This window comes from Pseudomonas sp. FW300-N2F2 (genome assembly GCF_017351655.1).
Classification (GTDB): Bacteria; Pseudomonadota; Gammaproteobacteria; order Pseudomonadales; family Pseudomonadaceae; genus Aquipseudomonas; species Aquipseudomonas fluorescens_AA.
On sequence record NZ_JACNDQ010000001.1, the window covers coordinates 1,878,446 to 1,935,406 of the forward strand.

At 62.2% G+C, this 56,961-nt stretch carries 47 protein-coding genes, 1 tRNA gene, 3 pseudogenes and 2 riboswitches (2 of these 53 only partly in view); of the genes and pseudogenes, 31 read left to right on the forward strand and 20 right to left on the reverse strand.

Features of this window, described 5'->3' with window-relative positions; all coding sequences use genetic code 11:
* Nucleotides 1–2,711 carry the 5' portion of a methionine synthase gene (gene metH / locus J4E63_RS08510; protein WP_207281645.1) on the reverse strand. The gene continues 1,000 nt to the left of window position 1, outside the view, so the window shows 2,711 of its 3,711 coding nt (coding positions 1–2,711); the start codon lies at nucleotides 2,709–2,711; its stop codon lies off the left edge, out of view.
* 156 nt (nucleotides 2,712–2,867) lie between these two features.
* Between metH and J4E63_RS08515 the strand changes: the two genes are divergently transcribed.
* Both J4E63_RS08515 and nfuA read left to right on the forward strand, forming a co-directional pair.
* Nucleotides 2,868–5,159, forward strand: coding sequence for a fatty acid cis/trans isomerase (locus J4E63_RS08515; RefSeq protein WP_207281646.1), 2,292 nt, complete (start codon nucleotides 2,868–2,870; stop codon nucleotides 5,157–5,159).
* Nucleotides 5,160–5,274: 115 nt separating this feature from the next.
* The gene (gene nfuA, locus J4E63_RS08520; RefSeq protein WP_003182850.1) at nucleotides 5,275–5,859 is read left to right on the forward strand and encodes a Fe-S biogenesis protein NfuA; all 585 of its coding nucleotides are present in this window, start codon (nucleotides 5,275–5,277) and stop codon (nucleotides 5,857–5,859) included.
* A 191-nt stretch (nucleotides 5,860–6,050) separates the two neighbouring features.
* Here the strand turns inward: nfuA and cobM are convergent, their stop codons facing one another.
* From cobM to J4E63_RS08540, 4 genes are all read right to left on the reverse strand, one after another.
* Complete coding sequence (cobM, locus tag J4E63_RS08525; protein WP_092327494.1) at nucleotides 6,051–6,797, reverse strand: precorrin-4 C(11)-methyltransferase; 747 nt, start codon at nucleotides 6,795–6,797, stop codon at nucleotides 6,051–6,053.
* A gap of 77 nt (nucleotides 6,798–6,874) precedes the next feature.
* Nucleotides 6,875–7,279: a cobalamin biosynthesis protein gene (locus J4E63_RS08530; RefSeq protein ID WP_192263223.1), complete on the reverse strand. Its 405-nt coding sequence runs from the start codon at nucleotides 7,277–7,279 to the stop codon at nucleotides 6,875–6,877.
* A complete protein-coding gene (locus J4E63_RS08535; RefSeq protein ID WP_060738115.1) occupies nucleotides 7,276–7,971 on the reverse strand; it encodes a CbtA family protein in 696 nt (231 codons plus the stop codon). Before J4E63_RS08535 ends, J4E63_RS08530 begins: the two co-directional genes overlap by 4 nt.
* 11 nt (nucleotides 7,972–7,982) lie before the next feature.
* Nucleotides 7,983–8,171 carry a CbtB-domain containing protein gene (locus tag J4E63_RS08540; protein ID WP_014338677.1) on the reverse strand — a complete coding sequence of 63 codons (189 nt, stop codon included), beginning with the start codon at nucleotides 8,169–8,171 and terminating at the stop codon, nucleotides 7,983–7,985.
* Nucleotides 8,172–8,270: 99 nt separating this feature from the next.
* Nucleotides 8,271–8,506, reverse strand: a riboswitch (cobalamin riboswitch).
* Between the two features lie 178 nt (nucleotides 8,507–8,684).
* Nucleotides 8,685–8,900, forward strand: a riboswitch (cobalamin riboswitch).
* A 97-nt stretch (nucleotides 8,901–8,997) separates the two neighbouring features.
* On the opposite strand from J4E63_RS08540, the gene cobW reads away from it, so the two are divergent.
* The 6 genes from cobW (at nucleotide 8,998) to J4E63_RS08570 (ending at nucleotide 17,897) form a co-directional block, all read left to right on the forward strand.
* Nucleotides 8,998–10,062: a cobalamin biosynthesis protein CobW gene (gene cobW, locus J4E63_RS08545; protein ID WP_060738114.1), complete on the forward strand. Its 1,065-nt coding sequence runs from the start codon at nucleotides 8,998–9,000 to the stop codon at nucleotides 10,060–10,062.
* A gap of 3 nt (nucleotides 10,063–10,065) precedes the next feature.
* Nucleotides 10,066–13,839 (forward strand): cobaltochelatase subunit CobN, encoded by a 3,774-nt coding sequence (gene cobN, locus J4E63_RS08550; RefSeq protein WP_207281647.1) that lies wholly within the window; start codon nucleotides 10,066–10,068, stop codon nucleotides 13,837–13,839.
* A 159-nt stretch (nucleotides 13,840–13,998) separates the two neighbouring features.
* Nucleotides 13,999–15,000: an ATP-binding protein gene (locus J4E63_RS08555; protein WP_207281648.1), complete on the forward strand. Its 1,002-nt coding sequence runs from the start codon at nucleotides 13,999–14,001 to the stop codon at nucleotides 14,998–15,000.
* A 53-nt stretch (nucleotides 15,001–15,053) separates the two neighbouring features.
* Nucleotides 15,054–15,659 (forward strand): VWA domain-containing protein, encoded by a 606-nt coding sequence (locus J4E63_RS08560; protein ID WP_219738601.1) that lies wholly within the window; start codon nucleotides 15,054–15,056, stop codon nucleotides 15,657–15,659.
* 194 nt (nucleotides 15,660–15,853) lie between these two features.
* Entirely contained in the window at nucleotides 15,854–17,500 is a 1,647-nt protein-coding gene (locus tag J4E63_RS08565) for a phospholipase D-like domain-containing protein (protein ID WP_207281649.1), read from the forward strand.
* A 55-nt stretch (nucleotides 17,501–17,555) separates the two neighbouring features.
* Complete coding sequence (locus J4E63_RS08570) at nucleotides 17,556–17,897, forward strand: hypothetical protein (protein WP_092442104.1); 342 nt, start codon at nucleotides 17,556–17,558, stop codon at nucleotides 17,895–17,897.
* Nucleotides 17,898–18,007: 110 nt separating this feature from the next.
* On the opposite strand, the gene J4E63_RS08575 is transcribed toward J4E63_RS08570, so the two are convergent.
* Nucleotides 18,008–18,454, reverse strand: coding sequence for a thioredoxin family protein (locus J4E63_RS08575; protein WP_103309954.1), 447 nt, complete (start codon nucleotides 18,452–18,454; stop codon nucleotides 18,008–18,010).
* 343 nt (nucleotides 18,455–18,797) lie between these two features.
* Here J4E63_RS08575 and J4E63_RS08580 point away from each other — a divergent pair, with 343 nt between their 5' ends.
* From J4E63_RS08580 to J4E63_RS08615, 8 genes are all read left to right on the forward strand, one after another.
* Nucleotides 18,798–19,646, forward strand: coding sequence for a transporter substrate-binding domain-containing protein (locus J4E63_RS08580; RefSeq protein WP_060738109.1), 849 nt, complete (start codon nucleotides 18,798–18,800; stop codon nucleotides 19,644–19,646).
* A 54-nt stretch (nucleotides 19,647–19,700) separates the two neighbouring features.
* Nucleotides 19,701–20,363: an amino acid ABC transporter permease gene (locus J4E63_RS08585; RefSeq protein ID WP_018608019.1), complete on the forward strand. Its 663-nt coding sequence runs from the start codon at nucleotides 19,701–19,703 to the stop codon at nucleotides 20,361–20,363.
* 9 nt (nucleotides 20,364–20,372) lie between these two features.
* The gene (locus J4E63_RS08590; protein ID WP_028236639.1) at nucleotides 20,373–21,035 is read left to right on the forward strand and encodes an amino acid ABC transporter permease; all 663 of its coding nucleotides are present in this window, start codon (nucleotides 20,373–20,375) and stop codon (nucleotides 21,033–21,035) included.
* The gene (locus J4E63_RS08595; RefSeq protein ID WP_207281650.1) at nucleotides 21,032–21,838 is read left to right on the forward strand and encodes an amino acid ABC transporter ATP-binding protein; all 807 of its coding nucleotides are present in this window, start codon (nucleotides 21,032–21,034) and stop codon (nucleotides 21,836–21,838) included. Before J4E63_RS08590 ends, J4E63_RS08595 begins: the two co-directional genes overlap by 4 nt.
* Before the next feature lie 25 nt (nucleotides 21,839–21,863).
* Nucleotides 21,864–22,253 (forward strand): RidA family protein, encoded by a 390-nt coding sequence (locus J4E63_RS08600; RefSeq protein WP_207281651.1) that lies wholly within the window; start codon nucleotides 21,864–21,866, stop codon nucleotides 22,251–22,253.
* Between the two features lie 164 nt (nucleotides 22,254–22,417).
* On the forward strand, nucleotides 22,418–23,182 hold the full coding sequence (locus J4E63_RS08605; RefSeq protein WP_207281652.1) for an IclR family transcriptional regulator: 765 nt from the start codon (nucleotides 22,418–22,420) through the stop codon (nucleotides 23,180–23,182).
* A gap of 41 nt (nucleotides 23,183–23,223) precedes the next feature.
* Nucleotides 23,224–24,441, forward strand: coding sequence for an amino acid deaminase (locus J4E63_RS08610; protein ID WP_207281653.1), 1,218 nt, complete (start codon nucleotides 23,224–23,226; stop codon nucleotides 24,439–24,441).
* Between the two features lie 155 nt (nucleotides 24,442–24,596).
* Nucleotides 24,597–25,517 carry a sugar kinase gene (locus J4E63_RS08615; protein WP_207281654.1) on the forward strand — a complete coding sequence of 307 codons (921 nt, stop codon included), beginning with the start codon at nucleotides 24,597–24,599 and terminating at the stop codon, nucleotides 25,515–25,517.
* Nucleotides 25,518–25,633: 116 nt separating this feature from the next.
* On the opposite strand, the gene J4E63_RS08620 is transcribed toward J4E63_RS08615, so the two are convergent.
* Nucleotides 25,634–25,909 carry a peptidylprolyl isomerase gene (locus J4E63_RS08620; protein WP_019690952.1) on the reverse strand — a complete coding sequence of 92 codons (276 nt, stop codon included), beginning with the start codon at nucleotides 25,907–25,909 and terminating at the stop codon, nucleotides 25,634–25,636.
* 48 nt (nucleotides 25,910–25,957) lie between these two features.
* Nucleotides 25,958–28,495, reverse strand: a complete 2,538-nt coding sequence (locus J4E63_RS08625) for a PAS domain-containing sensor histidine kinase (RefSeq protein ID WP_207281655.1) — start codon at nucleotides 28,493–28,495, stop codon at nucleotides 25,958–25,960.
* Nucleotides 28,496–28,627: 132 nt separating this feature from the next.
* Here J4E63_RS08625 and J4E63_RS08630 point away from each other — a divergent pair, with 132 nt between their 5' ends.
* Nucleotides 28,628–29,746, forward strand: a complete 1,119-nt coding sequence (locus J4E63_RS08630) for a PilT/PilU family type 4a pilus ATPase (protein WP_207281656.1) — start codon at nucleotides 28,628–28,630, stop codon at nucleotides 29,744–29,746.
* 103 nt (nucleotides 29,747–29,849) lie between these two features.
* On the opposite strand, the gene J4E63_RS08635 is transcribed toward J4E63_RS08630, so the two are convergent.
* From J4E63_RS08635 to J4E63_RS08650, 4 genes are all read right to left on the reverse strand, one after another.
* A complete protein-coding gene (locus J4E63_RS08635) occupies nucleotides 29,850–31,805 on the reverse strand; it encodes an acetoacetate--CoA ligase (RefSeq protein ID WP_207281657.1) in 1,956 nt (651 codons plus the stop codon).
* Nucleotides 31,806–32,011: 206 nt separating this feature from the next.
* Nucleotides 32,012–32,788 carry a 3-hydroxybutyrate dehydrogenase gene (locus J4E63_RS08640; RefSeq protein WP_092442098.1) on the reverse strand — a complete coding sequence of 259 codons (777 nt, stop codon included), beginning with the start codon at nucleotides 32,786–32,788 and terminating at the stop codon, nucleotides 32,012–32,014.
* A 7-nt stretch (nucleotides 32,789–32,795) separates the two neighbouring features.
* A complete protein-coding gene (locus J4E63_RS08645; RefSeq protein WP_092170288.1) occupies nucleotides 32,796–34,187 on the reverse strand; it encodes a GntP family permease in 1,392 nt (463 codons plus the stop codon).
* 310 nt (nucleotides 34,188–34,497) lie between these two features.
* Nucleotides 34,498–35,904 (reverse strand): sigma-54-dependent Fis family transcriptional regulator, encoded by a 1,407-nt coding sequence (locus J4E63_RS08650; protein ID WP_207281658.1) that lies wholly within the window; start codon nucleotides 35,902–35,904, stop codon nucleotides 34,498–34,500.
* A gap of 176 nt (nucleotides 35,905–36,080) precedes the next feature.
* Between J4E63_RS08650 and J4E63_RS08655 the strand changes: the two genes are divergently transcribed.
* The 3 genes and pseudogenes from J4E63_RS08655 to J4E63_RS31180 form a co-directional block, all read left to right on the forward strand.
* Complete coding sequence (locus tag J4E63_RS08655) at nucleotides 36,081–36,296, forward strand: TIGR02450 family Trp-rich protein (RefSeq protein WP_207281659.1); 216 nt, start codon at nucleotides 36,081–36,083, stop codon at nucleotides 36,294–36,296.
* A gap of 160 nt (nucleotides 36,297–36,456) precedes the next feature.
* Nucleotides 36,457–37,236 (forward strand): annotated as a pseudogene (locus tag J4E63_RS31175) (PAS domain-containing protein); the annotation flags it as partial.
* 108 nt (nucleotides 37,237–37,344) lie between these two features.
* A pseudogene (locus J4E63_RS31180) lies at nucleotides 37,345–37,791 on the forward strand (methyl-accepting chemotaxis protein); the annotation flags it as partial.
* Nucleotides 37,792–37,812: 21 nt separating this feature from the next.
* Here the strand turns inward: J4E63_RS31180 and J4E63_RS08665 are convergent.
* From J4E63_RS08665 to J4E63_RS08690, 6 genes are all read right to left on the reverse strand, one after another.
* The gene (locus tag J4E63_RS08665; protein WP_207282471.1) at nucleotides 37,813–39,387 is read right to left on the reverse strand and encodes an ABC transporter ATP-binding protein; all 1,575 of its coding nucleotides are present in this window, start codon (nucleotides 39,385–39,387) and stop codon (nucleotides 37,813–37,815) included.
* Nucleotides 39,388–39,413: 26 nt separating this feature from the next.
* Nucleotides 39,414–40,436, reverse strand: a complete 1,023-nt coding sequence (locus J4E63_RS08670; protein ID WP_092170264.1) for an ABC transporter permease — start codon at nucleotides 40,434–40,436, stop codon at nucleotides 39,414–39,416.
* Entirely contained in the window at nucleotides 40,436–41,494 is a 1,059-nt protein-coding gene (locus J4E63_RS08675) for a microcin C ABC transporter permease YejB (RefSeq protein ID WP_207281661.1), read from the reverse strand. Before J4E63_RS08675 ends, J4E63_RS08670 begins: the two co-directional genes overlap by 1 nt.
* Nucleotides 41,494–43,362, reverse strand: coding sequence for an extracellular solute-binding protein (locus J4E63_RS08680; RefSeq protein ID WP_207281662.1), 1,869 nt, complete (start codon nucleotides 43,360–43,362; stop codon nucleotides 41,494–41,496). Before J4E63_RS08680 ends, J4E63_RS08675 begins: the two co-directional genes overlap by 1 nt.
* Nucleotides 43,363–43,585: 223 nt before the next feature.
* Nucleotides 43,586–43,867 carry a peptidylprolyl isomerase gene (locus J4E63_RS08685; RefSeq protein WP_072405155.1) on the reverse strand — a complete coding sequence of 94 codons (282 nt, stop codon included), beginning with the start codon at nucleotides 43,865–43,867 and terminating at the stop codon, nucleotides 43,586–43,588.
* 96 nt (nucleotides 43,868–43,963) lie between these two features.
* Nucleotides 43,964–44,833 (reverse strand): triacylglycerol lipase, encoded by an 870-nt coding sequence (locus J4E63_RS08690; RefSeq protein ID WP_207281663.1) that lies wholly within the window; start codon nucleotides 44,831–44,833, stop codon nucleotides 43,964–43,966.
* A gap of 323 nt (nucleotides 44,834–45,156) precedes the next feature.
* On the opposite strand from J4E63_RS08690, the gene J4E63_RS08695 reads away from it, so the two are divergent.
* Nucleotides 45,157–46,218, forward strand: coding sequence for a hypothetical protein (locus J4E63_RS08695; RefSeq protein ID WP_259333634.1), 1,062 nt, complete (start codon nucleotides 45,157–45,159; stop codon nucleotides 46,216–46,218).
* A 158-nt stretch (nucleotides 46,219–46,376) separates the two neighbouring features.
* Here the strand turns inward: J4E63_RS08695 and J4E63_RS08700 are convergent, their stop codons facing one another.
* Nucleotides 46,377–47,447: a 3-deoxy-7-phosphoheptulonate synthase gene (locus J4E63_RS08700; protein WP_207281664.1), complete on the reverse strand. Its 1,071-nt coding sequence runs from the start codon at nucleotides 47,445–47,447 to the stop codon at nucleotides 46,377–46,379.
* Between the two features lie 613 nt (nucleotides 47,448–48,060).
* Here J4E63_RS08700 and J4E63_RS08705 point away from each other — a divergent pair.
* From J4E63_RS08705 to J4E63_RS08745, 9 genes and pseudogenes are all read left to right on the forward strand, one after another.
* Nucleotides 48,061–48,822: a carbon-nitrogen hydrolase family protein gene (locus J4E63_RS08705; protein WP_207281665.1), complete on the forward strand. Its 762-nt coding sequence runs from the start codon at nucleotides 48,061–48,063 to the stop codon at nucleotides 48,820–48,822.
* A gap of 7 nt (nucleotides 48,823–48,829) precedes the next feature.
* Nucleotides 48,830–49,264 (forward strand): N-acetyltransferase, encoded by a 435-nt coding sequence (locus tag J4E63_RS08710; RefSeq protein WP_063321969.1) that lies wholly within the window; start codon nucleotides 48,830–48,832, stop codon nucleotides 49,262–49,264.
* 127 nt (nucleotides 49,265–49,391) lie between these two features.
* Nucleotides 49,392–50,033 (forward strand): UvrY/SirA/GacA family response regulator transcription factor, encoded by a 642-nt coding sequence (uvrY, locus tag J4E63_RS08715; protein ID WP_003200277.1) that lies wholly within the window; start codon nucleotides 49,392–49,394, stop codon nucleotides 50,031–50,033.
* A 2-nt stretch (nucleotides 50,034–50,035) separates the two neighbouring features.
* Nucleotides 50,036–51,859 carry an excinuclease ABC subunit UvrC gene (gene uvrC / locus J4E63_RS08720; RefSeq protein WP_092170234.1) on the forward strand — a complete coding sequence of 608 codons (1,824 nt, stop codon included), beginning with the start codon at nucleotides 50,036–50,038 and terminating at the stop codon, nucleotides 51,857–51,859.
* A gap of 32 nt (nucleotides 51,860–51,891) precedes the next feature.
* The gene (gene pgsA / locus J4E63_RS08725; RefSeq protein ID WP_092475433.1) at nucleotides 51,892–52,452 is read left to right on the forward strand and encodes a CDP-diacylglycerol--glycerol-3-phosphate 3-phosphatidyltransferase; all 561 of its coding nucleotides are present in this window, start codon (nucleotides 51,892–51,894) and stop codon (nucleotides 52,450–52,452) included.
* 63 nt (nucleotides 52,453–52,515) lie between these two features.
* Nucleotides 52,516–52,591 (forward strand) — tRNA-Gly (locus J4E63_RS08730).
* A 261-nt stretch (nucleotides 52,592–52,852) separates the two neighbouring features.
* Complete coding sequence (locus J4E63_RS08735; protein WP_207281666.1) at nucleotides 52,853–53,359, forward strand: AAA family ATPase; 507 nt, start codon at nucleotides 52,853–52,855, stop codon at nucleotides 53,357–53,359.
* A gap of 329 nt (nucleotides 53,360–53,688) precedes the next feature.
* Nucleotides 53,689–54,911: pseudogene (locus tag J4E63_RS31185) on the forward strand (HlyD family type I secretion periplasmic adaptor subunit); the annotation flags it as partial.
* 149 nt (nucleotides 54,912–55,060) lie between these two features.
* Entirely contained in the window at nucleotides 55,061–55,510 is a 450-nt protein-coding gene (locus tag J4E63_RS08745; RefSeq protein ID WP_207281667.1) for a hypothetical protein, read from the forward strand.
* 473 nt (nucleotides 55,511–55,983) lie between these two features.
* Here the strand turns inward: J4E63_RS08745 and J4E63_RS30830 are convergent, their stop codons facing one another.
* A complete protein-coding gene (locus tag J4E63_RS30830; protein WP_259333636.1) occupies nucleotides 55,984–56,349 on the reverse strand; it encodes a hypothetical protein in 366 nt (121 codons plus the stop codon).
* Nucleotides 56,350–56,598: 249 nt separating this feature from the next.
* Here J4E63_RS30830 and J4E63_RS08750 point away from each other — a divergent pair, with 249 nt between their 5' ends.
* Nucleotides 56,599–56,961 carry the 5' portion of a hypothetical protein gene (locus J4E63_RS08750; RefSeq protein ID WP_207281668.1) on the forward strand. The gene runs 312 nt beyond the window's last position, so only the first 363 of its 675 coding nucleotides appear in the window; it begins with the start codon at nucleotides 56,599–56,601; the stop codon falls past the right edge of the window.

The following is a 56,961-nucleotide window of genomic DNA, read 5'->3' on the forward strand; positions in this document are numbered from 1 at the left end:
GTGCGGGCGCTGCGGTTGGCCGTGCGCTCGCGTACCTCGATGTAGTCCTGGCGGGTTTTCTCGACGAACGCCGGCTTGAGTTCCTTGGACAGCAACTGGGTCGCCACGCCCACGGCGCGGGAGGCGTCGGTGACGTAGATCACCGCGTCGTTGCTGTACTTGGGCTCGATCTTCACCGCCGTGTGGGCCTTGGAGGTGGTGGCGCCACCGATCATCAGCGGCAGATGGAAGTCCTGGCGCTGCATCTCCCGCGCCACATGCACCATCTCATCCAGGGACGGGGTGATCAGGCCGGACAGGCCGATGATGTCGCATTTCTGCTCCTTGGCCACCTGCAGGATCTTCTCCGCTGGCACCATCACGCCCAGGTCGACGATGTCATAGCCGTTGCAACCGAGCACCACGCCGACGATATTCTTGCCGATGTCATGGACATCGCCCTTGACCGTGGCCATCAGGATCTTGCCCTTGGCTTCCGGCTTGTCGCCTTTTTCCGCCTCGATGAACGGAATCAGGTGGGCCACGGCCTGCTTCATCACACGGGCGGACTTGACCACTTGGGGCAGGAACATTTTGCCGGCACCAAACAGGTCGCCGACGATGTTCATGCCGGCCATCAGCGGGCCTTCAATGACCTCGATTGGCCGGGTGAAGGACTGGCGCGACTCTTCGGTGTCTTCGACGATGTGGGTGGTGATGCCCTTGACCAGCGCATGCTCCAGGCGCTTGTTCACTTCCCAGCCGCGCCATTCCTCGGTTTCCGCTTCCTTGACGCTGCCGTCGCCCTTGTACTTGTCGGCGATGGCGAGCAGGGCGTCGGTGCCTTCGGGGGTGCGGTTGAGGATCACGTCTTCCACGGCGTCACGCAGTTCCGCCGGGATCTGGTCGTAGATCTCCAGTTGGCCGGCGTTGACGATGCCCATGGTCAGGCCCGCGCGGATCGCATACAGCAGGAACACCGAGTGGATCGCCTCGCGCACCGGGTTGTTGCCACGGAACGAGAACGACACGTTGGACACGCCGCCCGAGGTCAGCGCGTACGGCAGTTCGTCGCGGATGTAGGCGCAGGCGTTGATGAAGTCCACGGCATAGTTGTTGTGCTCTTCGATACCGGTGGCGACGGCGAAGATGTTCGGGTCGAAGATGATGTCTTCCGGCGGGAAGCCGACTTCATTGACTAGGATGTCGTAGGAGCGCTTGCAGATTTCCTTCTTGCGCGCCTCGGTGTCGGCCTGGCCGGCTTCGTCGAACGCCATCACCACCACGGCGGCACCGTAGCGCTTGCACAGCTTGGCGTGGTGGATGAACTGCTCGACGCCTTCCTTCATGCTGATGGAGTTGACGATGCCCTTGCCCTGGATGCACTTGAGGCCGGCTTCGATCACTTCCCACTTGGAGGAGTCGATCATGATCGGCACGCGGGAAATGTCCGGTTCGCCGGCAATCAGATTGAGGAAGGTCACCATGGCCTTCTTCGAATCGAGCATGCCCTCGTCCATGTTGATGTCGATCACCTGGGCGCCGGCCTCGACCTGCTGCAGGGCCACTTCCAACGCTTCGGTGTAGTTGTCCTCGCGGATCAACCGGGCGAACTTGGCGGAGCCGGTGATGTTGGTCCGCTCGCCGACGTTGACGAACAAGGAGCTGCGATCGATGGTGAACGGTTCCAGGCCCGACAGGCGGCAAGCCCGCGGGATCTCTGGAATCTGCCGCGGCGCGTAGCCGGCCACGGCCTTGGCGATGGCTTCGATGTGCGCCGGGGTGGTGCCGCAGCAACCGCCGACAATGTTCAGGAAGCCGCTCTGGGCGAACTCTTCGATGACCTTGGCTGTCTCGGCCGGCAGTTCGTCGTATTCGCCGAACTCGTTGGGCAGGCCGGCGTTGGGGTGGGCCGATACGTGGGTGCTGGCCTTGTTCGACAGCTCTTCCAGGTACGGGCGCAGTTCGCTGGCACCGAGGGCGCAGTTCAGGCCCACGGAGATCGGTTTGGCGTGGGCCACCGAGTTCCAGAAGGCTTCGGTGGTCTGGCCGGAGAGGGTACGGCCGGAGGCGTCGGTGATGGTGCCGGAGATCATGATCGGCAGTTCGACGCCCAGTTCTTCGTAGACCCCTTGCACGGCGAAGATCGCCGCCTTGGCGTTCAGCGTGTCGAAGATGGTCTCGATCAGGATCAGGTCCGCGCCGCCTTCAATCAGGCCCTTGGTGGCTTCGGTGTAGTTCTCCACCAGTTCGTCGAAGGTCACGTTGCGATAGCCGGGGTTGTTCACGTCCGGCGACAGCGAGCAGGTGCGGCTGGTCGGGCCGAGCACACCGGCGACGAAGCGCGGCTTGTCCGGGGTTTCCAGGGTCTTGGCGTCAGCCACCTGGCGGGCCAGGCGTGCGCCTTCCAGGTTCAGTTCGTAGGCCAGGCCCTGCATGCCGTAGTCGGCCTGGGACACCTGGGTGGCGTTGAAGGTATTGGTTTCCAGGATATCGGCGCCGGCATCCAGGTAGGCTTTTTCAATGGCACCGATCACGTCGGGACGGCTGAGCACCAGCAAATCGTTGTTGCCCTTGACGTCGCTCGGCCAGTCGGCAAAACGCTTGCCGCGGTAGTCCTGTTCTTCCAGCTTGTAGCTCTGGATCATCGTGCCCATGCCGCCGTCGAGGATCAGGATGCGTTCCTTGAGGGCTTGCTGGAGAAGATAAAGGCGAGCGCTGCGATCGGACATAGGACTACCTGGAAAAAAAGACCATTACGAAGGCCGGGATGATAGCAAACCTGCGCAGGATTTGATCATGAGGGACTTTTGCATGAATATCGCTCATGTTTGCAAGGCGATGTTGGCCCGGTAGAATCGCCGGACTATCTCTTAGGGACCCGAGACATGCCGTACCGCGTCTTATTCGGCAGTCTGCTGCTGTCGTTGTCTTTTAGCGCAGCCGCCGGGGATCCCGTTCCGGCGATCTCCTACACCCGCGACATCCAGCCGATCTTCACGGAAAAATGCGTGGCCTGTCATGCCTGCTACGACTCCGCCTGCCAATTGAACCTGGGCAGCGGCGAAGGGGCGGCACGGGGGGCGAGCAAGCTGTCGGTGTATGACGGCGAGCGACGCCAGGCGGCCGAACCGACCCGTCTGTTCTACGATGCCTCCGGCCAGCGGGCCTGGCAGCGCAAAGGTTTCTATTCGGTGCTCGATGCCCAGGGCAGCCAGGCGGCGTTGATGGCGCGGATGCTGGAACTGGGGCACCGTACGCCATTGCAGCCCAACGCCAAATTGCCGGAAGACATCGTGCTTGGGCTCAACCGTGACAACACCTGCCCGGTGCCGGGGCAGTTCGACGAATACGCCGCTGCGCATCCCCGCGAAGGCATGCCGCTGGCGGTCACCGGCCTGACCGACCAGCAATACCAGACCCTGCAGCGCTGGCTGGCCGCCGGCGCCCCGATCGACCAGCAGGCCTTGGCCCCGAGCGCCGCCGAAGCCTTGCAAGTGGTGCAGTGGGAAAACCTGCTCAACGCCCCCGGTGCCCGGGAAAGCCTGGTGGGGCGCTGGTTGTTCGAACACTGGTTCCTGGCGCATATCTATTTCAAGGACGGCGAGGCGGGGCATTTCTTCCAATGGGTGCGTTCGCGTACGCCCACCGGCCAGCCCATTGACCTGATCAACACCCGCCGTCCGAACGACGATCCTGGCACCCGCGTCTATTATCGGCTCTGGCCGGTGCAAGGGGTGATCGTGCACAAGACCCACATCACCTACGGCTTGAGTGCGGCGAAGATGGCGCGGATCAAGAGCCTGTTCTACAGCGGCAAGTGGCAGGTCAGCGCGTTGCCGGGCTACGGTCCGGAGCGCCGGGCCAACCCGTTTTCCACCTTCGAAGCGATTCCGGCCCAGGCCCGCTACCAATTCATGCTCGATAACGCCGAGTATTTCGTGCGGACGTTCATACGCGGGCCGGTGTGCCGGGGCCAGATCGCCACGGACGTGATCCGCGACAATTTCTGGGCGCTGTTCCAGGCTCCCGAACACGACCTGTACATCACCGACCCGAACTACCGCGGCCAGGCCACACCGCTGCTGGCGATGCCGGGGCAGAACGACGACGTGGGCAGCGTCCTCAGCCTGTGGCTCGATTACCGTGACAAGCGCAACGAGTACGAGGCCTTGCGCCGCGACAACTATGCCGAACTGCCGGCACCGAGCTGGTCGACGCTGTGGGCCGGCAACGACAACGCGCTGCTGAGTATTTTCCGGCATTTCGACAGCGCTTCGGTCACCAAGGGGCTGATCGGGGAGGTGCCGCAGACGATGTGGCTGTTCGACTTCCCGTTGCTGGAGCGTACCTACTATCAGTTGGCGGTGAATTTCGACGTGTTCGGCAACGTCTCCCACCAGGCCCAGACCCGGTTGTATTTCGATTTGATCCGCAACGGTGCGGAGCAGAACTTCCTGCGCCTGATGCCGGCCGACTCCCGGGAAGGCTACCTCGACGACTGGTACCAGGCCGGTGGCAAATTCAAGATGTGGCTCGATTATGAGGCCATCGACGATGACAAGCCGACCGCCCTCAAGCTTGACGAACGCGACCCCAAGGGTGATTTCGCCGAGCAACTGCTGGTCCGTTATGGCGATCTGAACGCGCATCCCGATCCGATCAACCGCTGCGACGGTGCCTACTGTTCGCGCCCGAACATCGACCCGGCGCTGCAAAACGCCGAGCAGGCCCTCAGTCGGCTGGTGTCGCGCCCAGCGGCGGGGCTCAAGGTGATCGACCAACTGCCGGAAGCGACCCTGTTGCGCATCGAAACCGCCAGCGGCCACCGTGAGGTCTACAGCCTGCTGCGCAACCGGGCCCACAGCAACGTGGCGTTCCTGCTGGGCGAGGAGACGCGCTATCAGCCGGGGCTGGACACGCTGACGGTCTACCCGGGGGTGCTCAGCAGCTATCCGAACTTCATGTTCAACATTCCGGCCGGGCAAGTGCCGGCATTCGTCGAGGCCATGGAACGTGCCCAGGATGAGCCGGCGTTCGAGCGGATTGTCGAGCGCTGGGGGATTCGCCGCAGTCACCCGCAGTTCTGGTATTACTTCCATGACCTGAGCCAGTACATCCAGGAAACGGAGCCCGTGGAAAGCGGTGTGCTGGACATGAATCGCTACCAGAACCTCTGATCGGCCTGTCCGGCGGCAAACCCCGTGCCGTCGGACGCTTTCCTGACAAAAATACTAGGACTTTGTCCGGCGCGATGATTGGCGTAAACTGCCGTCAAGCCTGCGAGGAGTTTCCATGACCGCCATTACCATTACCGATGCCGCCCACGATTACCTGGCCGACCTGCTGTCCAAGCAGAACACCCCGGGGATCGGGATCCGCATCTTCATCACCCAGCCCGGCACCCAGTACGCAGAGACGTGCATTGCCTACTGCAAGCCGGGAGAAGAAAAACCCGAAGACACCGCGTTGGGGCTCAAGAGCTTCACCGCGTACATCGACTCGTTCAGCGAAGCTTTCCTGGACGATGCGGTAGTCGACTACGCCACCGACCGCATGGGCGGCCAGCTGACCATCAAGGCACCGAACGCCAAGGTGCCGATGGTCAATGCCGACAGCCCGGTCAACGAGCGCATCAATTACTACCTGCAAACCGAGATCAACCCGGGGCTGGCCAGCCACGGCGGCCAGGTTTCGCTGATCGACGTGGTGGAAGACGGCATCGCCGTGCTCCAGTTCGGCGGAGGCTGCCAGGGCTGCGGCCAGGCTGACGTGACCTTGAAGGAAGGCATCGAGCGCACCTTGCTCGAGCGCATTCCAGAGCTCAAGGGCGTGCGCGACGTGACCGACCATACGCAGAAAGAAAACGCCTACTACTGATAGGTGTTCGCTGCGGAGAGTGTGTGGCGAGGGAGCTTGCTCTCTCGCCACCATCGTTTCAGTCGTCAGCCTGTATCCACCCCCCCTGTGGGAGCGAGCTTGCTCGCGATAGCGGTGAGTCAGCCTGCGATGATGTTGAATGTGCCGTCGTTATCGCGAGCAAGCTCGCTCCCACAGGGATCGGGGCTGTGTCAGGGCCGGTAGAGATGCGCATGTCCGGCGCGGTACAGCGACGATTCGCTGAACACGTCATTGCCCAGCACACGCCCCACCAGGATCAGCGCCGTTCGGCGGAAACCCTTGGCCTGTACCTTCTCGGCAATATCTGCCAGCGTCCCCATCACCCAGTCCTGATCCGGCCATGTCGCTCGATGAATCACCGCAATCGGGCAATCCGCGCCGTAGTGGGGCAGCAGTTCGTCGACGATCTTTTCCAGGTGATTGACCCCCAGGTGAATCGCCATGGTCGCCCCGTGCTGTGCCAGGTTGCCCAGTTCTTCCCCAGCGGGCATCGGGGATTTATCGGCGTAACGGGTGAGGATCAGGCTCTGGGAGATGTCCGGCAAGGTCAGTTCGGCACCCAGCAGGGCGGCGCAGGCTGAGGTCGCGGTCACGCCCGGGATGATTTCGAAAGGGATGTCCAGTTCCCGCAGGCAACGAATCTGTTCGCCGATGGCGCCGTACAGGCTCGGGTCGCCGGAGTGCACCCGGGCCACGTCCTGGCCCTTGAGATGGGCGCTGCTGATCAATTCGATGATCTGTTCCAGATGCAGCTCGGCGCTGTTGATCACCTGTTCGGCACAATGGCCTTCGAGGACGGCGGTTGGCACCAGCGAGCCGGCGTAGATGATCACCGCGCACTGGCGGATCAGTCGCTGGCCTTTGACCGTGATGAGGTCCGGGTCGCCGGGGCCGGCGCCGATGAAGTACACGGTCATGACCGGCTCCTGTGGAAGGTGGGTGAGCGTCGCCCAGATGAAGATCGCTCATGATCCTGGGCGGCGATTATCGGGATTTATGCCACGACCGCCAATGCCAACGTGCTCATGGGGCCTGTGTGACGGGGAATCAGCAGGGTTGCGGGCGTCGTGCCCAATTGATCGGCCAAGGCCAGGGCGGCGCTTTCGGCGATGCCGTAGCAACCGGTTTGCGCGAAGGCGATCTCGGAGCGATGACTGAGCCGCCGCTCGTAACCGGCCAACTGTTCGGCACTGAAGCAGGTCAGCGGCAAGGCCAGTTGCCCGGCCAGCTCCAGCAGCCCGGGCTCGTCACGCTTGAGGTCGATACTGGCCAGGGCCCGTACCTGGTGAAGTTCGATGCCGTGGGCCAGCAACGTCTGTTCGAGCAAGGCCCGCAGCGTGCTGGCCGGGCATCCGCGCTGGCAGCCCAAGCCGATCACCAGGATCGACCCGGTGCTCATGCGTCGTGGTGGGCTTGACCGTCACGGCGAAACAGCCAGGCGCTGATCAGGCCCAGGGCCAGCCAGAAGGCGACGTTGGTCACCTGCGAGGCGATCTTGAACTGGCTTTCCAGCGCTTCGGGCGCCAGCATCGAGTGGACTTCGGGCTGCGGCGCACCGATAACGTGGGGCACCAGCAACGTCGCCACGCCCAGCAGCTTGAGCAGCCAATGCCGGCCGAAGGCGATCAGGGCAATGCCCACCGCCGTCGACGCCGCGGTGCCGATCCACCACATCTGTCGCTGGGCCAGGTCGGCCGCTGCGGTGCCGGGCAATTCCGGGGGCAGGCCGAGGGTGGGTGCCAGGACGAAAGTGGCATAACCGGCCAGGCCCCAGAGCAGACCCTGGGAGGTGCGAGTCGGTGTGCGCAAGGTGTACAGGCCCGCGAGCATCAGGGCAAAACCCACGGCGACCACCAGGTTGCCGCCGGTGGTGGACAGCACGCGCTGCCAGCCATCTTCCGGTTCCCAGGCCTCGGCATCATGGGTGTGGGCCACACCGTCGGTGTGCTCATGGACCTCGGTCGCCGGGGCCTTCTCGAAGGTTTCCGCCTGGAGAATCAGCGGCGATACCCAGAAACTCTGCAACAGGGTCAGCAGCAGGGCGGCCAGCAAGCCGCTGAAACCGGCGGTCTGCGCGATACGCTTGATCATGTCGTCAGTTCTCAGTGGCAGGGGAAGGCGGCGCTGTGGCGGGTATCGTGGGCGGCGTTGTGCACCGCTTCGATGTGGGAGAAACCGGCGAAATAGACCAGCCCCGCGCCCAGGATCGAAGCCAGGATCGCGGCGCTCAGGCGTTGGCTCAGGGTAGTGGTGCTGCTGGCGGTGCGGGCGGTGCTGCTGATGGTCGACATGGCGCTTCCCTCTGTTTTTGTTCCGTGGGGATGCGAGCGCAATGAGACCCCGGGCGAAAGATCGCCAAGGTTCGAACAGCGCCCGCCCACCGCGGGTTTGTTGATGCATGAGTCATGGGCCGGTCTCCGGGCTCGCGAGGGGCAGGGGCTGGGCCTTGCCTGCAAGCATCACCTTCCCATGCGCCCTTGTAGCAGGGCAGACACAGTGGTTCAGACGCTTCGCTCGCTTACCGTTGCGGGGGCAGCACCGGACTGACGTGGCTTTGGAGTAAAGCACACGATTCACCGGTTTCCCGTTTCACCCTGTGAAGGGCACCCGTAACTAGGCGCACAGGAGAGCATGGGTGGGGCGGGGCCGTCAATGCACAGGGGGCCGCTGCGCAGCCCATCGCGAGCAAGCTCGCTCCCACAGGGGGCTGCGGGATCCAATGTGGGAGCGAGCTTGCTCGCGATGGCGGCGGCAAAGACACCGCAGAACTCACTTGCGGAGATTGACCCGCCCCCACACCCTGCGTAGCCTTGCGCCTTCGAGGTTCTTCGGCCTGCGCCGAAGCTAAGAAGGGAACGCGGTCCAAGCCGCGGCTGCCCCCGCAACTGTGAACGGTGAGGTTTCTGCAAGGCCACTGTGCATGCCCTTTTACCAAAGGCGCACGGGAAGGCGCAGCCATTGCCAGTCGAAAGACTGGCCCGCCGTCAGCCAGGAGACCTGCCTCGAGACAGATTCTCACTACAACCGGGCGGGGTGATCCGGTGGCGAAATCTTCCGTGCACACCTGTGCCCGCGGTTGTCGTCCCGTTTGCCCGCCACCTTGCCAAAGGGCATCCGATGAAAACACTGGCCAAACTCCCCGTCACCATCGTCACCGGCTTCCTCGGCTCGGGTAAGACCACTTTGCTGCGGCACATGCTCGACAACGCCCAAGGCCGGCGCATCGCCGTGATCGTCAACGAGTTTGGCGAGCTGGGTATCGACGGCGAGATCCTCAAGCAGTGCGCCATCGGTTGCACCGAAGAAGAAGCCAACGGCCGCGTCTACGAACTGGCCAACGGCTGCCTGTGCTGCACGGTGCAGGAAGAATTCTTCCCGGTGATGCGCGAACTGGTCGCCCGGCGTGGCGACCTCGACCATATCCTGATCGAAACCTCCGGCCTGGCCTTGCCCAAGCCGTTGGTCCAGGCCTTTCAATGGCCGGAAATCCGCAGCGCCTGCACCGTCGATGCGGTGATCACTGTGGTCGACAGCCCAGCCGTGGCCGCCGGCACCTTCGCCGCCTTCCCCGACCAGGTCGATGCCCAGCGCAAACTCGACCCGAACCTGGATCACGAATCACCGCTGCACGAACTGTTCGCCGACCAACTGGCGAGTGCTGACCTGGTGATCCTCAACAAGGCTGACCTGATCAGCCCTGAAGACTTGGCCAAGGTTCGCCTGGAAGTCGCCGAAGAGCTGCCGCCGGCGGTCAAGGTCATCGAAGCCAGCAGCGGTCGCCTGCCGCTGGACGTGTTGATCGGCCTGGGTGCCGGTTCCGAAGAGCACATCGACGGCCGCCACAGCCATCACGACCATCACCACGATGGCGACGATGACGACCACGATCATGACGCCTTCGATTCCATCTCCATCGAGCTGCCCCAGGCCGACGAAAGCCTGTTGCTGGACGCGCTGACGCAACTGGTGGTCCAGCACGGCGTACTGCGGGTCAAGGGTTTCGCGGCGATCCCGAACAAGCCGATGCGCCTGCTGATCCAGGGCGTTGGCACGCGTTTCGACAAACATTTCGACCGCCAGTGGGGCGCCGAGGAAGCGCGGGTCACCCGTCTGGTGCTGATCGGCCAGGCGCTGGACGCTGCGCTGCTTGAAGCGCAGTTGCGCGCCGCCCTCAGCGCCTAAGCCATGCACCTGCTCAGGACCCAGCCCGGCGGTTTCGTGTCGGATGACAACATTGCCGACCTGGGGCAAACCCCCGCCGAACTGGTGATCCTGTGCAGCGGCGACTCCAGCCTGGCGCTGCTGGCCGAAGCGGCGAAGCAATTGCCGGGCGATTATCCGGAGTTTCGCCTCGCCAACCCGATGCAGGTGCAGAACCACGCCTCGGTGGATCTGTATTTCGAAGACGTGCTGCGCCACGCCAAAGTTATCCTGCTGTCGCTGCACGGCGGCATTGGCTATTGGCGCTACGGCATCGAGCGCCTGATGGACCTGGCCGGGCGCGGGGTGAAGCTGATCCTGGTGCCGGGGGATGATCGACCGGACCCGGAGCTCAGTGACCTGAGCAACGTGGCCGTCGAGGACCGCGACCGGCTCTGGCAGTTCTTGCGCCAGGGCGGCCTGGGCAATGCCCTGGACCTGTTTCACAACCTCGGCAGTCAGTGGTTCGGCCGCGATTATCCGTGGGCCGAGCCGCAGACCCTGCCGCGCACGGCGATCTATCACCCGAAGAAAACCAGCGCCAGCCTCGGCGATTGGCAAGCCGAGTGGAACGCCGGGCAACCGGTGGCGGCGGTGCTGTTTTATCGTTCCCACTTGCAAGCGGCGAACACCGCGTTCATCGACGTGTTTTGCCAGCGCCTGCAAGCGGCGGGGCTCAATCCGTTGCCGATTGCCGTGGCGAGCCTCAAGGAGCCCGGTTGCCTGGCGCGGGTGGAGGACTGGTTGGATGAAGTGGAAGCGGGGGTGATCCTCAATACCACCGGCTTCGCTCAATCCAGCCCCGAAGCCCCGCACTTGCGACCGTTTCGCCGCAATATCCCGGTGATCCAGGCCATTTGCGCCCAGGACAACGAACCGGGCTGGCGCGCCAGCGAGCAGGGCCTGGGGCCACGGGATCTGGCGATGCACATTGCCTTGCCGGAGCTGGACGGGCGGATCATCAGCCGCCCCATCAGTTTCAAGGACCTGGCCTGGCGCAGTGAGCGCAGCCAGAGCGACGTGGTCTGCTACCGCGCCGTACCCGAACGCATGGATTTTGTCGCCGAGCTGGCCCAACGTTGGACCACCCTGGCGCGCCTGCCCAATGGGCAGAAGCGTGTGGCGCTGATCCTCGCCAACTACCCGACCCGGGACGGACGCATCGGCAATGGCGTCGGCCTGGATACGCCAGCGGCGGCCTTGAATATCCTGCGGGCCATGCAGGCCGAGGGCTATCCACTGCCGGCCGAACTGCCGGCGAGCGGCACTGCGTTGATCCAGCAATTGCTAGGCGGGGTCAGTAACGACCTGGACAGCCTCGACCTGCGTCCGTGTCACCAGAGCCTGGCCCTGGATGCCTACCTGGCCCTGTTCGACGCGCTGCCCGAGGCCAATCGCCAAGCGGTGCTGGCGCGCTGGGGCTCGCCCGAGCAGGACCCGATGTGCCGCGACGGCCGCCTGATGGTCGCCGGCCTGCGCTTGGGCCTGACCTTCGTCGGCATCCAGCCGGCGCGTGGTTATCAGGTCGACCCGAGTGCGGTGTACCACGACCCGGACCTGGTGCCGCCCCACGGTTACCTGGCGTTTTATTTCTGGTTGCGCCACACCTACGGCGTCCACGGGGTGATCCACGTCGGCAAGCACGGCAACCTCGAATGGCTGCCGGGCAAAGGTGTCGGGCTCTCGGAAAATTGCTGGCCGGACGTGCTGTTGGGGCCATTGCCGAACATCTACCCGTTCATCGTCAACGACCCGGGCGAGGGCGCCCAGGCCAAGCGTCGCACCCAGGCGGTGATCATCGACCACTTGATGCCGCCGCTGACCCGGGCCGAAACCTACGGACCGCTGCGTAACCTCGAGCTGCTGGCCGACGAATACTACGAGGCGCAATTGCTCGATCCGCGCCGCGCCCGGGAACTGCAACGGGACATCCTCAACCTGGTGCGCGAGACCCACATCGACCGCGAGCTGCAACTGGATGCCGGCCTCGACAGCGATGCTGACGCCGCGATCTGGCTGCCACGCCTGGACACGTACCTGTGCGACTTGAAGGAGTCGCAGATCCGCGACGGCCTGCACATTTTTGGCGAATCGCCCAGCGGACGACTGCGCATCGACACCCTGCTGGCGTTGCTGCGCATTCCCCGGGGCGACGGCAAGGGTGCGCAGTCGAGCCTGCTGCGGGCGCTGGCGAAGGCGTTCGGGCTGGGCTTCGATCCGCTGGATTGCGCCCTGGCCGAACCCTGGATGGGCGACTGTCCCGAGGCATTGCGCCGGATCAGCGCCGAGCCCTGGCGCAGCGCCGGCGATACCCGCGAGCGCCTGGAGCTGTTCGCCGCGCAGTTGATCGAGCAGGCGTTGGACGGCGCGGTTGAGCAGCTCGACGCGCCGGGTTGGGAGGTGGTGGGCGGCATCATTGAAAACCTGCGAGCCGTCGTGGCGCCACGCCTGGACGCCTGCGGTCCGGCGGAAATGCATGGCCTGCTCGATGCCTTGAGCGGGCGCTTCGTGCCGGCCGGCCCCAGCGGTGCGCCGAGTCGCGGGCGCCTGGATGTGTTGCCCACCGGGCGCAATTTCTTCTCGGTGGACGTGCGCAACCTGCCCACCACCACGGCGTGGCGCATCGGTTTCCAGTCGGCGAACCTGATCCTTGAACGGCACTTGCAGGACCACGGTGATCACCTGCGCCAGCTCGGCCTGTCGGTGTGGGGCACCGCCACCATGCGCACCGGCGGCGATGATATTGCTCAGGCCATGGCCTTGATGGGCGTGCGTCCGGTGTGGGCCACGGGTAGCCAGCGAGTCGATGACTTCGAGATCCTGCCGTTGAGCCTGCTGGACCGGCCGCGGGTCGATGTCACGCTGCGGGTGTCCGGATTCTTCCGGGACGCCTTCGCCAACCTGATCCGCCTGTTCGATGCGGCGGTGCAGGCCGTCGCCGCCCTCGACGAACCGGACGACCTGAACCCCTTGGCGGCCAAGGTCCGCGGCGAACGCGAAGCCCTGTTGGCATCGGGCCTGGAGCCAGAAGCGGCGGCGCGCCAGGCTGGTTGGCGGATCTTCGGCGCCAAGCCCGGTGCCTATGGCGCGGGTGTGCAGGGCGCTGTCGACGGTCGCCTGTGGCAGAGTCGCGAAGACCTGGCCGAGGTGTACCTGAACTGGGGTGGCTACGCTTACGGCGGCAGCGATGAAGGCACCGTCGCCCGGGAGCAGTTCTCCCGACGCCTGAGCCAGGTGCAAGCGGTGCTGCAGAACCAGGACAACCGCGAGCACGACCTGCTCGATTCCAATGATTACTACCAGTTCCAGGGCGGCATGCTGGCGGCGGTGGAGACCCTCAGCGGGGAAGCTGCGGCCAGCTATCACGGCGATCACAGCCAGCCGGACCTGCCCAGGATCCGTACCCTGAAAGAAGAACTCAACCGCGTCATCCGTTCCCGTGCGGCCAATCCGAAGTGGATCGACGGGGTCAAGCGCCACGGCTATAAAGGCGCGTTCGAACTGGCGGCGACGGTGGACAACCTGTTCGCCTTCGACGCCACCACGCAGCTGATCGACGATCACCAGTACGCTTTGCTGGCCGATGCCTACCTGCTCGATCCGGACACCCGGGATTTCGTCCGCCAGCACAACCCCGACGCCCTGCGGGACATGACCGAGCGCATGCTCGAAGCGCAGCAGCGGGGGATGTGGCAGGACCCGGGCGAGTATCGCGAGGCGTTGGAGAATTTGTTGTTGGACATCGAGGAGGATGGCTGAAATGAGCACAACAGACGCGCACTTGCTCCCGCTCGGCTGCGCAGCAGTCGTCGTTCTGGAAGGGCACTGGGACCTCAGGTTCTGGGGGCCGCTGCGCGCCCCAGCGGGAGCAAGCTCCCTCGCCACAGGGGAACCCCGCACATCCATGAGGCCTTCAGCATGACCCATACCCCCCATTTCCCACTCTCCGCCGTGGTCGGTGCCGATGACCTGAAACTGGCCCTGTGCCTGGCCGCGATCGACCCGAAAATCGGCGGTGTGCTGATCGAAGGCCCACGGGGCATGGCCAAGTCCACCTTGGCCCGGGGCCTGGCGGACCTGCTGGCCAGCGGTCAGTTCGTCACCTTGCCCCTCGGTGCCACCGAGGAGCGGCTGGTGGGCACCCTCGATCTGGATGTGGCCCTGGGAGAGGGGCGCGCGCAATTTTCTCCCGGCGTGCTGGCCAAAGCCGATGGTGGCGTGCTGTATGTCGATGAAGTGAACCTGCTGCCCGATCACCTGGTGGACCTGCTGCTCGATGTGGCCGCCAGTGGCACCAACCTGATCGAGCGCGACGGCATTTCCCATCGGCATTCGGCGCGCTTTGTGCTGATCGGCACCATGAACCCGGAAGAGGGCGAGCTGCGCCCGCAGTTGCTCGACCGTTTCGGCCTGAACGTCGCCCTCGACGGTCACACCGCACCCGCCGAGCGCGGCCAGATCATCCGGCGGCGGTTGGATTTCGACAGCGATCCGTTGGCGTTCTGCACGGAGTGGGATATGGCTCAGCGGCAGTTGCGTGAACGTTGCCAGCGGGCGCGCGATCGTTTGGCTGGGATCGCCTTGGATGATGCGACGCTGGCGCAGATCACCGAGCGCTGTTTTGCCGCCGGGGTCGATGGCTTGCGCGCCGACCTGGTCTGGCTGCGGGCGGCCCGGGCCCATGCGGCCTGGCGCGGCGCTGCTGCGATTGCCGATGAGGACATTGATGCGGTCGCCGAATTTGCCTTGCGGCATCGGCGGCGCGGGCATTCGGCCCCCGCGTCGTCCCAGACGCCGCAAACGGCTGCGAATGAAACGGCCAAGCCCAACGAAGGCCAAGGCCAATGGGGCGACCTGCCTGCCCGGGCGTTGCCAACCGGGGCCCGACGCGATGTGCCGAGCTGGCCAAAAAAGCCCTAGGCATTCGCCCTCGTTCAACGGCGGGGGCGAATGCCAGACCCCGTGCAGGAACGTTGGCGCAGGGCCGCCAGGGCCGCAGCAAAGCGGCGGCCAGCGGTGCGGTGAACTGGCCGGGAACGTTACTCAATGGCCGGCCACACCGGTATGCAGACTTGCGCTGGCACGCTCGGCATCGGGCGCCCCATGAGCTGTGGCTGGTCATCGTCGATGCGTCGGCCTCGACCCGTCGTCATCGCGCCTTGAGTGACGGCAAAGGCTTGTTGGCGCAACTGTTCGACGACGCCTACCGGCAGCGGGCCCGCCTGGCGCTGTTGACGGCCAGCGGCACGCAGCCGAACTGGCAGGTGCAAGGGCTCAAGGCCTCGGCGGGCCTGCGCGACTGGCTCGATGGCCTGGGCGCCGGTGGCGGAACGCCGTTGCTGGCGGCGCTGAACGAGGCCGGGCGCTGGCTGGTGGCGCGGCGCAGGCTTTACCCGGCGGAGCAGCAGCGGGTGTTGGTGATGACCGACGGACGAGTCAAGGAGGGATTTTCACCGCCGCTTCTCGATTGCCCGTGCCTGTTGATCGACATCGAAAGAGGCCCGATTCGCCTGGGCCGGGCCCGGCAGTTGGCGGGGCGGTTGGGGGCTGAGTATCGGCATATCGATGAGGCTGATTGAAAGGTTCTGTGACTGTCAGGGCCCCATCGCGAGCAAGCTCGCTCCCACACTGTTTTGTGAACACATGAATGATGAACACCCGGCCCCCTGTGGGAGCGAGCTTGCTCGCGATGGCATCCCCTAGATTCCAATGGCCTGCCCACCTGACCCGCATCACTGCACTATGCTCAAGCAGCCCCTCACAGGAGTGAACCATGCGCGTACTCGTCACCAACGCCCAGGACGATTTTCGGGTCAAGGCCTATGCCGGCACCAACGGCGTGCTGCTCGCCATGGACCTGGCCGAACCCCGGCGCAAGGGCTTGCTGGGTTTTGCCATCGAGAAACAGCAGGGGGACAAGCCCTGGCTGTTCCTGTTCAACAGCCTGACGTTCCCCGACAAGGCCCACACCTTTCCCCAGTTCCACGCCACCCCCAGCGACAAGGCGCCCCTGCAGAAATTTCGCTGGGCCGACTACGCCGTCAACCCCGGCGTGACGATCCACTATCGCGTGCACCTGGCCTATGGCAGCCCCGATGCACCGCAATTGGGCGAATCCCTGGCCGTCACCGTCACCAGCGACGACGGGCAGCCGGCCGACCAGCGGGTCATCTTCAACCGTGCCGTGGCCGCCAGTCAGGCGTTCCAGCGCAAGTTTCCCGAAGTGGACGCGCTGCTCGATGCCAACAAGCACCTGTCCATCGATGACTGGCCCGACGCACCACGTCGCTGGTTGGAAAACGGCTTGCTGGGTCGCTTGACCGGTTTCATCGACCGGGCGCTGGATGCTCGCTGGGCCTTGGACGTCGCCATCTATGAATACGAATTGCCGGTGATCGTCGACGCGGTGACTGCCGCTCACGCTCGCGGCGCCCAGGTGCGGGTGCTGTATCACGCCGAGCCGGGAGACGACACCACGGCGCGCAACGAAGCCAGCCTCGAGAACATGCCGGCGGCCAACAAACGTGGGCGGATCACCCACAATATTTTCCATAACAAGTTCATGGTGCTGAGCAAGGTGGAGGCCAGCGGCTCATTGCAACCTGAAGCCGTGCTGTGCGGCAGCACCAACTTCACCGCCAACGGTGTCTACCGCCAGGCCAACGTCGTGCATGTGCTGGACGACCCGCGGATCAGCAGCAGCTATTCCCAGGTATTCGAGCAAATCTGGGCAACGCCCCAGGACGTCGATGCCACTCGCCAGTGGCTGACCCTGAACAATACCATGGCCCCGCAAGAAGCGTTGTTCGCCGGGTTCTCGCCACGTACCGGGGAGGGCGATCTGGATCGCTTCGTCGACATCATCAAGGGGGCGCGAAAGGACCTGTTGTTCGTCACCGCCTTTGTGTTGCCCGACCGCATCCTCGACGCCTTGCTCGGCCAGCCCAATGACGACGTGTTGCGCTACGGGCTGCAAAACACCAAGAGTCGCATCACCGGTTTTCATGCCGACCGCACCGCCGAATTCGCCGCCACCGCGTTGCTCAACACCGGGCTGGAGGGCTGGCTGCGGGAAAACATGAAAGGCCAGAAGGGCAATCTACTGGTGCACACCAAAGCCATCGTCACCGACTTCACCAGTGACACGCCGACCATCCTCAGCGGCAGCCACAACCTCAGCGCCGCCGCCAGCAGCGGCAACGACGAGAACTACCTGATCATTCAGGGCAATACCGACCTGGCGGACCGCTACGGGCTGGAACTGCTGCGTTTCTATGAGCATTACCGCTTTCGCTACTTCGCGAAAAAACTCGCCCTCAAGCAGGTCAGGCCACTGGCAGTGGATGACAGCTGGAGTGATGACTATTACCGCGAGGGCGATTTGCGGATGTTGTCCCGGGTGAGGTTTTGCGGGCGTTAGGCGCAGTAGATGATCGGGTGATAGCATAGAGCCACCTATCAGCCAGGAAGCTGCCATGAAACTCTGTCACGGAACGTCCGCTTTACTTCGTACCTGTGTCGCGATCCTGTTGTTGGCCCTGGGCACTTCGGCCCTTGCCGCCAATCAACCGTGTTCCGGGCGCAAGGGCGGTATTGCCGGATGTGACGGCGATACCTTCCTCTGCAACGACGGCTCCATCAGTGCTTCGAAGAAGTCCTGTTCCGCTGTGCTGGGGCTTCGGAACGAGGCGCGCCCGCAGTCGCTGCTCAAGTCCGCCGACGGTTGCCAATGCGGCAGTGGCAATTACTGCGTCGGCCCCCGTGGCGGGGTCTATTGCCTCACGCCTGGCGGCAGCAAGAGCTACAAGCGCAAATAGACCAGGCACACCGCCGAACAATTGTGGGAGCGAGCTTGCTCGCGATAGCGTCATGTCGGTGGGCATCGACATTGGCTGACCCACCGCTATCGCGAGCTTGCCCCCCACTGTTATCGAAACGTTGCCCGCATCCTCATCAGCGCTCGTCCTCGACCCGCAGTGCACAAAGTCTGGAACCGCTGCCGCAGCCAATTCACGTCATGGCGCGTCGGGTGAAGCGAGCGCCGAGGCTTTGTCCGGCCGATGTGTTCGGCAAAGTTGCGCATCAGCGAGGGTTGGTCACCGATGCCCTTGAGCTTGCGGCACAACTTCCCATCCTTATAGAACAGCACGGTCGGTGTCCCGCTGACTTCCGGATGCCGGGGCGATTCGTGGGTGCTCAATTTGTAGATGATGGCTCGATCCTGGAATGCCTCGGCCACCTTGCAGAACACCGGTTCGGCCCAGCCGCAGGCGTAGCAGTGTGGATGGCCGAAATAGAAGACCACCGGGCGCCAGGTCCTGAGGGCCTGGCGGTAGTCCTTTTGTGACGCTACGTGAGTGATGAGCGAACTCATGGCCGGCTCCCTTGTGCCTCGACGGTGACAGGAACGATAAGGAACCCGGCGGGGCATCGCTACTGTCAGAGTTGACAGGTGGCCTGCTCTGTTTCAGTGCGAAACGGATCGCACATACTCCATTTGGGGCCTTGGTACCCGGACGCCGTAGCCAACGGTAGCAAGCGTGCCAGCGGTGCACGAGCGTTCCTGGGCGCTCGGTTTTTCCATCCCTCTGATTTCATTCGCTTTCCATTTTTCTCACCCAGGCATTGCAAGCCTGTGGCACACTTTCTGCTGTCTATTCCGTTGTTACATACCATGTTCCGGTATAGCGGAATAAACTCATTCTGGAGTGCTTGCCATGCAACGCCGACCTTCCTTGTTCAAAGCGTGTGTTTTTCTCTTCGCGGCCACGACGGCTGCCATGGGTGTCGCCCAGGCGGCCGACAGCAAGCTGGACAGCGTGCTGCAGCGGGGGAAATTGATCGTGGGCACGGGCAGTACCAATGCGCCGTGGCACTTCCAGGGAGCGGATGGCAAGTTGCAGGGCTTTGATATCGATATTGCGCGCATGGTTGCCAAGGGCCTGTTCAATGACCCGGAGAAGGTCGAGTTCGTGGTGCAGTCGTCCGATGCGCGGATCCCCAACCTGCTGACCGACAAGGTCGACATGAGCTGCCAGTTCATTACCGTCACTGCCAGCCGCGCCCAGCAAGTGGCGTTCACCCTGCCGTACTACCGCGAAGGCGTCGGCCTGCTGCTGCCGGCTAACAGCAAGTACAAGGAAATCGAAGACCTCAAGGCCGCGGGCGATGACGTCACCGTGGCGGTGCTGCAGAACGTCTACGCCGAAGAATTGGTGCACCAGGCGCTGCCCAAGGCCAAGGTCGACCAGTACGACAGCGTCGACCTGATGTATCAGGCGGTGAACTCCGGACGCGCCGATGCCGCCGCCACCGACCAATCCTCGGTCAAGTACCTGATGGTGCAGAACCCTGGGCGCTACCGCAGCCCGGCCTATGCCTGGAGCCCGCAAACCTACGCCTGTGCGGTCAAGCGCGGCGACCAGGACTGGCTGAACTTCGTCAACACCACCTTGCATGAAGCCATGACCGGCGTGGAATTCCCTACCTATGCGGCGTCGTTCAAGCAGTGGTTCGGCGTCGAGTTGCCGTCGCCGGCGATTGGTTTCCCCGTTGAATTCAAATGACCCTGTGAGCCCGGGGCGCCCCTTGCGGGCGCTTCGTCGAAGGTACTGCCAACCATGAATTATCAGTTGAACTTTGCCGCCGTCTGGCGCGATTTCGACACCTTGCTGGCGGGGCTGGGCCTGGGGCTTTCCCTGGCGTTGGTGTCGATCGCCATCGGTTGCGTGATCGGCCTGGCTATGGCGTTCGCGCTGCTCAGCAAACATCGGGTCCTGCGGGTGCTGGCATCGGTGTATGTCACGGTGATCCGCAATACACCGATCCTGGTGTTGATCCTGTTGATCTACTTCGCTTTGCCGAGCCTGGGCATCCGCTTGGACAAGCTGCCGTCGTTCGTCATCACCCTCTCGTTGTACGCCGGGGCCTACCTGACCGAAGTGTTCCGCGGCGGGCTGTTGAGCATTCACAAGGGGCAGCGGGAAGCGGGGCTGGCCATCGGCCTGGGCGAGTGGCAGGTGAAGGCCTATGTCACCGTGCCGGTGATGCTGCGCAACGTGTTGCCGGCCTTGTCGAACAACTTCATTTCGCTGTTCAAGGACACCTCCCTGGCGGCGGCGATCGCCGTGCCGGAGCTGACCTATTACGCCCGCAAGATCAACGTGGAGAGCTACCGGGTGATCGAAACCTGGCTGGTGACCACGGCCCTGTATGTCGCGGCCTGTTACCTCATTGCCATGGTGCTGCGGTATTTCGAGCAGCGCCTGGCGATCCGCCGTTAGGAGTCTCCCATGTACGAATCCCCCAGTTGGTTGCATGAGTTATGGGTCGCCCGGGACACCCTGTGGGCCGGCTTCTTGACCAGCGTGCAGTGTTCGCTGTTGGCGATTGTGTTGGGCACGCTGATCGGCCTGGTCGCCGGCCTGGTGCTGACCTATGGCCGGACCTGGATGCGCGCGCCGTTTCGCTTCTACGTCGACCTGATCCGCGGCACGCCGGTGTTCGTGCTGGTGCTGGCCTGCTTCTACATGGCCCCGGCCCTGGGCTGGCAGATCGGCGCATTCCAGGCCGGTGTCCTGGGCCTGACGCTGTTCTGCGGCTCCCATGTGGCCGAGATCGTGCGCGGTGCCTTGCAGGCGCTGCCCCGTGGGCAGATGGAGGCGAGCCAGGCCATCGGCCTGACGTTCTACCAGTCGCTGGGCTATGTGTTGTTGCCCCAGGCGTTGCGGCAGATCCTGCCGACCTGGGTCAATTCCTCTACCGAGATCGTCAAGGCCTCGACCCTGTTGTCGGTGATCGGCGTCGCCGAACTGTTGCTCAGCACCCAGCAGATCATCGCCCGGACCTTCATGACCCTGGAGTTTTACCTGTTCGCCGGGTTTCTCTTTTTCATCATCAATTACGCCATCGAATTGCTCGGGCGGCACATTGAAAAGCGGGTGGCCTTGCCATGACTGACGTTTCGAATCTCTCCAATACGGAGCTATCCAACACCCAGCCGTTGCTGGATATTCGCGGCCTGCGCAAACAATACGGCCCGCTGGAAGTGCTCAAGGGCGTGGACCTGAGCATGCAGCGCGGCAACGTGGTCACGCTGATCGGTTCCAGTGGTTCGGGCAAGACCACGCTGTTGCGCTGCGTCAACATGCTGGAAGAATTCCAGGGCGGGCAGATTGTGCTCGACGGCGAGTCCATCGGCTATGACGACATCGACGGCAAGCGTGTGCGCCACCCCGAGAAGCTCATCGCCCGGCACCGGGCCATGACCGGCATGGCCTTCCAGCAATTCAACCTGTTTCCCCACCTGACTGCGTTGCAGAACGTCACCCTGGGCCTGCTGAAAGTGAAAAAACTGCCCAAGGACGAAGCGGTGGCCCTGGCCGAGAAATGGCTGGAGCGGGTTGGTCTGTTGGAACGGCGCGATCACTTTCCCGGCCAGTTGTCCGGTGGTCAGCAGCAGCGCGTGGCGATTGCCCGGGCGATTGCCATGAACCCCAGCCTGATGCTGTTCGACGAAGTGACTTCGGCCCTGGACCCGGAGCTGGTTGGCGAGGTGCTGAACGTGATCAAGGGCCTTGCCGAAGACGGCATGACCATGCTGCTGGTGACCCACGAAATGCGCTTTGCCTTCGAGGTCTCCGACAAGATCGTGTTCATGAACCAAGGGCGCATCGAAGAGCAGGGCCCACCGAAGGAACTGTTCGAGCGGCCGCAATCGCCGCGGTTGGCGGAATTCCTCAAGAACACCCGTTTTTAATTTTATTCAGTAAGGAGAAACACTCATGAGCATTACGCGCTACGGCACCGGCAGCACCGCAGGCGGCGGTCAGCCACGGCCATTCGCCCGCGCCGTGGAAGCCGATGGCTGGCTGCACGTGTCCGGCCAGGTGCCGGCGGTGAACGGCGAGATCATTGTCGGCGGGATCGTCGAGCAGACCCACCAGACCATGAAGAACCTGGTCGCCATTCTCGAAGAGGCCGGATATGGCCTGGAAGATGTGGTGCGCTGCGGCGTGTGGTTGGATGACCCGCGGGATTTCTGGAGTTTCAACAAGGTGTTCGGCGAATACTTCAGCCCTGAACACGCCCCGGCCAGGGCCTGCGTGCAGGCGAGCATGATGGTCGATTGCAAGGTCGAGATCGATTGTGTGGCCTACAAGAAAAAGGCCTGAATTCATAAAGGCTGGCATTCTAGGCTTGTGTGGCGAGGGAGCTTGCTCCCGCTGGACTGCGCAGCAGGCCCAATAAGCGACTGCTGCGCAGCCGAGCGGGAGCAAGCTCCCTCGCCACGATGAAAATGCAAGCGTCTATGAGTGAATTACCAGGAACCAAAGACATGACCGAAGACACCATCAAACGCCGGGCCCGGGGACTGGATCGGGCGTTCGATATCCTCGATTTCCTCAAGGAAATCGGCCAGCCGTTGCGCCCGAACGATATTGCCAGCGGCATCGGCAGCCCCAAGTCCACGGTCTATGAACTGGTGGCGTCGCTGCTGGAGCGCCGCATCCTCGAGCCGGTGGGCAAGGACGGTCACGTCTACCTGGGGCGCCAGTTGTATTTCCTCGGGCAGGCGCACCTGCGGCATTTCGACCTGAGCCGCGAGGCTGACCAGGCCTTGCAGGAGATCGTGCGCCAGACCCGGGAAACGGCGCAGATGTGCCTGCTCAACGGGCGCAAATATACCGTCGCGCTGATGAAGGAAGGCGAGCGGCATTTCCGCATTTCATCGGACATCGGTGAAAACGCACCGATCCCGTGGACGGCGTCCGGGCGCCTGCTGCTGGCGCATTTGAGCGACCAACAGATCGTCGACCTGATCGACCCCGACGACTTCATTTTGCCGGACGGCGAGCGCTTGCCCCTGGAGCAATTCCTCAAGGAAATCCGCCAGGCCGGCCTCGATGGGTTCTTCTCCTTCGACAGCGTCGCCGACACCTTCACCCACTGCTTCGCCGCACCGGTCAAAGACCCCGGCGGCGTGGCCATCGCCACCCTGTGCATCGTCGCCCCACGGGTCGATGCCAAGAACAATTACGCCGACTACCGCCGGGTGCTGATCGAAAGCGCCAACAACCTGGCCCGGCGCATCAATGAATAGATAACCGCGGCTGCGAGCGGCCGCGTGCGAGGAGTACGAACATGTCTTCTGTCATTCCCAATGCTGGCGTAGAGAAGGGTGCGGCCACCGTCGGCGCTCATCTGCTCAAGGACGTCAGCCTGCCGGCGTTGGTGCTGCACCGCGCGGCGCTGGAGCACAACATTCGCTGGATGCAAGCGTTCGTCACCGACAGTGGCGCCGAACTGGCGCCCCACGGCAAGACCAGCATGACCCCGGCGCTGTTTCGACGCCAGCTCGATGCCGGTGCCTGGGGCCTGACCCTCGCCACCGCCGTGCAGACCCGTGCCGCTTACGCCCACGGCGTTCGTCGAGTGCTGATGGCCAACCAACTGGTGGGCACGCCAAACATGGCGCTGATCGCCGATCTGCTGGCCGACCCGGCGTTCGAATTCCATTGCATGGTCGATCATCCGGACAACGTCGCGGACCTGGGGGCGTTCTTCGCCTCGCGCGGTATGAAGCTGAACGTGATGATCGAGTACGGCGTGGTCGGTGGTCGGTGTGGCTGCCGGACCGAGGCCGAGGTGTTGGCCCTGGCCGAGGCGATTCGCAGTCAACCGGCGCTGGCATTGACCGGTATCGAAGGCTACGAAGGGGTGATCCATGGCGACCACGCCATCAGTGGCATCCGCGCATTCGCGGCATCGTTGGTACGGTTGGCGGTGCAGTTGCAGGACGACGATGCCTTTGCCATCGACAAGCCGATCATCACCGCCTCGGGGTCGGCCTGGTACGACCTGATCGCCGAATCCTTCGAAGCCCAGAATGCCCACGGGCGTTTCCTCAGCGTGCTGCGCCCCGGCAGTTACGTGGCCCATGACCATGGCATCTACAAGGAAGCCCAGTGCTGCGTGCTGGAGCGCCGCAGCGACCTGCACGAAGGCCTGCGTCCGGCCCTGGAAGTCTGGGCTCATGTGCAATCGCTGCCGGAGCCGGGCTTCGCGGTGATCGCCCTGGGCAAGCGCGACGTGGCCTACGACGCCGGATTACCGGTGCCGCTCAAGCGCTACACGCCCGGATCGGATTCGGTGGCGGGTGACGATGTCAGCGGTTGCAAGGTGACGGCGGTGATGGACCAACATGCGTTCATGAGTGTGGCGGCAGGGATTGAGCTGCGTATGGGCGACATCATTTCGTTTGGTACTTCACACCCGTGCCTGACGTTCGACAAGTGGCGGGTGGGGTGCCTGGTGGATGAGCAGTTACGGGTGGTCGAGAGCATGGAGACTTGCTTCTAGTCGTTGGACCAGGTTGTGGCCATCGCGGGCAAGCCTTGCTCCCACACGGATCGACTGTGAACACAAAGTTGGTGTTTGCCCAAGATCCCCTGTGGGAGCAAGGCTTGCCCGCGATTAGCGACCTTCCAGACACCACCAAAATATCAGGATCACCTATGAGCAATCCCACCCAGAAACCCCGCATCGCCCTGATCGGCGAATGCATGATCGAACTGCAACAACGCGCCGATGGCAGCCTGCTGCAAAGCTTCGGCGGCGATACCCTGAACACCGCGGTGTACCTGTCCCGCGCCTTGGGCGACAGGGGCGCGGTGGATTACGTCACCGCCTTGGGCGACGACAGTTTCAGCGATGCCATGTGTGAGCGCTGGGCCGAAGAAAACATCGGTCTGCAACGGGTCCAGCGCTTGCCTGGACGCCTGCCGGGTCTGTATTGCATCCAGACCGACGCGGCGGGCGAGCGGCGATTCCTCTACTGGCGCAACGAGGCGGCGGTGCGCGAGTGTTTTACCACCCCGGCCGCCGCACCGATCCTGGCGGCATTGCCGGATTACGATGTGCTGTATTTCAGCGGCGTCACTCTGGCGGTGCTCGGTGAGCAGGGGCGCGCCAGACTCATTGAAACCCTGGTCGAAGCACGTCGGCGCGGGGCCCAGGTGGTGTTCGACAATAATTACCGACCAAGACTCTGGGCCTCTATCGAGGCGGCGCGGGCGGCGTATCGCAGCGTCCTGCCCTACGTGGAATTGGCCCTGCTGACGGTGGAAGACGAGCAGGCACTGTTCGGATATGCGGACACTGAAGCGGTATTCGCCGCCTATGGGCAGCTCGGCACGCCCGAGGTGGTGCTCAAGCGCGGTGCCGAGGCCTGCCTGATTCGTTGCGATGGCGAGTTTTATGAGATTCCCGCCCAACGGGTCGAGCGTGTGGTGGACACCACGGCGGCGGGAGATTCATTCAGTGCCGCGTACCTGGCGAGCCGCTTGCTGGGGGGGACTCCGGCGGAGGCGGCCGAAGCAGGGCATCTGTTGGCGAGCCGGGTGATCCAGGTGCCGGGGGCGTTGATGCCAAAATAATAAGTGGGCACAAAACCTGTGGGAGCGAGCTTGCTCGCGATAGCGCTGGGTCAGCTTGCAGAAATGTTGACTGTGTCGCCGCCATCGCGAGCAAGCTCGCTCCCACAGGCTCGGTTTCAATCCCGGTAGAACACCTGCACCAGGTGATAGCCGAACTTGCTCTTGATCGGCCCATGTACCACCCGCAAGGGTTTCTTGAAGATCACCGCATCGATCGCACCGACCATCTGCCCCGGCCGCACTTCGCCCAGGTCGCCACCGCGTTTGCCCGAGGGGCAGGTGGAGTATTTCTTGGCCAGCACATCGAAGGCTTCGCCCTTGGCGATGCGTTGCTTGAGCTGTTCGGCTTCTTCGGCGGTTTTCACCAGGATATGGCGGGCTTGGGCTTTCATTGCAGCGGTGACCTGAACGGTGCGACGGGGCGGCGATTATGCCTCAAGTCAGCTGCCATGGTTGATCATCGTCCGAATCTTGTTGGCCAGCAGATCGAGGGTGAAGGGCTTGGCGACCATGTCCATGCCCTGGTCGAGGAACCCCTGGCGTTCGGCGGCTTTCTGCGCGTAACCGGTCATGAACAGCACTTTCAGCCCCGGGCGGTGCTGGCGGGCGATTTCCGCCAGTTGCCGGCCATTCATGCCCGGCAGTCCGACGTCGGTCACCAACAGGTCGATGCGCTGCTCCGATTCCAGCAGGGGCAGGGCCGTCATGGCGTCCTGGGCCTCCAGGGCGGTGTAGCCCAAGGTCTTCAACAGGTCGAGCACCAGCATGCGCACCGCCGGTTCATCTTCCACCAGCAACACGGTTTCCCCGGCGATGGCCGGCGGTACGTCGACCGTCTCCGCCGTGGCGGGTTGTTGGGCCGGCGCAACGTGCAGGCGCGGCAGGTACAACTGCACCCGTGTGCCCTGGCCCGGCACGCTGTCCAGGTTGAGGTGTCCACCCGACTGTTGGGCAAACCCATAGATCATCGACAAGCCCAGGCCGGTGCCCTGGCCGATGGGCTTGGTGGTGAAAAATGGGTCGAAGGCCTTGGCCAGCACGGCGGGGGTCATGCCGCTGCCGTTGTCGCTGACCGCGATCATCACATAGTCGCCGGCCTTGACCGGTTCGAGGGTGTTGATGTCAGTGCCGTCGAGATAGACATTGGCGGTTTCGACGATCAATTCGCCGCCGTCGGGCATGGCATCCCGGGCGTTGATCACCAGATTGAGCAGGGCGTTTTCCAACTGGCTGGCATCGGTGCTGACCGGCCACAGCTCGGGGGTCAGTTGCAGCCGCAGCACGATGTGATCGCCGGTGGTCCGGCTCAGCAGGTCTTCGAGCGAACGCACCAGCTCGTTGGCGTCCAGCGGCTTGCGGTCCAGGGACTGGCGGCGGGAAAACGCCAGCAGCCGATGGGTCAGGGCCGCGGCGCGGTTGGCCGAGGACACCGCCGCTTCGGTGAAGCGCCCGATCTCGGCGGTGCGGCCGGCGGCGATGTAGCGTTGCATCAGGTCGAGGCTGCCGAGGATGCCGGTGAGCATGTTGTTGAAGTCATGGGCAATGCCGCCGGTGAGTTGGCCCACGGCCTCCATTTTCTGCGCATGGCGCAGGGCTTCTTCGGCGCGCTCGCGTTCGAACATCTCGCTTTGCAGGCGGTGGTTGGCTTCGGCCAGTTGCCGGGTCCGGGCGATGACCCGTTCCTCCAGTGTTTCGTTGAGGTTGCGCAGGGCTTCCTCGGTTTTCCGGCTCTCGGTCTCGTCGATCACGAAGATGTAGAAACCGTTCACCGCCCCGTCCGTCCCGTGGCGAGGCAAGTAGTTGATCAGTGCATGGCGCGGGCGACCGTCGCGATGGTCCATCTGCAAGGTGAAGCTGCACGGTTTGCCGGCCAGGGCATCGGCGATCTGTTGGGCGCGGGCGGCATAGGCCTCTTCGCCGAGCACTTCGCGGATGGTCTTGCCGTAGAGCTCCTGCGGGGTCAGGCCGTACCAATCCAGGTAGGCGCTGTTGTTCAGCCGGAAGCGCTCTTCGCGGTCCGCGTAGCTGATGAGGATCGGCATGGCGTTTATGATCAACTGCAGCTCGGTCTGGCTCTGGCGCAGGGCTTGCTCGGTGCGCTTGCGTTCGGTCAGGTCCAGGGCCGCACCCAGAAAACGCTTGGGCCGGCCGTGGCGGTCCTTGTAGCAACGGCCGCGCACGTACACCCAGCGTAATTCATCGTTGGGCTGCAACAGCCGGTACTCTTCGGCGTATTCGGTGCCATGGGTGATGCAGTGCTTGATGCTGCGGGCAACCATCGCCCGGTCCTCGGGATGCACGCCTTCGAGGTAGGCGCTGATGGGCAGTTGGCGCGACAGGTTCGGGTCGACGCCATGCAGCAGGGCGAAATGGGCGTCGGCGATGAAGCGGTCTTCGCTGATGTCCCAATCCCAGGTGCCCAGCGCGTCGGCGGCGGCCAGGGCCAGTTGCAGGCGCTCTTCGCTTTCGTGCTGGGCCTTGAGGCTGGCCTCGGAGCGCCGTTCGAATTCCATGGCCAGGCGGCGGCGTTCGCTGGTCTCGATGGCGGTGACCAGGATGCCGGCGACGCTGCCGCTTTCGTCATGCACCGGGCTGTAGGTCAGGTCCAGCCAGACATCGCAGAGGCGACCGGCGAAGGGCATGCGCCAGTGCTGGTCGCGGCAGGTGTGCGTCTGGCCTTGCAATACGCGGTGGTAAATCCCTTCGGTTGCCCCTTTGAGTTCGGGCCATGCTGCATGGGTCGGCTGGCCGAACGCCCGGGGGTGCTTGTCACCGCTCAGTCGGCCGAAGGCGTCGTTGTAGAGATGGGTCAGCTGCGCGCCCCACAGCAAGGCCATCGGCATCGGCGAATGGAGCACGATGTCCACGGCGGTGCGCAGGCTCTGGGGCCAGTTTCGGGCAGTGCCCAATGGGGTCTGGGCCCAGTCCACCTGGCTGACCAGGCGCTGGGCATCATTGCCGGCGGGTGTCGCGTTCATCACGCAATCCCTGGCTGTCGTGTCTGTACCACGGCGTCTACTATCCTTTGAGGAAAGTAAGTGCGGGCGGGTCTGAAGGGTTTCATGTTCGGCTCAACTTGTTTCATTGATGTCTCGCGGAAGTTTCAATCCATGGAAATCGATCCGTTGTTGCGAATCCTGGCGAGCCAGAATGGTTCCGATCTTTACATGTCTACGGGGGCGCCGCCGTGCGCGCGTTTCGAGGGCGTGCTCAAGCCCTTGGGTAACGAGGCATTCAAGGTCGGCGACATCGCCCGGCTCGCCGAGTCTTTGATGGACGCCGAACAGCGCCTTGAGTTCGATCGGGAACTGGAAATGAACCTGGCGATCTCCCTGGCCGGCGTCGGGCGGTTCCGGGTCAATGTCTTCAAGCAGCGCAATGACGTGTCCATGGTGATCCGCAACGTCAAGCTGGACATCCCGCGCTTCGAGGACCTGAAACTGCCCCGGGTGCTGTTGGACAGCATCATGCAGAAACAGGGGTTGATGCTGTTCGTCGGCGCGACAGGTTCGGGCAAGTCGACTTCCCTGGCGGCGCTGATCGATTACCGCAATCGCAACAGCAGCGGCCATATCATCACCATCGAGGACCCGGTGGAGTATATCCATCGGCACAAGAAATCCATCATCAACCAACGGGAAGTCGGTGTCGACACCCGCAGTTTTCATGCGGCCCTGAAAAACACTTTGCGCCAGGCACCGGACGTGGTGCTGATCGGCGAAATCCGCGATCGGGAAACCATGGAGCATGCCCTGTCGTTTGCCGACACCGGGCACTTGGTGATTTCCACCTTGCATGCCCATAACGCCAACCAGGCCTTGGACCGGGTGATCAATTTCTTTCCGGAAGAGCGCCGGCCGCAGTTGTTGAACGACCTGGGCAACAACCTCAAGGCGTTCGTTTCCCAACGCCTGGTGCGTACCCGCACCGGCCAGCGGCGGGCGGCGGTGGAGGTTATGCTGGGTTCGCCCACGGTGGCCGACCTGATCCGGCGCAACGAGCTTGGCGAGCTCAAGGGCATCATGGAAAAGTCAGAGGAAATGGGCATGCAAACCTTTGACCAGGCCTTGTTCAACCTGGTGGTCGAAGGCGCCATCGACGAGGAGGAGGCGCTGAAAAATGCCGATTCGGCGAATAACCTGCGGTTGCGTTTGAAGCTGCATACCGAGTCGGGGGCGGTGGCGCCACCGGCCGATCCGGCGGCGGGTGAGTGGGGGCTTATGGATTGATCGGGTTATCGTTCATCGCGAGCGAACTCGTTCCCACATGGGTTCTGCCAGTCACCGGAGATCCACTGTGGGAGCGAGCTTGCTCGCGATGAGGCCCTCACCGTCAGCTCGCAAGCTCCGGCCGATCCCGAAACTGCTCCAACGCCTCGGGGTTGGCCAGGGCATCGGTGTTCTTCACCACCTCGCCATGCACCACGTTGCGCGCCGCCAACTCCACCACCTTGCCGCTGATGGTCCGCGGGATATCACTGACCGCGAGGATCTTCGCCGGTACATGCCGTGGTGTGGTGTGGGTCCGGATGACCTGGCGAATCCGTTGTTCCAGGGCTTGATCCAGCGTCACGCCATCGCGCAGGCGCACGAACAGCACCACCCGGACATCGCCCTGCCATTGCTGGCCGATGGCAACGCTGTCCAGCACTTGCTCGACCTTTTCCACCTGCCGATAGATTTCTGCCGTGCCGATGCGCACGCCGCCAGGGTTGAGCACGGCGTCGGAGCGTCCATGGATCAACAGGCCGCCGTGGGGCAGTTCCTCGGCATAGTCGCCTTGGGCCCACACCCCGGGGAACTGGGCGAAGTAGGACGCGCGAAGTTTTTCCTGCCGAGGGTCGTTCCATAAGCCAATGGGCATCGCCGGGAAATGCCGGGTGCACACCAGCTCGCCTTTTTCCCCGATGACCGGATTGCCGGCCTCGTTCCAGACCTGCACGGCCATGCCCAGGCTCTTGCCCTGCATTTCGCCCCGGCGCACCGGCGACATGGGGTTGCCGTTGACGAAGCAGGAGACGATGTCGGTGCCGCCGGACATCGAGGCCAGGCAGACGTCGGGCTTGATGTCCCGGTACACGTAGTCGTAGCTATGGGGGGCCAGCGCCGAACCGGTGGACAGGAGGGTTCTCAGGCTGTCCAGGCGGTGCGTCTGCCGGGGCTTGAGGCCTTCGCTTTCCAGGGCGGCGAGGAACTTGGGGCTGGTGCCGAAGACGCTGACGCGCTGCTGATCGATCAGGTCCAGCAAACGCTCGGGGCCGGGGTGGAACGGCGAGCCATCGTAGAGCACCACCGCGCTACCCACGGCGAGGGCCGACACCAGCCAGTTCCACATCATCCAGCCGCAGGTCGTGTAGTAGAACAGCCGATCCTCGGGGCCGAGGTCGACGTGCAGGCCATGTTCCTTGACGTGTTGCAGCAGCACGCCGCCGGTGCCGTGGACGATGCACTTCGGCACCCCGGTGGTGCCGCTGGAGTACAGGATGTACAGCGGGTGGTCGAACGGAACGCTGACGAATTCCGGTTCGCCACCGCGTTGATAAAAGTCGTTCCACAACGCGACCGCGGCCGGGGTCTTGAAGTCCTCGAGGCGGGCGTCAGGCTGGGCATAAGGCAACACGATCAGTTGTTGCAGCGACGGCAGCCGTTCGAGGATTTCATTGACCTTGGCGCGCTGGTCGATGACCTTGCCGGCGTAGCGATAACCGGCGCAGGTGATCAGCACCTTGGGCTCGATCTGGCCGAACCGGTCGATGACGCCCTGGGTGCCGAAGTCCGGTGACGAGCATGACCAGATGGCGCCCAGGCTGGTGCTGGCGAGCATGCCCACCAACGTCTGCCAGGTGTTGGGCATGCAGGCGGCGACCCGGTCGCCCCGGGTAACGCCAGCGGCTTGCAGGCTTTTCTGCAGGCCGGCGACATGGGCGGCGAGTTCGGCCCAGGTCAGTTGTTCCTGGTCGCCGTTTTCGCCCAGCGCCACCACCGCGACGGTGTCATCGCGGCGGCGCAGCAGGTGTTCGGCGAAGTTCAGCGTGGCGCCAGGAAACCACTGGGCGCTGGGCATTTGCGCACCCTCCACCAGTACCGCGTCGGGAGCGTGGTGAAAGCGGATCTCGAAGAAGTCGACGATGGCCTGCCAGAAGGCCTCGCGCTGGTCGATGCTCCAGGCGTGCAGGGCGGGGTAGTCGTTCAGTTGCAGGTGATGCCGCGCGTTGACGAACTGGCGAAAGGCGTTCATGCGCGACTGGGCGATGCGTTCGGGGCTGGGTTGCCAGAGGAGGTCGGACATGGGGGGCCTCTTGTTTTCTTATGTACACACTATAGAGCGACCCAATCCCGTGGCGAGGGGGATTTATTCCCTCTCTGTGGGAGCAAGGCTTGCCCGCGATGGCCGCACCGCGGTTTAACAGCTAAACCGCGTTTTCGTTCATCGCGGGCAAGCCTTGCTCCCACAGAACGGGGATAAATCCCCTCGCCACAAGGAGTCGCAGGACCTTACTGAGCCAACCACCCACCATCGATATTCCACGCCGCGCCCCGCACCTGGCTGCCGGCTTCGCTGCACAGGAACAGCACCAGTTCCCCCAGTTGCGGCGGGGTGACGAATTCCAGGGACGGTTGTTTCTCGGCCAACAGATCATGCTGCGCCTGTTGCGGGTCAACGCCGGCGGCGATGCGGTCGTCGATCTGTTTTTGCACCAGCGGCGTCAGCACCCAGCCCGGGCAGATGGCGTTGCAGGTCACGTTGCTGGTGGCGGTTTCCAGGCCGACCACCTTGGTCAGGCCGATCACCCCATGCTTGGCCGCGACATACGCCGCCTTGCCCACCGAGCCGACCTGGCCATGCACCGAGGCGATGTTGACGATCCGGCCCCAGCCCTTGGCCCGCATGCCTGGCAGGCTCAGGCGCGTGGCGTGGAACACCGAGGACAGGTTGATGGCAATGATCGAGTCCCAGCGCTCCACCGGAAAATCCTCCACGGCGGCCACGTGCTGGATCCCGGCGTTGTTCACCAGGATGTCCACGCCGCCGAACTCTCGCTCGGCGTAGGCGAGCATGTCGGCGATTTGCGCCGGGTCGCTGACATCGGCCGGATGATGACCGACCTTGCCGCCGAATTGTTTGACCTCGGCGATCACCGCCGAGGCATCGCCGAAGCCGTTGAGGATCAGGTTGGCGCCGGCCTTGGCCAGGCTCAGGGCGATGCCCAGGCCGATGCCGCTGGTAGAACCGGTGACCAGGGCGGTCTTGCCCGAAAGAGGAGTTGTCATGGGAACCTCACACAATGCCAGTGGCGTAGAACACAGCGATCACGAAGAACACCGCGAGGGTCTTGATCAGCGTAATGCAGAAAATGTCTTTGTAGGCTTCGCGGTGGGTCAGCCCGGTCACCGCCAGCAGGGTAATCACCGCGCCGTTGTGGGGCAGGGTGTCCATGCCGCCGCTGGCCATGGCGGCCACCCGGTGCAGCACTTCCAAGGGGATGTTGGCGGCGTGGGCGGCGCTGATAAAACTTTCAGACATCGCCGCCAAGGCGATGCTCATGCCGCCCGAGGCTGAGCCGGTGATGCCCGCCAGCAGCGTGACTGTCACCGCTTCGTTGACCAGCGGGTTGGGAATGTTCTTGAGCCAGTCGGCCAGCACCAGGAAGCCCGGCAAGGAGGCGATGACCGCGCCGAAGCCGTATTCCGAAGCGGTGTTCATCGCCGCCAGCAACGCACCGCCCACGGCGCTCTTGCTGCCTTCGGCCAGTTTGCTGCGAATGGCCCGGAAGCCGAACAGCAAGACCATGATGATGCCCACCAGCAACGCCGCCTGCACCGCCCAGATCGCAGTGAGCTTGGCGATGTCGCTGGTCACCGGTGTGGCCATGCCCGGCAGCGCCAGGCTATGGGTCTTGCCGTACCACTGGGGGATCCACTGGGTGAACAGCAGGTTCATGATGCCCACCGCCAGCAGTGGCGAAACGGCGATCCACGGGTTTGGCAGCTTGATGTCTTCGGCGGTTTCCGGCTCGTTGCGCAGCTCGGTGCCGTAGCCTTCGCCCACACGCTGGGCCTTGTTGCGCTGGCGTTGCAAAAACAGCATGCCGAGGCTGAACACGAAGATCGTACCGATCACCCCCAGCCACGGTGCGGCCCAGGCGGTGGTGTTGAAGAACGTGCTGGGGATGATGTTCTGGATCTGCGGCGTGCCGGGCAGGGCGTCCATGGTGAAGGAGAATGCGCCGAGGGCGATGGTGGCCGGAATCAGACGCTTGGGGATATTGCTCTGGCGGAACATCTCGGCGGCGAACGGGTACACCGCGAACACCACGACAAACAGCGACACGCCGCCATAGGTCAGCAAGGCGCAGACCAGCACGATCACCAGCATGGCCTGGCGCGTCCCCAGCAAGCGAATCGCCGCGGCGACGATGGAGCGGGAGAACCCCGACAGCTCGATCAGCTTGCCGAACACCGCGCCGAGCAGGAACACCGGGAAATACAGTTTGATGAAGCCGACCATTTTCTCCATGAACACCCCGGTGAATGCGGGGGCGACGGCGGAAGGGTCGGTGAGCAGGACGGCACCGAGGGCGGCGATGGGGGCAAAGAGGATAACGCTGTAGCCACGGTAGGCGGCAACCATCAGCAGCGCGAGAGCTGCCAAGGCAATGATCACACTCATGGTGTGTCTCCTGGATTGTTATTGTTGTGGTGACGCTGTGGGAGAGGCTTTAGCGAGTTTTGTGCCAGGTGTGTAACTGTCTGAAATATAAGGAAATTGTTTTATTTTGTAGGACGGGAGTTAGGTTTTTATCTCTGTTTTGAGATTTTTAGGGGGTGGGCTGGCCTCATCGCGAGCAAGCTCGCTCCCACAGTTGAGCGCGTAGCTCAAGAGAACCCCGTAACCTGTGGGAGCGAGCTTGCTCGCGATGAGCGCAAAGCGCTCCAAAACCGGCAGTCTATATTTTGAGAATGAAGTCTCTTTATTGAGACTAGGCAATCCCCAGCGCCACCATCTTCTTGTACAACGTCGACCTCCCCAGCCCCAACCGCTCGGCCGCTTCGACCACTTTTCCGCCGCATTGCGCGAGGGTGGTTTCGATCAATTGTCGGTCGAAACGCGCCCGGGCCTGGCTGAAGGTTTCCTGGGGCAGGGGTTCGAAGCTCACGTCCGCCGGGCGCGTTACCGGCATGAAGGTCCCGATGGCGGCGCGGATGTCCGCCGCCGTGAGCACCAGGTCATCGCTGAGCAGCGCGGCCCGTTCCAGCACATTGCGCAGCTCGCGGATGTTGCCTGGCCAGGCGTGTTGCCGCAGCAGGTCGAGGGCGGCGGGGTTCAGTTCGTGCTGGCTGCGCAACTCTTCCAGGATCGCCTCGCTCAGGGCTGGCAAATCATCCAGGCGTTCGCGCAACGGTGGGACCTGGATCGGCAATACGTTGAGGCGGTAATACAGGTCGGCGCGGAACTCTCCGCGCTTGATCGCCGCTTCCAGGTCCATGGAGGTGGCGGCGATGATTCGCACGTCGCTTTGCAGCACCTCGTTGGAGCCCACCGGTTCGTACTCTTTTTCCTGGAGTACGCGCAGCAGTTTGCTTTGCAGCGGCAGCGGCATGTCGCCGATCTCGTCGAGGAACAGCGTGCCGCCCTGGGCAATCTGCAGCTTGCCGGCACGGCCCTTGCGGTCGGCCCCGGTAAAGGCCCCGGGGGCGGTGCCGAAGAACTCGGCCTCCAGCAGCGATTCAGGAATCGCCGCGCTGTTGATGCTGACGAACGCCTTGTGCGCCCGCGGCGAAGCGCTGTGGATGGCCTGGGCCAGCAGTTCCTTGCCGGTGCCGGTTTCGCCCAGCAGCAGCACCGGCGAATCGGCGCTGGCGCTACGCCGGGCACGGCGCTTGACCTCAAGGCCGGCGCTGCTGGTGCCAATGAAATGGGCAAAGTTGTACTTGGTTTGCCGCGCCCGTAGCAATGAGCGGGTGGAGGCCAGTTCTTCCTGCATGCTCAGGTAGCGCTTGAGCATCGGCGACAGGCTGTGCAATTCATCGAACAAGGCAAAGCCGATGGCGCCGATCACCGCGCCCGCGCTGTCGTGGATCGGCAGGCGCATCACCACCAGCGGCTCCTTGGGCGTGTCCTGCATGTCCAGCAGGATCGGGCGCCCGGTGCGTACCACTTCGCGTAACAGGCTGCTGGGAATCACGCTCTCGCACGCCCGGCCAATGGCTTCCTGCGCCGAGTTCAGGCCGAAACGGCGGGCGTAGCGTTCGTTCATCCAGACGATATTCGCGTCACGGTCGACAATCACCGTGCCTTCGCTGGACTGCTCGATGATCTCGAACAACGAACGGATCGCCAGCGTGCGCACGCGCTTGTAATCCTTGAGGCTTTCGGTGGGGTTCATCGGGCATTTCCAGAGAGGAGGGATTTGCCGGCAGCCATGGACGGGTGCCAAGAGCCGCATTATGCCGGGGGAAGTCCCAGGATCGAAGCACCACCGCTATTTTCGAGGTTAACTTGTACGGTTAGCTATTTTTGTACATGATCCTGCTCCGGTTTCCTGCCTTTTTTGGAGAGCACGTGAACACATTCAATCCCCGTAAGTTGAAGCTCTCCAAATGGACGGCCTGCGCGCCAGTCAATCGGGAAAAGCATTTTCTGGTCACCGAATTGATCTGTGACGAGGCGGGAAAGCCCGTAAATGTTGAGCTTCAGGCCGTGCACAGCGGGCGGGTGGAGCTGTTCGACTGGTCAGAGTTGCGCGATGACAAGCGCTGGAAAATCGGTTGGCATTAAGCCGTTGGGTGAAATGTTCCGGTTTAGTTGTTTCTTGTACAAATAAATAAAATTGTACAATTTATTGAAAGATAGTGGCTTAATGGTTCCTCTCTAGCAAACAAGGCAACGTGCCTTCAGTTGGCTACGGCCAAGCACTTACGTTTCCGGAGTGGTATCCATGTTCATCCGCACCCGCAAGCATCAGGAAACCTTGCACCCGATCCAGGCCCGGCGGGCGATTCTCGAGACCGAGCGAGCCGCTTTCCATCAGGCAATGGCGATTATCGAACTCGATCCGGCGGGGCAGGTGCTCGGCGCCAATGCGTTGTTCTTGAAGATGCTGGGCTATTCCCTCGAGGACATTCAGGGCAAGCATCACCAGATGTTCTGCGAGCCTGCCTACGCGCGCAGTCGGGAATATGCCGCTGTGTGGCAACAGGTGGGGCAAGGCCTGAGTGTCGATGCACAGTTCTTGCACCTGGCCCGGGACGGGCATTGGTTGTGGGTGGAGGCCCGCTACATCCCGGTGCTGGACCAGCAGGGAAAGCTGCAACGCATCATTGAAGTGGCCCGAGACATCAGTGAGCGTGTCCTTCGGAGCCAGACCGAGTCCAGCTTCAGGCACGCGATCGACCGCTCCATGGCGGTCATCGAGTTCGACCTCAATGGTCAAGTGGTGAATGCCAATGCGAATTTCCTCAAGGTGATGGGCTATCGCCTGGAGGAGGTTTGCGGCCAGCACCATCGCCTGTTCTGCAGGCCCAGTGAGGTCCAGAGCGACGCGTATCGCGGGTTCTGGGCTGGATTGAATCGGGGGGAGTATGTGACCGGCCTGTTCCAGCGTATCGACAAGCAAGGCGTCACGGTCTGGTTGCAGGCAACCTACAATCCGCTCTACGACGCCCAGGGAGGATTGTATGGGGTGGTCAAGTTCGCCACCGATCACACCCGCGAGGTCGAGCAGCGCCAGAGCGAATCCAACGCGGCGCGGCTGGCCTTCGAGACGTCCCGGCAGACCGATGAGCACACCCAGCTTGGCACGGCGGTTGTCCAGGAAACGGTCACCGTGGTGCAAAGCATCGCCGATGAACTCCAGCGAGTGGCCACGGGAATCAGTGCGCTGAGCGCCCAGTCCGAGGAAATCGGCAGCATCGTCGATGCCATCCGGGGGATCGCCGAACAGACCAACCTGCTCGCGCTCAATGCGGCCATCGAAGCGGCGCGCGCCGGAGAACAGGGGCGGGGGTTCGCCGTGGTCGCCGATGAAGTGCGCAACCTGGCACGGCGCACGAGCCAGGCCACGGTGGCCATCACCGAAGTCGTCGGCAAGAACCGCGACCTCGCCAGGCAAGCGGTGACCAGCATGCAGTCCAGCACCCTCAAGGCGGAGCAGGGCGTGAAGCTGGCGAACCAGGCGGGCACCGTTATCCTCGACATCCACCGAGGGGCGCAGCAGGTCGTGGAGGCCATTGGCGAATTTGCCCAAGCGCTGGATCAGCGCCGCGACAGTTGAGCGCTAGAGTCGCGGCGGCCTTTACCTGGGAAGTGCCGCCGCCAACAGCTCCTTGGTATAGGGATGCTGGGGTGAATCGAACACGTCGTGACTGGCGCCTTGCTCGACCACCTTGCCATCCTTGATCACGATCATGTCGTGGGCCAGGGCCCGGACCACCGCCAGGTCATGGCTGATGAACAGGTAGGTCAGGCCGTGTTTTTCCTGGAGCTGGCGCAGCAGGGCGACCACTTGTTTCTGCACGGTGCGGTCCAGGGCCGAGGTCGGTTCGTCCAACAGGATCAGGGCCGGCTTGAGCACCAGGGCCCGGGCGATGGCGATGCGTTGGCGCTGGCCGCCGGAAAACTCATGGGGGTAGCGGTGGCGGCTCTGCGGATCGAGGCCGACTTCCTTGAGCGCCTGGATCACCTGGGCTTCGCATTCTTCAGGGCTGGACGGGCTGTGCACCTCCAGGCCTTCGCTGATGATCTGCTGCACCGACATTCGCGGGCTGAGGCTGCCGAATGGGTCCTGGAACACCACCTGCATCTTCCTGCGCCACGGCCGCAATGCCTTGTGGGATAGCTGCTCGAGGGCCTGGCCCTGGAAATGGATGCTGCCTTCGGATTCGATCAGCCGCAGGATCGCCTGGCCGAGGGTGGATTTGCCGGAACCGGATTCGCCGACGATGCCCAGGGTCTTGCCGCGCTGGATGCTCAGGCTGATACCGTCCACGGCGCGCAAATATTCCTTGCGCCGGAACAGCCCGCCGCCCAGGGCAAAGCTCACGCGCAGGTCCCGCACCTGCAACACGTCTTCGCGCTCGTCCCGGGGCAGGGCTTCGCCTTCCGGTTCGGCGTGCAGCAGCACGCAGCTGTAGGGATGTTTCGGTGCGCTGAACAGGGTTTCGCAAGGCGCCTGCTCGACGATTTCCCCGGCCTTCATCACACACACCCGTTGGGCGATGCTGCGCACCAGGTTGAGGTCGTGACTGATCAGCAACAAGGACATGCCGAGCCGTTGCTGCAAGGACTTGAGCAACAGCAGGATCTTGCGTTGCACCGTCACGTCCAGCGCGGTGGTCGGTTCGTCGGCGATCAACAGCTCCGGCTCGCAGGCCAGGGCCATGGCGATCATCACCCGTTGCCGCTGGCCGCCGGACAGTTGATGGGGGTAGGCCTTGAGCCGCTCGGCGGGTTTCTGAATGCCCACCAGGGCCAGCAGCTCCAGAATGCGCTGGCGCGCCGCCTTGCCGCCCAGGCCCCGGTGCAGCATCAGGGTTTCACCGATCTGCTTCTCGACGCTGTGCAGCGGGTTCAGCGAGGTCATCGGTTCCTGGAAGATCATGGCGATGCGGTTGCCGCGCAACTCCCGCAGGGTCTTGGCCTCGGCGCCCAGCAGTTCCTGGCCGCGATAGCGAATGCTGCCGGTGGTGCGGGTGCCGGTTTCGGATAGCAATTGCAGGATCGAATGGGCCGTCACCGACTTGCCGGAGCCCGACTCGCCCACCAGGGCCAGGCATTCGCCGGGGCGGATGTCCAGGCACAGATTGCGCACCACCGTCTGGTCGTTGAAGGCCACGCTCAGGTCGCGGATTTCGATCAGGTTGTCGCTCATCTCAAGGTTCCGCTTCATGGTTGTTTTCAAGAGCGTGGGTCGAACGCGTCTCGCAACGCTTCGCCGATAAACACCAACAGGGAAAGAATCAGGGCCAGGGTGAAAAACGCCGTCAGCCCCAACCACGGCGCTTGCAGGTTCTGTTTGCCCTGGGCGATCAACTCGCCCAGGGAGGCGCTACCGGCCGGCATGCCGAAGCCAAGAAAATCCAGGGCGGTGAGGGTGGAGATTGCCCCGGTGAGGATGAAGGGCAGGTAGCTCAGGGTGGCGTTCATCGCGTTGGGCAGGATATGCCGCACGATCACCTTGCGATCGGATAAGCCCAGGGCCCTGGCCGCCTTGACGTACTCCAGGTTGCGCCCGCGCAGGAACTCGGCGCGGACCACGTCCACCAGGGCCAGCCAGGAAAACAGCGCCATGATCCCCAGCAACCACCAGAAATTCGGTTCGACGAAGCCGGACAGGATGATCAACAGATAGAGCACTGGCAGCCCGGACCAGACTTCCAGCAGGCGTTGCCCGAGCAGATCCACCCAGCCGCCGTAATAGCCCTGCAACGCACCGGCGGCGATGCCGATCAGCGCACTGATGGCGGTCAGGGCCAGGGCGAACAGGATCGACACCCGCGCGCCGAAGATCACCCGGGCCAGCACGTCCCGGGACTGGTCATCGGTGCCTAGCCAGTTCACCGATGAGGGTGGGCTCGGGGCGGGTTGGTTGAGGTCGTAGTTGGGGGTGTCGTCGCTGAACGGGATCGGTGGAAACCACAGCCAGCCGCCGTCCTTGTGGATCAGGTTCTGCACGTAGCTGCTGCGGTAGTCGGCCTGGAACGGCAGTTGCCCGCCAAATTCCTGCTCGGTGTGGCGCTTGAATACCGGGAAATACAGCGAGCCCTGGTAGCTCACCACCAGTGGCTTGTCATTGGCGATCAGCTCGCCGCCCAGGCTCAGGATGAACAGGCCGATGAACAGCCACAACGACCACCAGCCCCGGCGGTTTTTCCTGAAACGCTCGAAGCGTCGGCGGCCCAAGGGGGAAAGCTTGAACATCAGGCGTTCCTCGCGGCGAAGTCGATGCGCGGGTCCACCAGGGTGTAGCAGAGGTCGCCGATGAGTTTGATCAGCAGGCCGAACAGCGTGAAGATGAACAACGAGCCGAACACCACCGGATAATCCCGGGACACCGCGGCCTCGTAGCTCATGCGCCCCAGCCCGTCGAGGGAAAAGATCACCTCGATCAGCAAGGAGCCGGCAAAGAACACGCTGATGAACGCCTGGGGAATGCCGGAGACCACCAGCAGCATCGCATTGCGGAACACGTGACCGTAAAGCACCCGCTGTTCGCTCATGCCCTTGGCCCGCGCCGTGACCACGTACTGGCGGGTGATTTCATTGAGGAACGAGTTCTTGGTCAGGATCGTCAGGGTGGCGAAGCCGCCGATCACCAGCGAGGTGACCGGCAGCACCAGGTGCCAGAAATAATCGGCGATCTTGCCCAGCGTCGACAGCGACTCGAAGTTGTCCGACACCAGCCCGCGCACCGGAAACCAGTTCAGCGAGGTGCCGCCAGCGAACACCACGATCAGGAACATCGCGAAGAGGAACGCCGGCATGGCGTAGCCAATGATGATCGCGGTGCTGCTCCACACGTCGAATGCCGAGCCGTGGCGCACGGCCTTGCGAATGCCCAGGGGAATCGACACTAGGTACGTGATCAAGGTCGCCCAGAGCCCGAGGGAAATGGTCACCGGCATCTTTTCCAGGATCAGGTCGGTGACCGTGGCGCCGCGGAAGAAGCTCTTGCCGAAGTCGAGGCGCGCATAGCTGCTGAGCATCAGCCACAGGCGCTCGTGGGCCGGTTTATCGAAGCCGTATTGTTTCTCGATGTCCTTGATCAGTTGCGGGTCCAGGCCGCGACTGGCGCGGGAACTGCCGCTCATCTCACTGCCCGAACCGCCGACACTGGTGCCGCCGATGCCTTGCAGGTGGGCGATGGCCTGTTCCACCGGCCCGCCGGGTGCGGCCTGCACGATGACGAAGTTCACCAGCAGGATAATCACCAGTGTGGGAATGATCAGCAGCAGGCGCCGCGCGATATAAGCCCACATCAATGCGGCCCTCCAGGTGTGCCGCGCCTGATGCGTTCGGCGCGCATTTGTTCGTTGGTCAACGGTGTGGTGCTCACTTCCCACCAGCTTTCGATGGCTTCGTCATTGCTGGCCTGAACCTTGGGCATGCCGAAGCGATTCCACCACACGGTCGAGCTGCCCGGCGGGTAATAGTTGGGGATCCAGTAGTAATTCCATTGCAGCACCCGGTCCAGGGCGTGGGCATGGCGCAGCATGTCGGCTTGGGTGCTGGCCTTGACCAAACCGTCGATCAGCGCGTCCACCGCCGGGTTCTTCAAGGCCATGTAGTTGTTGGCCCCCGGGTCATTGGCGGCCGCCGAACCGAAGTAATTGTAGAGTTCCATGCCCGGCGAGGTGCTGACGGGGTAGCCGGTGATGATCATGTCGTAGTCGCGACTCATCAGGCGATTGACGTACTGGGAGGCGTCGATGCGGCGAATGCTCATGTCGATGCCGATTTGCGCCAGGGTACGTTTGTAGGGCAGCAGCAGGCGGTCGATACCGTTCTGGCTGTTGAGGAACGTGAAGCTCAGCGGTTCGCCCTCGGCATTCACCAGGCGGTCGCCGTCGGGTTTCCAGCCAGCCTGTTCCAACAGGGCCAGGGCTTGCAATTGTTTGTCGCGGATCACGCCGCTGCCATCGGTTTTCGGGGCCTGGAAGACCTGGGTGAAGACTTCGTCGGGAATCTGCCCGCGCAACGGCTCCAGAATCGCCAGCTCGCCGGCATCGGGCAGTTTTCGAGCGGCGAGGTCAGTGTTGGAGAAGTAACTCTGCTGACGCACATAGACGTTGCGCATCATCTGGCGGTTGCTCCATTCGAAATCCCAGAGCATGGCCAGGGCCTGGCGCACGCGGCGGTCCTGGAACTGCGGTTTTTGCAGGTTGAAGACAAAACCCTGGGCGCTCTGGGGTGCCTCTTTGGCCAGGTGGGCCTTTTGCAGGCGGCCGTCCTGCAGGGCCGGGCCGTCGTAGCCGATGGAATAGCCGGTGGCGGAAAATTCACGATTGTAGTCATAGGCGCCACCGCGCAGCACCTGGCGGGCGACGTCAGTGTCGCCAAAATACTCGATGCTGAAATGGTCGAAATTGTAGAGCCCGCGACTGACCGGCAAATCCTTGCCCCACCAATCGGCATTGCGCTCGAACGTGATGCTGCGCCCGGAATCGACTTTGCTCACCCGGTAGGGGCCACTGCCCAGTGGCGCCTCGTAGCCGCCGCCGTTGGCGAAGTCGCGAGTCTTCCACCAATGTTCGGGAAAGACCGGCAGGGTGGCGATGTCCAGGGGCAGGGTACGGCTTTCGTTGTGCTTGAAGTTGAAGCGTACGGTGCGCTCGTCCTCGACCACGACGTCCTTGACCGCCGCGAACTGGGTGCGATAGCGCAGGCTGCCTTGGGTCATCAACAGCTCGAAGCTGTAGCGCACGTCCTGGGCGGTGATGGGCTTGCCATCGGCGAAGCGGGCCTTGGGGTTGAGGTAGAAGCGCAGGGACAGGCCATCGTCGGCACGTTCCATCTTCTGCGCCACCAGGCCATAGACGGTATAGGGTTCATCCAGCGAGCGCTGGGCCAGTGGCGAGTAGAGCATCCCGTCGATCTGGCTGACGCCGATGCCTTTGTCGATGTAGGGCAGGATGTGGTCGAAGTGGCCAATCTCCACGGCCGAGCGGCGCATGGTCCCGCCTTTTGGGGCCTGGGGGTTGGCGTAGGCGAAGTGACCGAAGCCTTCGGCATATTTGGCGGGTTCGCCATAGACGGTCAGGGCATGTTGCGGTGCTGCATCGACGCCGGCGGCGCCTGTCAGCAGGACCACGGCAATCAATAGCAGTGAAGGGAACGCCAGTCGCATTGTCAGCCTTAGAGCCGGGTGATCGATGACACGATTTGTACGCGAGCGGCGCCTGAATCGCCAGTCCCTGTAGCGAGGGGATTGTCCCTGCCAGGTGGGAACAAAACCTGTGGGAAACAAGGTCTGTGGGAGTAAGGCTTGCCCGCGATGGCCGCGCCGCGGTCCAACAGCTAAACCGCGTTATCGTTTCATCGCGGGCAAGCCTTGCTCCCACAAGGGGCCATCAATCCTGGCGGCTGGTGACTTCCAGCAGGTGGTAGCCGAACTGGGTCTTGACCGGGCCTTGGACGGTATTGATCGGTGCGCTGAACACCACGGTGTCGAATTCCTTGACCATCTGGCCCGGGCCGAACGAACCCAGGTCGCCGCCCTGACGGCTGGACGGGCAGGAGGAGTTGGCCTTGGCCACTTCGGCGAAGTCGGCACCGGCTTCGATCTGGGCCTTGAGTTCGTTGCACTTGTCTTCGGTGGAAACCAGGATGTGGCGGGCAGTGGCTTTGGCCATGGGGCAAATTCCTTTCGATGTGTTTAAAGGTGTTGAGCCTACCGGATTCACTGACGGGGTGTTGTCAAAATTGCGTCAAAACCTTGGGCCTGGCGATCAAAGGCCGGCTTTGCGCAGGCGCTCGGCGTGGCGCAGGTAAAGCTCTGTGGCGTCTGTTCCCTTGCATGCCTTGCCGCCTCCCGGGCTGATCGCCTCCATGTGGTCCATGGGGTAGTCGGAGCGGATGACCTTGCCCAGGTGCGAACTGAAGCGCCCGACCAGGCCGTCGTTCTGCCCGGCTTCGGTGATGAAGTATTCGGAAAAGGCGCGGCAGAAAACCTGCGAAGGCTCTCGTGCTTTATCCGTCGTCTCTGGCAACGTGCCGCTCCATGAGTAGTAGCGCACGCCGTTGACCCGGTCCGGACCGTTCCCGCCCCAGCACTTCGGCAGGCCCTGGGGGTATTTGTCATTAAAGGCGCCCACGCCCTCGGTGGTCAGCGCCGGCAGCGCGGCGACAGCGGCCGGCGATAGCTGCGCCTGGCCGTCCAGCAGCGAGATGAAATCGGCGAACAGCGTGGCGACGCCCCTTGCCACGTGCCCTGGCAGCCGTCCGGGCGTGAGGGCCTTGCGCAGGAAGTCTGCCAGTTCGGAACCATGGTTGGGGCCGCTGACCGAGGTGACCGAGGCCACCCTGTCGGGTGCCAGCGCGGCGGCATACCGGGCGGCCAGCGCACCCTGGCTGTGGCCGATCAGATTGACCCGGGTGGCGCCGGTGCCGGCCAGAACCCGATCGATCTGAACCAGCAATTGTTCGCCCCTGGCTTCGTTGGAGTGGGTGGCCGACAAGTGCGGGATGAACACCCGGGCACCGCCTGCGCGCAGGGCCTGTTTGACGCCATGGAAAAGTTCGAAGCCGCCGATCTTGTCAAACCCGAACAACCCATGAACCAAGAGGATGGGAAATTGAGTGGTTGCATTCCGTTGCATGTTCGTACCTTTTTCGAAGAGGTTCACCTTGAATTTGCGACTTCACTCTAATGCAGGCTCATCCTGTGCGGTGTAGGAAGAAACCGCCCTGATCCAGGGAAACCGGAATAAAAAAAGTGGGAAGAATGGGAGCTAACCCGGCGGTACTTGAGGATGTAGGAGGTCTCCTATAACCGCTGTGGTTTGCAGCTACAGGTTCGAGCGCCAAGGACCACTCGCGCTGTCGTCTTGTCTGGCTGCGGGGTTGGCGCGAGCGGGTTTTAATGGCTCCGTCGGGCGCCGTTATTCAAACGGTGCCTTCATCCAAGGACTGGAGCCTGTACATGATCACCTATCCATCGCTTCAACGATCCCGTTCAACCCCAGCAACAAGGCTGCCGCCACCGGTCCTGGCAGCGGCCAGGGACGGGGTGATCAACCCGGCCTGGCGCAACGCCGTGGTGACCGTCAAGCCTTATCTCATGATGACGTGCGGGGATGAGGTGGTGCTGCGTTGGCACGGCCTCAACAACGATGGCGAACCCTACCGGCATGAAGTGGCCGGGTTTGTCACTGAGCGGCAAGTGGGGCGAGACGTCGTGTTCGTCGTGCGCGAACCGCATATCGCCGAGTTGGACGGCGGCTCGCTGGAGATCTCCTACGAGGTAACGGGCAAGCGGTTGCCGGCCACGCTGTTTTCGGAACACCTGCAACTGGAGATCGGCGATGCATCGCCGCAACTGCTGCCCGCCATTGCCAACGATGCGGTGAGGGGCAGCCTCGATCCGAGTCGGGTGCCTGAAGGAACGTGGGTGAGCATTCGGCCCTACGCCAGGATGGCGGCCGGCGATCGGCTGATCCTGACTGCCAGCAAGGATTTCAAAGCGCTGTGGCGCGATGTGCTGGACATAGAAGCCCATGCAGTGGGTCGTGAGGTATCGCTCTGGATCGATCATTCGCTGATCGCGCCCCATTCTGGACACGACCTGGCCCTGACCTATGTCGTCAGGCGTGGACACTCGGTGCGTCGGGCTGAGCCCTTGTCGTTGCACATCGGCCCGTTGCAGCGCCCTGCGCTGAAGGCCCTTCAGATTCGGGAGATGAACGACGGCTGGCTGGAGGTCGACGACCTGCAAGAGGGGGTGACGATTGTCATCGATGATCCCGGGCTTGAGGCGGGCGAGCTGGTCTGGTTGCAGTGCAATGGCAACTCCGCTTATGTGCTTGAGCGCGAAATCACCGAGGCCACGGCAGGTAAGCCGCTCATGTTCGTGATTCCCGCAAGTTACTGGCAGGACCAGCGCGACAGCTCGGTGAGCGTGTTCTATCAGGTCGAGCGCCTGGATGACGTCAGCCAGCGCTCCGAGTGGGTGACGGTCCGGGTGCGTTCCAGTACGTCAGGTTGAGCGCAGTCCCGGGCAACCCTGGTGGGGAGTGAGCTTGCTCGCGATGACGGTGTGTCAGGCAACCCAAGGCTGGCTGAACTGACGCCATCGCGAGCAAGCTCGCTCCCACAAAAGGCCCCATGCTGCCCCTGGTTCCAGGGACAGGTGGGTTCGGGACCTCAGGCGGGCAATTGCAACCGGCGATGAGCCTCGCGCAACAGCTGCTCGGTGGACTCCCAGCCCAGGCAGCCATCGGTGACCGAGACGCCGTAGCGCATCGACGGGCCCAGCGGCTGGCAGCCTTCGAACAGGTGGCTTTCGAGCATCATGCCGATCAGGGAGCGGTTCCCTTGCAGCCGTTGTTCCAGCACGTCATTGAACACCTGCGGCTGACGCAGCGGGTCCTTGCCGCTGTTGGCGTGGCTGCAGTCCACCATGATCCGGGCTGGTATCTTGAGGCGGGTCAGGTCGCTGTGTATCTGCGTGACGCTCTGGCGGTCATAGTTCGGTCCGCGATGGCCGCCGCGCAGCACCAGGTGGGTGTCGGGGTTGCCTGGGGTCTGGATGATCGCCGGATGGCCCTGGCTGTCGACGCCGAAATGCCGATGGGGGTGGGCGGCGGAGCGCATGGCGTCGCAGGCAATGCCGACCCCGCCGTCCGTGCCGTTCTTGAACCCCACCGGCATGCCCAGCCCGCTGGCCATCTCCCGGTGGATCTGCGATTCGGTGGTGCGAGCGCCAATGGCGACCCAACTGAGCAGGTCATCGAAGTAACTGGCGGCCATGGGTTGCAACAGTTCGGTGGCGACGGGCAGGCCCAGTTGCAGCATTTCGCGCATCAACTCCCGGGACAAGGTCAGGCCGGCGGCCATGTCGTCGCTGCCATCCAGGCCGGGATCGTAGGCCAGGCCTTTCCAACCCACAGTCGTGCGGGGCTTTTCCACGTAGGCGCGCATGACCAAGAGCATGCTGTCGCTCACTTCGTGGGCTACGCGAGCCAGGTTGGCGGCATATTCGAGGGCGGATTTGGGGTCATGGATCGAGCAGGGGCCGACGATGACCAGCAGGCGGGCGTCTTCACCGTTGAGGATCGCGCGGATGGCCTGGCGATGGACGCTCACTTGGTGGCTCAACGCGGTGCTGAGCGGCAATTGATGCTTGAGTTGCAACGAGCTCGGCAGACGCAGGGTCAGGGCTTCGTTGGCAGGGTTGAGCGTGGACAGCGGCAAAGCAGAGACGGACGAATTCATGATCTGGCTTCCTGGACGGGCAGCGGGTTCGTTCCCGCGCCGGTCCTAGTGGGGTGTTCGACAATTGGCCGTATGGGCCCGCAATTGAGGCTTGCCACCGGTAGGTGACCGATCGGAGGCGGCAGGCTGTCCCGAGCGGTGGCTGGTAAATCGCCAGGCGGAAAAACTGTCGTAACGGTAATAAGTGGCGTAGTTCATGGCTCAATCCTCAAGTTGTCTGGTGCTGCAAATGTATGGGGCCGGAAAAACAAAACCCCCGGTCGGGAGGCCGACCGGGGGTTTGGAAAACTCTGGAAGGCGACCCGTTTAAAGTGGGCGCCGGTTGGGTATCAGGCGCGCCAGTGGCTAAACCAATACCCAAAATAAAAGCTGACCGGAGTTTGAACGCTGTTCGCCCGGGCAGCCGCAACCGAGCGCGGGGCGCTGGCGGTGTCTAGCGGTGAGAGGGCGTTGAACATGGTCTGTCTCCGATGAATGGCCCTGAGCTTACTAGAGGGCAGGGCGGCGGTTCAATCAGAAAATTCTATCGAGGGCATGCAATTGTTCGCCTTGGCTTGAGTCCGATGGGCTTTATGACAAACTTCAGGTTTGCACCGCCTTCCAGGGATGACCCATGACCGCTCCAGTCTTCGCCGCCGCCCAGTCGATTTCCGTCGCGGGAGACCTTCGCGCCAACCTCGTGTCTCATCAGCGTTTCATGCAGGCTGCCGCTGAACAGAACGTGCAGTTGCTGGTATTCCCTGAACTGTCGCTCACCGGCTACGAACGCAGCCTGGCGGCGGAGCTGGCGATCCTGCCGGAGGATGCCGTACTGCAACCGCTGCGTGACCTGGCGCAAGCGCTCGGCCTGACCGCCGTGGTGGGCATGCCCATTCGGCTGTCGGCCGACGCTCCGGTGTTGATCGGCGCGTTGGTCCTCGGTGCCGACGGCTCCCTCGGGGTCTACAGCAAGCAGCATCTGCACCCGGGGGAAGAAGTCGCCTTCGCCCCAGGTCACGGTGGCTCGACGCTGACAATGGGGCAGGATCGCATCGCGCTGGCGGTGTGTGCCGATTTTTCCCACGCCAGTCATGCGGCTGCGGCAGCCGGGCAGGGTGCTACGCTCTATGCAGCAGGGGTGTTGATCACCGAGGGTGGCTACGTGCCCGATACGACGTTGCTGCAAGGTTATGCCCGGCAGCATGCCATGACCGTGCTGATGGCTAACCATGGCGGCGTCACCGGAGGCTGGGAATCGGCTGGCCGCAGTGCCATCTGGGGCCCGGACGGTTCGCTGCTCGCGGCGGCGCCGGGTACGGGCGAGCTGTTGGTGATTGCCCGCCGCGACGTCAACGGCTGGGGCGGGCAAGTCGTGCCGGTGACAGCGCTTCAATGAGGTCTTCATGAGCTTCGAGTGGCGTGCTGCAACGAACGGGGACATCGACTTCGCCCGGCAACTGACCTGCGACAACATGCTTCCTTATTACCTCAGGCATGATTTGCTCTGGCAGGACGAAGCGTTCGACCTGGCCTGGATCATTCGCCAGAACTGGATAATCAGTCGTGAAGGCCAGGCGCTGGGCTTTGTCAGCCTCAGTCGTGATGCCCGGGCGTTGTATATCCGTGAGCTGCAGGTAAACGAGGCGTTCCGCGGGCAGGGTGCCGGTACCTGGACGATCGGACAGGTTTGGGACCTGGTGGTGCTGGAACGGCGCCCGGCGCTGCGCCTGACGGTGTTCAAGGACAATCCCGCCAGGGCGTTATACGAACGCATGGGCCTGCGTGTCGTGGGCGAGGACGAGTGTTTCCTGAGGATGCAGCGAGACATCGGTGCTTGACGCCTCGGATGTCGTGCCGATTAAAGATGCGTTGTAACTTTTATCTGTCCCTTTGCGCTAGGTCTGCCGGATGCTTTTTGCTAAGGTGTTGTGCAACCCAAATAAGACCAAATCGTGAGGTGTCTGCTTGATTAGGGTGTTAGTGGTCGATGACCATGATCTCGTCCGTACGGGCATTACACGAATGCTGGCTGACATCGACGGCCTGCAGGTAGTTGGTCAGGCTGAATCCGGGGAAGAGTCCCTGATCAAGGCGCGTGAATTGAAACCCGACGTGGTATTGATGGACGTCAAGATGCCTGGCATAGGCGGCCTTGAAGCCACGCGCAAGCTGCTGCGCAGTCACCCGGACATCAAGGTGGTCGCGGTAACCGTCTGCGAAGAGGACCCATTCCCCACCCGGCTGTTGCAAGCGGGCGCGGCGGGCTACCTCACCAAGGGCGCTGGCTTGAACGAAATGGTCCAGGCCATTCGTCTGGTTTTTGCCGGGCAACGCTACATCAGCCCGCAGATCGCCCAGCAGTTGGCGATCAAGTCGTTCCAGCCGACCAACGATTCGCCTTTCGATGCGCTGTCGGAACGGGAAATCCAGATTGCCCTGATGATTGTCGGTTGCCAGAAGGTACAGATCATCTCCGACAAGCTGTGCCTGTCCCCCAAGACCGTCAACACCTACCGTTACCGTATCTTCGAGAAGCTTTCGATCAGCAGTGACGTCGAATTGACACTGTTGGCGGTGCGCCACGGCATGGTCGATGCCAGCGCCTGAAAATGACTGAATTGTTTGATCCCAGCGCGTTCCTCTCCACCTGCAGCGGTCGCCCCGGCGTGTACCGCATGTTCGACAGCGAGGCGCGCCTGCTTTATGTCGGCAAGGCCAAGAACCTCAAGAAACGCCTGGCCAGCTACTTTCGCAAGACCGGCCTGGCCCCGAAGACCTCTGCGCTGGTGGGGCGCATCGCGCAAATCGAAACGACGATCACCGCCAATGAAACCGAGGCCCTGCTGCTCGAACAGACGCTGATCAAGGAATGGCGCCCGCCGTACAACATCCTGCTGCGCGACGACAAATCCTACCCCTACGTGTTTCTGTCCGACGGGGCGTTTCCGCGCCTGAGCATTCATCGGGGTGCCAAGAAGGCCAAGGGCAGGTATTTCGGCCCTTATCCCAGCGCCGGGGCGATTCGTGAAAGCCTCAGCCTGCTGCAGAAGACCTTCTTCGTTCGCCAGTGTGAAGACAGCTACTACAAGAACCGCACCCGGCCCTGCCTGCAGTATCAGATCAAGCGCTGCAAGGCGCCTTGCGTGGGGTTTGTCGAGCCCCAGGTCTACGCCGAGGACGTGCGTCACTCGGTGATGTTCCTGGAGGGCCGCAGCAATGCGCTGACCGATGAACTGTCGGCAGCCATGGAGGACGCGGCAGTCAACCTTGAGTTCGAACGGGCCGCCGAGCTGCGCGACCAGATCGGCCTGCTGCGCCGCGTACAAGACCAGCAAAGCATGGAAGGCGGCAGTGGCGATGTCGATGTGGTCGCCGCGTTCATCAATCCGGGCGGTGCCTGCGTGCACTTGATCAGCGTGCGCGGCGGTCGCGTGTTGGGCAGCAAGAACTTCTTTCCCCAAGTGGGTATCGAGGAGGACGTAGCCGAGGTCATGGCGGCTTTCCTGGGCCAGTACTACATCAGCAGTCCGGAACGGGACTTGCCGGCCGAGTTGATCGTCAACGTGGTCCATGAGGATTTCCCGGCCCTGATCGAAGCCATCGACAAGCTCCGCGGTCGTGAACTGACCATCAGCCACCGCGTTCGCGGCACCCGTGCCCGTTGGCAGCAACTGGCCGTGACCAACGCCGAACAGGCCCTGGGCGCGCGCCTGGCCAACCGTCAACACGTGGCCGCGCGGTTCGATGCCCTGGCCGATGTCCTCAATCTGGATGAGCCACCGCAACGGCTGGAGTGCTACGACATCAGCCATTCCAGCGGCGAGGCGACCGTGGCCTCCTGCGTGGTGTTCGGTCCGGAAGGCCCGATCAAGTCCGACTACCGCCGTTACAACATCGAAGGTGTCACGCCGGGCGATGACTATGCGGCGATGCACCAGGCGTTGATGCGGCGCTTCGGCAAGCTGAAGGACGGGGAGGGCAAGTTGCCGGATATCCTCCTGGTGGACGGCGGCAAAGGCCAGTTGTCCATGGCCCGTGATGTGCTCAATGAGTTGATGGTCCCCGACCTGATCCTGCTGGGCGTGGCCAAGGGCGCGACGCGCAAGGCCGGTTTCGAGACCTTGTACCTGAACGATGCCGCCCATGAATTCACCCTCAAGGGCGATTCGCCAGCGCTGCACCTGATCCAACAGATTCGCGACGAAGCCCACCGTTTCGCCATCACCGGACACCGTGCCCGCCGTGGCAAGACGCGCCGCACGTCTACACTTGAAGGTGTGGCAGGCGTCGGCCCGACCCGCCGTCGCGACTTGTTGAAACATTTTGGTGGATTGCAGGAACTGTCTCGTGCCAGCATCGAGGAGATAGCCAAAGCACCCGGTATCAGTAAAAAGCTCGCAGAGTCGATTTATGCAAACCTGCATAGCGAGTAGAATGCCCGTCAACCTCGTAGCCAGTTGTGCCGATGAATATCCCAAACCTGATTACCGTTCTACGCGTCCTGCTCATCCCGATCTTCATATTGCTGTTCTATTTGCCGTACCACTGGAGCTACGTGGCCTCGGCCTCGGTCTTTGCCTTCGCCGCCGCGACGGACTGGCTGGATGGTTACCTGGCCCGACGCCTGGAGCAGAGCACGCCCTTCGGCGCGTTCCTCGATCCGGTGGCCGACAAGCTGATGGTCGCGGTGGCCCTGGTGCTGCTGGTGCAGGAACATGGCAACCTCTGGCTGACCTTGCCGGCGGCGGTAATCATTGGCCGCGAAATCGTCGTCTCGGCGCTCCGGGAATGGATGGCCGAGCTGGGCGCTCGTGCCCAGGTTGCCGTGTCGAACCTCGGCAAATGGAAAACCGCGGCGCAGATGCTCGCGCTGGTGATCCTGCTGGCCAACCCCTCGGACTTCAGCTTCTGGGTGCTGTTGGGCTATGCGCTGCTGCTGGTTTCCGCTGGCTTGACGCTGTGGTCGATGGTCCAATACCTGCGCGCCGCCTGGCCGCATCTGCGGACGGATGTAGAGTCGAAATAAAACTTTTTTGAATCAAAGGGTTGACGGCGGAATCTGAATCTATAGAATGCGCCACACCAAGACGCGGGAATAGCTCAGTTGGTAGAGCACGACCTTGCCAAGGTCGGGGTCGCGAGTTCGAGTCTCGTTTCCCGCTCCAAGATTCAGAAAAAAGCCACTCAGATGAGTGGCTTTTTTTTGCCTGTAAAATGCCTAAACGTTTGATGCGCTGTGCTAAACGTCGGACCGCTCCTTCTTGGGATCATCCTATGCTGAGCGATAAACAGAGGCAATTACACCTCGTTACAAGAAGTTCGAGCCCTACGGGGCCGAATGAGCAGCGGGCGAGTGAGATTGGGCAGCTACTGCCGCATAACTGGCCAAGGTCAGTGTTGAGTTAACTCACAGTAAAGGACAGATAATGCTTATCGTATTCAGCGGTCTTCCTGGCACCGGAAAAACCACTATTGCCAAAGGGCTGGTCGATACGATAGGCGCTCTCTACCTGCGGATCGATACTATTGAGCAAGCGATACGAAACTCCGGTGCACTTGCCCAAGATGTAGGGCGTAGTGGTTACATGGTCGCTAATGAACTTGCGCTGAGTAATCTTGATCTAGGACGTACCGTCATCGTTGACTGTGTAAATCCAGTGATCGAAAGCCGATTGGCCTGGAGCGAAATCGCCTCAAGGGCTGGTGTTCGGTTGATGAATATTGAAGTGATTTGCTCGGACAAAAATGAACATCAGCGCCGTGTAGAGACAAGGCTGGGTGATATTTCGGGGCTGACTCCACCAACCTGGCAATCTGTGTTGGATCACGAATATGAAGCGTGGGCTGAAGCACCGTTTACGATAGACACGGCCCTGACTTCGCCGGTTCAAGCCGTATCGATGCTCGCCAAACGCCTACTGGACGATGCGTAGCGTCAGCTAGGCGCAATGCGGCAAGGTGTGATTACGGGGCGCTTACAATTTTTCCCAAAATAGGCACGACCGCTTTCGCGACAGCGATTTGTTTCGCAGGTTGTTAGTGGACGGAATGGACTTGGCGCTGGCTGAACGTCTCTTCGTTGCGCCGGCAGATTGGTGTGGTGCGCATGACACCTACAAGGGCCGCACGGTCATCATCATTGCCTACCGGCTCTCAGCCGTGCGGGATGCCAATCGCATTCTCGTGGTAGACCGCGGCCAGATTGTCGAGCAGGGCAGTCATGCCGAACTCTTGAGTCACCAGGCTGGGCATTACTCTGAGTTTCGCTGCATTAGCCTTGGCCTGGGCGTGTATTGGCAAGATGATGTAGTGGCGAAAGCCACTGGCAAATCATTCCAAGTGGTAAGAGCAAGGTTATCCAATCCAGTGAACGGCTGTAGTCAAAGCCATTCATGTGCACGATGGTCAGACGGTAAAAGCCGGTGAGTTGCTGTTGGAGCTGGACTCTACTGCCGCGGAGGCGGATGTGGGTCGTGTGCAAAGCGACCTGTTAGCCGCCCGTATCGACAGCGCTCGGGCAAGCGCCATGCTTGATGCAATTGATCAACAGCGAGCACCAAGAACTCTGAATGGTGCGATTCCGGGCGCGGATCCCGAGCACATGCTGGCTGCGGAGCGCTGGCTGCAAGGCCAGTCCAAGGGTACCGCGGCGGCTTGGAGACTGCTGAGGCCTAGATCGCTCAGCGCCAAGCTGACATACAGTCGGCAAGGGGTCAGGTCGCCAGCTTGCAGAAGCCCCTACCCATCGTCGCCAAGCTCGCCGATGACTATCGGCATCTCCTAGAGAAGCAGTACATCGCTCGCCATGCCTACTTGGAAAAGGAACAGGCGCGGTTGGACATTGAGCGTCAGTTGAGACTGCAAGCCAGCTTGTTGCAGTCCTCAGCGGCGCGGCAGGAGGCTGAACGCAGGAGAGCTGGCGTGGTGGCGCAAACCCGACGGTCTATGCTGGATCTTTTACAGCAAGCGGATCAGAAGGTAGCGTCAATGAAGCAGGATTTTGCCAAAGCTGAATATCAGGATGGGTTGACGACACTGGAGGCACCAGTAGATGGGACGGTGCAGCAGTTGAATGTGCATACGGTGGGCGGAGTCGTGACGCAGGCGCAGCCGCTGTTGATGATCGTACCTACGGGGCAGCCGGTTGAGGTTGAAGTCATGTTTGAAAACAAAGATGTTGGGTTTGTTCATCCAGGGCAGACCTTAACGGTAAAAGTAGAGACATTTACATTTACCAAATACGGGGCGGTTACCGGTGAGGTTTTAAGTATTTCTGATGACGCTGTTGAAGACGAAAAACGTGGCTTGATTTACAGCGGTAAGATCCGGCTTTAATCGGATCGTATAAGGGTGAAGGGACAGGATGTAAAGTTATCGCCTGGCATGGCAGTCACCCCAGAAGTGAAAACGGATCAGCGTAGGGTAATTGAGTACTTTCTAAGTCCGTTGCACATTGCGGCTAGTCAGAGGTTGCGGGAGCGCTAAGTGAAATGTCTATAGAGAGCTGTCGACAGCTTAAGTTGTACCGATAGAAGAGTAGTTAGCATGTTGCATTGCGATGGACGGTGCAGACTCGGTTTTGCTTGTATTCTGTAAAAAGGTTTGATATGAGTTTTTGAGGCGTGAGAGGGACTATGAAGAAAATACTTTTTTGCGGTGTTGCTATGTTTTCATCGCTCAGCTATGCAGGTGAGCCGGTTGTAGATAAGGATGCTTTTGAAAGCTCCTACGTGAAGTGCATCGAGTCCGAGTTTTCCGGCGGATGCTGGCCGAAAATATTTTCCGGGCATTTCGCTCCATGGGTAAAACAAGAAACGGAGCTGCTAGAGAAGAGCGAAGCGGCATATACCAATTGGCTGGGGGGGCAAAAAACTTACAAGGTGCATCGCGGCATTAAAGAAATAAAGGGCGAGATATTTGATAATCGCTCATATTTGATCGAGCGAGATGACGGGGTGGTAGTTGGGTTGTGGATTACCTTTCGAGAAGTAAAAGGACGGTGGTTTTTATCTAATATCGCAGGGGCACCGTCTGATGAAGCTATACGAGCAATCCTAAATATGACCAACCCGAACGCGAAATAGTTCAAGGAAATAATGGATTTTCTTGTAGAGAGTCTCGATGATTGACGTATGTTTAGCCCCCTTTTTGCGCAGCCTATTGCCGGTCAGCTTGGTGCGGTGAGAGCGAGCATCTTGAGGGCACGCAAACGGTGATATTCATCATGGATGGCCGGTTTTTATTGCAGAGGAGGTCTCCATTTGGCAATAATCTCGGCCCGTATTCTTCTGTCAGCCCTCCATCCCTCTCATTTGGGGGCTGCGTTTTGGAGAAGTGTGGGTAACCCGGCCTTCGTGCCGGGTTTTTTGTTTATTGGGGCCAAGGGTTTCTCTTATCAATCGACTCGAGCGACGATCAGAGGTAAGCGTCTGCCTAACAGCTCTTGCTTCCTGATCAGCCCCTCTGAATAGAATGGGTCCACCTCGTAGAGACTCCGCGCCGCCCGGATGATCGCTGGGTGTGTGGCCGGTCTCAGGCCGCTCGACATTCTTAGCCGTTATGCGGCGAGCTCGATATAGCTAGACTCCCCACCCCCGGTCGCCCCCGACAACCAACCCCATACAAAGGTAAGAGTGGTACGCCCCTCGTGATCAGCACCTATCGTGCCACGAGACCAGCCAGCAAGAATTTTGCCTTCTGTAGTTAGGCAATGAAACAGAAGCTCAATGGTATCTGGCCCCGTCACGCGTCCAACCTGATGACCGATGCTAATCCGGCCGCCTTGGTATGTACTCGAAATGGATTCTCCCTCGATGTGGTAGTGAAACACTGTGCCCGCACCGGATACCCCGTGGGAGTTGTTCGCTACGGCAAATCGGCGATTATTCAAACGCTCACTGATTTTAGAAAAGGGGATTTCCATATGACCTCGCGTCCTTAGGTGAGACTTTCATTCCAGCCTTCGGCGATCCTAGGCCTTTTTGTCGCGCCTCATCAAGGCAATGCCTTGGCTATCAATGGTGCGAGGGTCCTAGCTATATAGGCAGTTGGGTTCACTGGTCGTTTACTTTCCTTCCAAGCGAGTCTTTTGAGTCTACCAAATGATAAGGCTCAGGGTTACAGAAGATATGCTATAATTGGATAACCTAAATAACCCTGCAGGGTGATTTCCATGAGCGTCGTTTTAGACCAATCGGGCGTTTCCACTTTGGTCGGCACGCCCAAAGAGGTACGGGCCCGCCTGAGCCGCTCGCATGCGGATCGAGTGTTGGTCGTGTCTTTCGATCACATCAAACCCAACGTTTTTGAAGCATTGGCTGAGAATTTCGCAAATGTGGCGTCCTCGATGTATGAGGTTTTGCAGGAGCGACAAGACTTGAATTCCCTGGAACGATTGGCCGAAGTCTTTGTTACGCGTAAGCCGCCTTCGCCCCGTTTGCTCAAGGAGGCGGCGATGCTGGTCCAAGCTCGCAAGGCGGTCTTGGAGAGTGGCGACTGGCTAACCGCAGCCGACATTGCACAAGTGGCGCAGTTA

Excerpts from the sequence above, each read along its gene's own strand:
- J4E63_RS08515 (WP_207281646.1), top strand. The coding sequence starts at position 2,868 with ATGCCGTACCGCGTCTTATTCGGCAGTCTGCTGCTGTCGTTGTCTTTT.
- nfuA (WP_003182850.1), top strand. The coding sequence starts at position 5,275 with ATGACCGCCATTACCATTACCGATGCCGCCCACGATTACCTGGCCGAC.
- cobM (WP_092327494.1), bottom strand. The coding sequence starts at position 6,797 with ATGACCGTGTACTTCATCGGCGCCGGCCCCGGCGACCCGGACCTCATC.
- J4E63_RS08530 (WP_192263223.1), bottom strand. The coding sequence starts at position 7,279 with ATGAGCACCGGGTCGATCCTGGTGATCGGCTTGGGCTGCCAGCGCGGA.
- J4E63_RS08535 (WP_060738115.1), bottom strand. The coding sequence starts at position 7,971 with ATGATCAAGCGTATCGCGCAGACCGCCGGTTTCAGCGGCTTGCTGGCC.
- J4E63_RS08540 (WP_014338677.1), bottom strand. The coding sequence starts at position 8,171 with ATGTCGACCATCAGCAGCACCGCCCGCACCGCCAGCAGCACCACTACC.
- cobW (WP_060738114.1), top strand. The coding sequence starts at position 8,998 with ATGAAAACACTGGCCAAACTCCCCGTCACCATCGTCACCGGCTTCCTC.
- cobN (WP_207281647.1), top strand. The coding sequence starts at position 10,066 with ATGCACCTGCTCAGGACCCAGCCCGGCGGTTTCGTGTCGGATGACAAC.
- J4E63_RS08555 (WP_207281648.1), top strand. The coding sequence starts at position 13,999 with ATGACCCATACCCCCCATTTCCCACTCTCCGCCGTGGTCGGTGCCGAT.
- J4E63_RS08565 (WP_207281649.1), top strand. The coding sequence starts at position 15,854 with ATGCGCGTACTCGTCACCAACGCCCAGGACGATTTTCGGGTCAAGGCC.
- J4E63_RS08570 (WP_092442104.1), top strand. The coding sequence starts at position 17,556 with ATGAAACTCTGTCACGGAACGTCCGCTTTACTTCGTACCTGTGTCGCG.
- J4E63_RS08575 (WP_103309954.1), bottom strand. The coding sequence starts at position 18,454 with ATGAGTTCGCTCATCACTCACGTAGCGTCACAAAAGGACTACCGCCAG.
- J4E63_RS08580 (WP_060738109.1), top strand. The coding sequence starts at position 18,798 with ATGCAACGCCGACCTTCCTTGTTCAAAGCGTGTGTTTTTCTCTTCGCG.
- J4E63_RS08585 (WP_018608019.1), top strand. The coding sequence starts at position 19,701 with ATGAATTATCAGTTGAACTTTGCCGCCGTCTGGCGCGATTTCGACACC.
- J4E63_RS08590 (WP_028236639.1), top strand. The coding sequence starts at position 20,373 with ATGTACGAATCCCCCAGTTGGTTGCATGAGTTATGGGTCGCCCGGGAC.
- J4E63_RS08595 (WP_207281650.1), top strand. The coding sequence starts at position 21,032 with ATGACTGACGTTTCGAATCTCTCCAATACGGAGCTATCCAACACCCAG.
- J4E63_RS08600 (WP_207281651.1), top strand. The coding sequence starts at position 21,864 with ATGAGCATTACGCGCTACGGCACCGGCAGCACCGCAGGCGGCGGTCAG.
- J4E63_RS08605 (WP_207281652.1), top strand. The coding sequence starts at position 22,418 with ATGACCGAAGACACCATCAAACGCCGGGCCCGGGGACTGGATCGGGCG.
- J4E63_RS08610 (WP_207281653.1), top strand. The coding sequence starts at position 23,224 with ATGTCTTCTGTCATTCCCAATGCTGGCGTAGAGAAGGGTGCGGCCACC.
- J4E63_RS08615 (WP_207281654.1), top strand. The coding sequence starts at position 24,597 with ATGAGCAATCCCACCCAGAAACCCCGCATCGCCCTGATCGGCGAATGC.
- J4E63_RS08620 (WP_019690952.1), bottom strand. The coding sequence starts at position 25,909 with ATGAAAGCCCAAGCCCGCCATATCCTGGTGAAAACCGCCGAAGAAGCC.
- J4E63_RS08625 (WP_207281655.1), bottom strand. The coding sequence starts at position 28,495 with ATGAACGCGACACCCGCCGGCAATGATGCCCAGCGCCTGGTCAGCCAG.
- J4E63_RS08630 (WP_207281656.1), top strand. The coding sequence starts at position 28,628 with ATGGAAATCGATCCGTTGTTGCGAATCCTGGCGAGCCAGAATGGTTCC.
- J4E63_RS08635 (WP_207281657.1), bottom strand. The coding sequence starts at position 31,805 with ATGTCCGACCTCCTCTGGCAACCCAGCCCCGAACGCATCGCCCAGTCG.
- J4E63_RS08640 (WP_092442098.1), bottom strand. The coding sequence starts at position 32,788 with ATGACAACTCCTCTTTCGGGCAAGACCGCCCTGGTCACCGGTTCTACC.
- J4E63_RS08645 (WP_092170288.1), bottom strand. The coding sequence starts at position 34,187 with ATGAGTGTGATCATTGCCTTGGCAGCTCTCGCGCTGCTGATGGTTGCC.
- J4E63_RS08650 (WP_207281658.1), bottom strand. The coding sequence starts at position 35,904 with ATGAACCCCACCGAAAGCCTCAAGGATTACAAGCGCGTGCGCACGCTG.
- J4E63_RS08665 (WP_207282471.1), bottom strand. The coding sequence starts at position 39,387 with ATGAGCGACAACCTGATCGAAATCCGCGACCTGAGCGTGGCCTTCAAC.
- J4E63_RS08670 (WP_092170264.1), bottom strand. The coding sequence starts at position 40,436 with ATGTTCAAGCTTTCCCCCTTGGGCCGCCGACGCTTCGAGCGTTTCAGG.
- J4E63_RS08675 (WP_207281661.1), bottom strand. The coding sequence starts at position 41,494 with ATGTGGGCTTATATCGCGCGGCGCCTGCTGCTGATCATTCCCACACTG.
- J4E63_RS08680 (WP_207281662.1), bottom strand. The coding sequence starts at position 43,362 with ATGCGACTGGCGTTCCCTTCACTGCTATTGATTGCCGTGGTCCTGCTG.
- J4E63_RS08685 (WP_072405155.1), bottom strand. The coding sequence starts at position 43,867 with ATGGCCAAAGCCACTGCCCGCCACATCCTGGTTTCCACCGAAGACAAG.
- J4E63_RS08690 (WP_207281663.1), bottom strand. The coding sequence starts at position 44,833 with ATGCAACGGAATGCAACCACTCAATTTCCCATCCTCTTGGTTCATGGG.
- J4E63_RS08695 (WP_259333634.1), top strand. The coding sequence starts at position 45,157 with ATGATCACCTATCCATCGCTTCAACGATCCCGTTCAACCCCAGCAACA.
- J4E63_RS08700 (WP_207281664.1), bottom strand. The coding sequence starts at position 47,447 with ATGAATTCGTCCGTCTCTGCTTTGCCGCTGTCCACGCTCAACCCTGCC.
- J4E63_RS08705 (WP_207281665.1), top strand. The coding sequence starts at position 48,061 with ATGACCGCTCCAGTCTTCGCCGCCGCCCAGTCGATTTCCGTCGCGGGA.
- J4E63_RS08710 (WP_063321969.1), top strand. The coding sequence starts at position 48,830 with ATGAGCTTCGAGTGGCGTGCTGCAACGAACGGGGACATCGACTTCGCC.
- uvrC (WP_092170234.1), top strand. The coding sequence starts at position 50,036 with ATGACTGAATTGTTTGATCCCAGCGCGTTCCTCTCCACCTGCAGCGGT.
- pgsA (WP_092475433.1), top strand. The coding sequence starts at position 51,892 with ATGAATATCCCAAACCTGATTACCGTTCTACGCGTCCTGCTCATCCCG.
- J4E63_RS08735 (WP_207281666.1), top strand. The coding sequence starts at position 52,853 with ATGCTTATCGTATTCAGCGGTCTTCCTGGCACCGGAAAAACCACTATT.
- J4E63_RS08745 (WP_207281667.1), top strand. The coding sequence starts at position 55,061 with ATGAAGAAAATACTTTTTTGCGGTGTTGCTATGTTTTCATCGCTCAGC.
- J4E63_RS30830 (WP_259333636.1), bottom strand. The coding sequence starts at position 56,349 with ATGGAAATCCCCTTTTCTAAAATCAGTGAGCGTTTGAATAATCGCCGA.